45 protein-coding genes, 1 tRNA gene, 1 pseudogene and 1 riboswitch (2 of these 48 cut by a window edge) are annotated in these 57,671 nt (G+C 65.6%); of the genes and pseudogenes, 25 read left to right on the forward strand and 22 right to left on the reverse strand.

The window, feature by feature from the left end; genetic code table 11:
* Together AC1AYR_RS00190 and dapF are read right to left on the reverse strand one after the other, a co-directional pair.
* Positions 1–117, reverse strand: the start of a protein-coding gene (locus tag AC1AYR_RS00190) for a vitamin K epoxide reductase family protein (protein WP_476511147.1). It extends 744 nt beyond the left edge of the window; the window shows 117 of its 861 coding nt (coding positions 1–117); it begins with the start codon at positions 115–117; its stop codon lies off the left edge, out of view.
* A 169-nt stretch (positions 118–286) separates the two neighbouring features.
* The gene (gene dapF, locus AC1AYR_RS00195; protein WP_476511146.1) at positions 287–1,183 is read right to left on the reverse strand and encodes a diaminopimelate epimerase; all 897 of its coding nucleotides are present in this window, start codon (positions 1,181–1,183) and stop codon (positions 287–289) included.
* A gap of 166 nt (positions 1,184–1,349) precedes the next feature.
* Here dapF and murI point away from each other — a divergent pair, with 166 nt between their 5' ends.
* Positions 1,350–2,144, forward strand: coding sequence for a glutamate racemase (murI, locus tag AC1AYR_RS00200; RefSeq protein ID WP_476511145.1), 795 nt, complete (start codon positions 1,350–1,352; stop codon positions 2,142–2,144).
* 254 nt (positions 2,145–2,398) lie between these two features.
* Positions 2,399–3,250: a patatin-like phospholipase family protein gene (locus AC1AYR_RS00205; protein WP_476511144.1), complete on the forward strand. Its 852-nt coding sequence runs from the start codon at positions 2,399–2,401 to the stop codon at positions 3,248–3,250.
* Between the two features lie 167 nt (positions 3,251–3,417).
* Here AC1AYR_RS00205 and AC1AYR_RS00210 read toward each other — a convergent pair whose 3' ends face one another.
* Positions 3,418–4,395, reverse strand: coding sequence for a D-2-hydroxyacid dehydrogenase (locus tag AC1AYR_RS00210; protein ID WP_476511143.1), 978 nt, complete (start codon positions 4,393–4,395; stop codon positions 3,418–3,420).
* A 59-nt stretch (positions 4,396–4,454) separates the two neighbouring features.
* Positions 4,455–5,372, reverse strand: a complete 918-nt coding sequence (locus AC1AYR_RS00215; protein WP_476511142.1) for an SPFH domain-containing protein — start codon at positions 5,370–5,372, stop codon at positions 4,455–4,457.
* Positions 5,373–5,506: 134 nt separating this feature from the next.
* Between AC1AYR_RS00215 and AC1AYR_RS00220 the strand changes: the two genes are divergently transcribed.
* Positions 5,507–6,391, forward strand: coding sequence for a PHP domain-containing protein (locus AC1AYR_RS00220; protein WP_476511141.1), 885 nt, complete (start codon positions 5,507–5,509; stop codon positions 6,389–6,391).
* An 18-nt stretch (positions 6,392–6,409) separates the two neighbouring features.
* Here the strand turns inward: AC1AYR_RS00220 and AC1AYR_RS00225 are convergent, their stop codons facing one another.
* Positions 6,410–6,634, reverse strand: a complete 225-nt coding sequence (locus AC1AYR_RS00225; RefSeq protein ID WP_476511140.1) for a DUF3107 domain-containing protein — start codon at positions 6,632–6,634, stop codon at positions 6,410–6,412.
* A gap of 772 nt (positions 6,635–7,406) precedes the next feature.
* A pseudogene (locus tag AC1AYR_RS00230) lies at positions 7,407–8,798 on the reverse strand (phosphotransferase); the annotation flags it as partial.
* A gap of 143 nt (positions 8,799–8,941) precedes the next feature.
* On the opposite strand from AC1AYR_RS00230, the gene AC1AYR_RS00235 reads away from it, so the two are divergent.
* On the forward strand, positions 8,942–10,495 hold the full coding sequence (locus AC1AYR_RS00235; protein WP_476511139.1) for an ATP-dependent helicase: 1,554 nt from the start codon (positions 8,942–8,944) through the stop codon (positions 10,493–10,495).
* Here AC1AYR_RS00235 and AC1AYR_RS00240 read toward each other — a convergent pair.
* Complete coding sequence (locus AC1AYR_RS00240) at positions 10,488–12,140, reverse strand: zinc-dependent metalloprotease (RefSeq protein WP_476511138.1); 1,653 nt, start codon at positions 12,138–12,140, stop codon at positions 10,488–10,490. The two genes, AC1AYR_RS00235 and AC1AYR_RS00240, sit on opposite strands and share 8 nt — an antisense overlap.
* Positions 12,141–12,246: 106 nt before the next feature.
* Between AC1AYR_RS00240 and AC1AYR_RS00245 the strand changes: the two genes are divergently transcribed.
* Positions 12,247–13,122, forward strand: coding sequence for a YlbL family protein (locus AC1AYR_RS00245; RefSeq protein ID WP_476511137.1), 876 nt, complete (start codon positions 12,247–12,249; stop codon positions 13,120–13,122).
* A gap of 132 nt (positions 13,123–13,254) precedes the next feature.
* The gene (locus tag AC1AYR_RS00250) at positions 13,255–13,671 is read left to right on the forward strand and encodes a DUF3052 domain-containing protein (RefSeq protein WP_476511136.1); all 417 of its coding nucleotides are present in this window, start codon (positions 13,255–13,257) and stop codon (positions 13,669–13,671) included.
* 63 nt (positions 13,672–13,734) lie between these two features.
* Here AC1AYR_RS00250 and AC1AYR_RS00255 read toward each other — a convergent pair.
* Positions 13,735–13,808, reverse strand: a tRNA-Val gene (locus tag AC1AYR_RS00255).
* Positions 13,809–14,038: 230 nt separating this feature from the next.
* On the opposite strand from AC1AYR_RS00255, the gene AC1AYR_RS00260 reads away from it, so the two are divergent.
* The 6 genes from AC1AYR_RS00260 to AC1AYR_RS00285 are packed head-to-tail and all read left to right on the forward strand — an operon-like array spanning position 14,039 to position 21,503.
* On the forward strand, positions 14,039–15,619 hold the full coding sequence (locus tag AC1AYR_RS00260) for a DivIVA domain-containing protein (protein WP_476511135.1): 1,581 nt from the start codon (positions 14,039–14,041) through the stop codon (positions 15,617–15,619).
* Complete coding sequence (gene dxr / locus AC1AYR_RS00265; RefSeq protein WP_476511197.1) at positions 15,619–16,800, forward strand: 1-deoxy-D-xylulose-5-phosphate reductoisomerase; 1,182 nt, start codon at positions 15,619–15,621, stop codon at positions 16,798–16,800. The genes AC1AYR_RS00260 and dxr overlap by 1 nt, the downstream gene beginning before the upstream one ends.
* A complete protein-coding gene (gene ispG, locus AC1AYR_RS00270; RefSeq protein WP_476511134.1) occupies positions 16,797–18,020 on the forward strand; it encodes a flavodoxin-dependent (E)-4-hydroxy-3-methylbut-2-enyl-diphosphate synthase in 1,224 nt (407 codons plus the stop codon). The genes dxr and ispG overlap by 4 nt, the downstream gene beginning before the upstream one ends.
* A 5-nt stretch (positions 18,021–18,025) precedes the next feature.
* Positions 18,026–19,858, forward strand: coding sequence for an alpha/beta hydrolase family protein (locus tag AC1AYR_RS00275; RefSeq protein ID WP_476511133.1), 1,833 nt, complete (start codon positions 18,026–18,028; stop codon positions 19,856–19,858).
* A gap of 20 nt (positions 19,859–19,878) precedes the next feature.
* The gene (recO, locus tag AC1AYR_RS00280) at positions 19,879–20,706 is read left to right on the forward strand and encodes a DNA repair protein RecO (RefSeq protein ID WP_476511132.1); all 828 of its coding nucleotides are present in this window, start codon (positions 19,879–19,881) and stop codon (positions 20,704–20,706) included.
* A gap of 5 nt (positions 20,707–20,711) precedes the next feature.
* A complete protein-coding gene (locus tag AC1AYR_RS00285; protein ID WP_476502596.1) occupies positions 20,712–21,503 on the forward strand; it encodes an isoprenyl transferase in 792 nt (263 codons plus the stop codon).
* A 122-nt stretch (positions 21,504–21,625) separates the two neighbouring features.
* Here the strand turns inward: AC1AYR_RS00285 and AC1AYR_RS00290 are convergent, their stop codons facing one another.
* Entirely contained in the window at positions 21,626–22,909 is a 1,284-nt protein-coding gene (locus AC1AYR_RS00290) for a nucleoside hydrolase (RefSeq protein WP_476511131.1), read from the reverse strand.
* 86 nt (positions 22,910–22,995) lie between these two features.
* Entirely contained in the window at positions 22,996–24,054 is a 1,059-nt protein-coding gene (locus AC1AYR_RS00295) for an ABC transporter substrate-binding protein (protein ID WP_476511130.1), read from the reverse strand.
* Positions 24,055–24,304: 250 nt separating this feature from the next.
* On the opposite strand from AC1AYR_RS00295, the gene AC1AYR_RS00300 reads away from it, so the two are divergent.
* Both AC1AYR_RS00300 and AC1AYR_RS00305 read left to right on the forward strand, forming a co-directional pair.
* Positions 24,305–25,708 carry an Eco57I restriction-modification methylase domain-containing protein gene (locus tag AC1AYR_RS00300; protein WP_476511129.1) on the forward strand — a complete coding sequence of 468 codons (1,404 nt, stop codon included), beginning with the start codon at positions 24,305–24,307 and terminating at the stop codon, positions 25,706–25,708.
* On the forward strand, positions 25,690–26,637 hold the full coding sequence (locus AC1AYR_RS00305; protein ID WP_476511128.1) for a BsuBI/PstI family type II restriction endonuclease: 948 nt from the start codon (positions 25,690–25,692) through the stop codon (positions 26,635–26,637). The genes AC1AYR_RS00300 and AC1AYR_RS00305 overlap by 19 nt, the downstream gene beginning before the upstream one ends.
* Before the next feature lie 15 nt (positions 26,638–26,652).
* On the opposite strand, the gene AC1AYR_RS00310 is transcribed toward AC1AYR_RS00305, so the two are convergent.
* The gene (locus AC1AYR_RS00310) at positions 26,653–27,537 is read right to left on the reverse strand and encodes an ABC transporter permease (protein WP_476511127.1); all 885 of its coding nucleotides are present in this window, start codon (positions 27,535–27,537) and stop codon (positions 26,653–26,655) included.
* Positions 27,538–27,868: 331 nt separating this feature from the next.
* On the opposite strand from AC1AYR_RS00310, the gene AC1AYR_RS00315 reads away from it, so the two are divergent.
* Both AC1AYR_RS00315 and AC1AYR_RS00320 read left to right on the forward strand, forming a co-directional pair.
* Positions 27,869–31,957, forward strand: coding sequence for a bacterial Ig-like domain-containing protein (locus AC1AYR_RS00315; protein ID WP_476511126.1), 4,089 nt, complete (start codon positions 27,869–27,871; stop codon positions 31,955–31,957).
* 118 nt (positions 31,958–32,075) lie between these two features.
* The gene (locus AC1AYR_RS00320) at positions 32,076–36,191 is read left to right on the forward strand and encodes an immunoglobulin-like domain-containing protein (protein ID WP_476511125.1); all 4,116 of its coding nucleotides are present in this window, start codon (positions 32,076–32,078) and stop codon (positions 36,189–36,191) included.
* 125 nt (positions 36,192–36,316) lie between these two features.
* Here AC1AYR_RS00320 and AC1AYR_RS00325 read toward each other — a convergent pair whose 3' ends face one another.
* From AC1AYR_RS00325 to AC1AYR_RS00345, 5 genes are all read right to left on the reverse strand, one after another.
* A complete protein-coding gene (locus AC1AYR_RS00325; RefSeq protein ID WP_476511124.1) occupies positions 36,317–37,876 on the reverse strand; it encodes a glycoside hydrolase family 32 protein in 1,560 nt (519 codons plus the stop codon).
* 172 nt (positions 37,877–38,048) lie between these two features.
* Positions 38,049–39,368: an oligosaccharide MFS transporter gene (locus tag AC1AYR_RS00330; protein WP_476511123.1), complete on the reverse strand. Its 1,320-nt coding sequence runs from the start codon at positions 39,366–39,368 to the stop codon at positions 38,049–38,051.
* Between the two features lie 215 nt (positions 39,369–39,583).
* Complete coding sequence (locus AC1AYR_RS00335; protein WP_476511122.1) at positions 39,584–39,871, reverse strand: hypothetical protein; 288 nt, start codon at positions 39,869–39,871, stop codon at positions 39,584–39,586.
* Positions 39,872–39,936: 65 nt separating this feature from the next.
* Positions 39,937–40,980 (reverse strand): LacI family DNA-binding transcriptional regulator, encoded by a 1,044-nt coding sequence (locus AC1AYR_RS00340; RefSeq protein WP_476511121.1) that lies wholly within the window; start codon positions 40,978–40,980, stop codon positions 39,937–39,939.
* Between the two features lie 418 nt (positions 40,981–41,398).
* Positions 41,399–41,551 carry a hypothetical protein gene (locus tag AC1AYR_RS00345; protein WP_476511120.1) on the reverse strand — a complete coding sequence of 51 codons (153 nt, stop codon included), beginning with the start codon at positions 41,549–41,551 and terminating at the stop codon, positions 41,399–41,401.
* Between the two features lie 21 nt (positions 41,552–41,572).
* Between AC1AYR_RS00345 and AC1AYR_RS00350 the strand changes: the two genes are divergently transcribed.
* Positions 41,573–41,938 (forward strand): phage holin family protein, encoded by a 366-nt coding sequence (locus AC1AYR_RS00350; RefSeq protein WP_476511119.1) that lies wholly within the window; start codon positions 41,573–41,575, stop codon positions 41,936–41,938.
* Positions 41,939–42,167: 229 nt separating this feature from the next.
* Here the strand turns inward: AC1AYR_RS00350 and ilvD are convergent, their stop codons facing one another.
* From ilvD to AC1AYR_RS00370, 4 genes are all read right to left on the reverse strand, one after another.
* Positions 42,168–44,033, reverse strand: a complete 1,866-nt coding sequence (gene ilvD / locus AC1AYR_RS00355; RefSeq protein WP_476511118.1) for a dihydroxy-acid dehydratase — start codon at positions 44,031–44,033, stop codon at positions 42,168–42,170.
* A gap of 142 nt (positions 44,034–44,175) precedes the next feature.
* On the reverse strand, positions 44,176–45,255 hold the full coding sequence (locus tag AC1AYR_RS00360) for a Fic family protein (protein WP_476511196.1): 1,080 nt from the start codon (positions 45,253–45,255) through the stop codon (positions 44,176–44,178).
* A gap of 232 nt (positions 45,256–45,487) precedes the next feature.
* The gene (locus tag AC1AYR_RS00365; RefSeq protein WP_274518547.1) at positions 45,488–45,616 is read right to left on the reverse strand and encodes a hypothetical protein; all 129 of its coding nucleotides are present in this window, start codon (positions 45,614–45,616) and stop codon (positions 45,488–45,490) included.
* Between the two features lie 140 nt (positions 45,617–45,756).
* Complete coding sequence (locus tag AC1AYR_RS00370) at positions 45,757–45,882, reverse strand: hypothetical protein (RefSeq protein ID WP_476511117.1); 126 nt, start codon at positions 45,880–45,882, stop codon at positions 45,757–45,759.
* A gap of 550 nt (positions 45,883–46,432) precedes the next feature.
* On the opposite strand from AC1AYR_RS00370, the gene rpoZ reads away from it, so the two are divergent.
* From rpoZ to fmt, 5 genes are all read left to right on the forward strand, one after another.
* Positions 46,433–46,768 carry a DNA-directed RNA polymerase subunit omega gene (gene rpoZ / locus AC1AYR_RS00375; RefSeq protein ID WP_476511116.1) on the forward strand — a complete coding sequence of 112 codons (336 nt, stop codon included), beginning with the start codon at positions 46,433–46,435 and terminating at the stop codon, positions 46,766–46,768.
* Between the two features lie 244 nt (positions 46,769–47,012).
* Positions 47,013–47,097: riboswitch (SAM riboswitch) on the forward strand.
* Positions 47,093–48,319 carry a methionine adenosyltransferase gene (gene metK, locus AC1AYR_RS00380; protein WP_476511115.1) on the forward strand — a complete coding sequence of 409 codons (1,227 nt, stop codon included), beginning with the start codon at positions 47,093–47,095 and terminating at the stop codon, positions 48,317–48,319. It overlaps the preceding riboswitch by 5 nt.
* 79 nt (positions 48,320–48,398) lie before the next feature.
* Positions 48,399–50,870, forward strand: a complete 2,472-nt coding sequence (locus AC1AYR_RS00385) for a primosomal protein N' family DNA-binding protein (protein ID WP_476511114.1) — start codon at positions 48,399–48,401, stop codon at positions 50,868–50,870.
* Between the two features lie 96 nt (positions 50,871–50,966).
* Positions 50,967–51,671 (forward strand): HAD family hydrolase, encoded by a 705-nt coding sequence (locus tag AC1AYR_RS00390; RefSeq protein WP_476511113.1) that lies wholly within the window; start codon positions 50,967–50,969, stop codon positions 51,669–51,671.
* A gap of 127 nt (positions 51,672–51,798) precedes the next feature.
* Entirely contained in the window at positions 51,799–52,770 is a 972-nt protein-coding gene (fmt, locus tag AC1AYR_RS00395) for a methionyl-tRNA formyltransferase (RefSeq protein ID WP_476511112.1), read from the forward strand.
* A 61-nt stretch (positions 52,771–52,831) separates the two neighbouring features.
* Here the strand turns inward: fmt and serB are convergent, their stop codons facing one another.
* The gene (serB, locus tag AC1AYR_RS00400; protein WP_476511195.1) at positions 52,832–53,443 is read right to left on the reverse strand and encodes a phosphoserine phosphatase SerB; all 612 of its coding nucleotides are present in this window, start codon (positions 53,441–53,443) and stop codon (positions 52,832–52,834) included.
* 203 nt (positions 53,444–53,646) lie between these two features.
* Between serB and AC1AYR_RS00405 the strand changes: the two genes are divergently transcribed.
* Positions 53,647–54,423 (forward strand): DedA family protein, encoded by a 777-nt coding sequence (locus tag AC1AYR_RS00405; RefSeq protein WP_476511111.1) that lies wholly within the window; start codon positions 53,647–53,649, stop codon positions 54,421–54,423.
* Between the two features lie 2 nt (positions 54,424–54,425).
* Entirely contained in the window at positions 54,426–55,988 is a 1,563-nt protein-coding gene (gene arc, locus AC1AYR_RS00410) for a proteasome ATPase (RefSeq protein WP_476511110.1), read from the forward strand.
* Between the two features lie 196 nt (positions 55,989–56,184).
* Here the strand turns inward: arc and AC1AYR_RS00415 are convergent, their stop codons facing one another.
* Complete coding sequence (locus AC1AYR_RS00415) at positions 56,185–57,393, reverse strand: AbiH family protein (protein WP_476511109.1); 1,209 nt, start codon at positions 57,391–57,393, stop codon at positions 56,185–56,187.
* A 138-nt stretch (positions 57,394–57,531) separates the two neighbouring features.
* On the opposite strand from AC1AYR_RS00415, the gene dop reads away from it, so the two are divergent.
* Positions 57,532–57,671: the start of a depupylase/deamidase Dop gene (dop, locus tag AC1AYR_RS00420; protein ID WP_476511108.1), read on the forward strand. The gene runs 1,579 nt beyond the window's last position; only the first 140 of its 1,719 coding nucleotides appear in the window; the start codon lies at positions 57,532–57,534; its stop codon lies off the right edge, out of view.

Here is a 57,671-nt window from a genome sequence, read left to right on the forward strand (position 1 = left end):
CCAGGTCGCTCCGTGCCGCCATCCGTGCGGCTTGAGGTCGCGGATGCCGAGCGCACGCACCTCGTCCGTCGTCATGTCGTCCGCCGTGCCTTCTCCCGCCGTCGTATCATCGCTCATCTGTCATCGTCCCCTTCCGCCGATGCCGTATCGGCTATATCGGTCATATCAACAATCAAACGTAGGTCGTACCGGACGCATCGTATCGCATGCGTCGCGCCATACCGTACCGTCGGCGTCGTGACGCGCGCATCGTGCGCGACGTCACGACGCACGCGGAATCACCGTGTCACCGTGTCAGCGTGACGTCGCCGACGATCGTCGCGTCGCCGGTGAGCGTCACATCCGTGTCGCTCACGTCGACGCGCAACGTGCCGCCGCGCACGGTGATGAGCCAATGGTCGACGCCGGTCTTGGCGCGCAGTGTGACCGCCGTCGCGCACAGTCCGGTGCCGCACGACAGCGTCTCGCCGCAGCCGCGCTCGTTGACGCGCATCGTCGCCTCGCCGAGGTCGTCCGCGTCGTCGTTGATGTCGTCGATGCGCACGAATTCGACGTTCTGGTCGGATTCGATCACGGGCGCGACGAGCGGCTTCGTGACGAGGTCGAGCGCCTCGACGGTGGGCAGCGTGGAGAACGCGTCCTCGATGACGGCGACGACGTGCGGATTGCCCATGTCGACGAACGTGCCGCGTGCCGCGCCTGGCGTGCCGGGGATCGTGACCTCGTACGCGTCGGTGTCGCCGCGCTTCCATGCGCCCATGTCGACGCGGAACACGTGGTCGCCGAGACCGTCGACGGACCCGAGCGAGGTGAGGGTCTTGACGCCGGCACGCGTGCCGAGACGGAACGTGTCGCCGTCGAGCAGTCCCTCGCGCTGGGCGAACAGGGTGATGGCGCGCGTGCCGTTGCCGCACATCTCGGCGAGGGACCCGTCGGCGTTACGGTAGTCCATGAACCATTCGGCGCCGTTCCGCTCGCAGTCGGCGACCTGCTCCTCGCTCAGATCGGACACGTCGCGCGGGCGGGCGAGACGGATGAGACCGTCGCCGCCGATGCCGAAATGACGGTCCGTGAGGAAGCGCACCTCCTCCTCGGTGGGCTCGAACCGTCCCTCACGGTCGAGATAGACGACGAAATCGTTGCCGGTGGCGTGCGCCTTGGTGACATGCTGCGGAATGCTCATGCACGCCAGCATACCCGCCGCGCGCGTCCCGCACCCCGCGCTGTTCGCCATGCGCGAGTACGCTGGGGCGGCAGGACATCCGCGTTCGCCGACGGCATGCCGGTGCGGCGGCGGAGTATCTGCATGGCGGTGGGACAGCCGCTCGATGACGGCAAGGAGGATGGCGATGAGTTCAACGGCGCCGATCGGCGTGTTCGATTCCGGATTGGGCGGCATCTCGGTGGCGCGTCAGCTCGCGCACGACATGCCGCACGAACGCGTCCTGTACTTCGGTGATTCCGCGAACGCGCCATACGGTGTGAAGACGCCGGAGCAGGTGCGGGAGTTGAGCTTCGCGATTGTAGAACGTTTCGTGCGGCAGGGCGTCAAGGCGGTGGTCATCGCATGCAACACGGCGACCTCGGCCGCGGTGAACGACCTGCGTGAGGCGTACGACATTCCGATCATCGGCATGGAGCCGGCGTTGAAGATCGCCTGCGACCGCGGCGACGTGCCTTCGGACCCGCATCACATCCCGCAGCGCGTGATCGTGGCGGCCACGCCGCTCACGCTGCGCGAGCGCAAGTTCGCGAAGCTGATGGAACGCTTCGATTCGGACAACGAGATCGTTAAGGAGCCGTGCCCCGATCTGGTGGAGATCGTCGAGTCGGGGCGCCTGACCGACCATGATCTGGTGATGCGCACGCTGCACGGCTACTTCGACCAGTACGACCTCGACCGCATCGACTCGGTGGTGCTCGGCTGCACGCATTTCGTGTTCTACCGCGACTATTTCCGCGAGCTGCTGCCCGAACGTGCGGCCGTCATCGACGGCAACGAGGGTACGGTGCGGCATCTGGGCGTCGTACTCGAATCACTCGGCCATCTCGCGCCGGAGTCGGCCGACGGCGGCGTGGAGCTTGCGAACTCCGACCCGTCGGAGCGCATCGCCGCGTTGTCGCGCGAGCTGCTCGCCGCGTAAGACGTCGCGTCACGTAGGACGTCGCATCGCGTAGGACGTCGCATCGCGTAGGACGTCGCATCGCGTAGGACGTCGTGTCACGTAAGACATCGTGTCGCGCCGTATTCTCCTCCGTTTTCCGACGGTCATACCGTCATTGTCCAATAACGTTGCCGTTGTCCCGACTGTCGGCGTAGTGTCGGCGTGACGGAAAGCGAATCGCGCCGCCGCGGGCCCGTATGGCCGCTGCGACGCATGGCGTGCAGGGGGATGATATGGCGAACAGGACGGCGATGATCGATGTGGGCGGAGGCTTCCGCGCGATCTTCGGATGCGGCGTGATGGACTACATGCTCGAGGAGGGCATCGACGTGGACATGTGCTATGGCGTCTCCGCGGGCGCCGCGAACATGACTTCGTTCATCGCGCGCCAGCACGGGCGCAACCACACGTTCTACACGAAGTTCGCGTTCCGCAAGGAGTACGCGAGCGCGGAAAGCTTCTTCAAGAATCACAATTTCGCGAACCTCGATTACATCTACGGCACGCTGAGCAACCATGACGGCGAATACCCGGTGGACTTCGATGCGTTCGAGGCGAATCCGACCGGTTTCACCGTGGTCGCCTGCAACGCCGAGGACGGTTCGACCAAGTACTTCGACAAGTCGCGCATCCGCTTCGACGACTTCGACGCGGTGAAGGCGTCGAGCGCGGTGCCGGTGGCGTGCGAGCCGTATGTGGTGGACGGCGTGCCGTATTTCGACGGCGGCATCGCCGATCCGGTTCCGGTGCAGAAGGCGTTGGACGACGGCTACGACAAGGTGGTCCTCGTCCTGTCGCGTCTGCGCGACGAGGTGCGCCAGCAGCGCAAGGACCTCGCGCCGGCGAGGATTCTGGAGCGCACGTATCCGGCGGCCGCGGAGCGCCTGCGCATGCGCTACAAGACGTACAACGACGAGATCGAGCTGGCGAAGCGCTATGAGGCGGAGGGTCGCGTGCTCATCCTCGCGCCGGAGGACCTGTACGGCCTCAACACGCTGAAGAAGAGCTTCGAAGGCTTGGAGATGATGTACCGCAAGGGGTACGCGGCGGCCGAGGCATCGGTGGGGGACTTCCTCGCAAGCTGAACGGGTCGAGGTCGCGGTGCGGCAACGGCGCGATGACACTGCGGTGCTGCGGGGCGGCGACGCGGGACGAGGTGCTGCGTCACCGTCTCCGGCCTGCCGCCGCAGCCCCATCGCCGCGCCGCACTACCGCCGCACTACCGCCGCACTACCGCCGCACTACCGCCGCACTACCGCCGCACGTTGGCGAGCGCCTCACCGGCCGCGTAGCGTCGCACGTTCTCCAAGGCGATGGCGATGATGCGCTTCTCGGTGACTTCGAGATGGTTGCCGCCGGCCACGTGCGGGGTGATGAGACAGTGCGGCTCGTCCCACAGCGGGCTGTCGGCGGGCAGCGGCTCGGGTTCGGTCACGTCGAGTCCCGCGCCGTGCAGCTGGTCTTCGGCGAGCGCCGCGGCCAGCGCGAGCGGGTCGATGGCGTTGCCGCGTCCCGCGTTGAGCAGCACGCATGTGGATTTGAGCAGGTGGAGGCGGCGCGCGTCGATGAGATGGTTCGTGTCGGGTGAGGCGGGCACGGCGAGCGCGACCACGTCCGCGTCCGGCAGCAGTGTGTCGAGCTCGTCGAAGCCGTGCATCTCGTCGATGCCGTCGGCGGGTTTCGCGGGATCGCGGCGCACGCCGACCGTATGTGCGCCGACGGCCTTGGCGAGTCGCGCGAAGTGCGAGCCGATGTCGCCGGTGCCGACGACGAGCACGGTCGCGCCCTGCGGGGTGAGCGCTCGGCCGAGGTCGTGCCAGCGGCGCTCGTCCTGCTGGCGTGCGTAGGCGGGGATGTTGCGCATGAGCGCCCACATCATCGCGAAGAGATGTTCGCCGACGGTCTGCCCGTAGGCGCCGGTCGCGTTGGTCACGGTGACGGAATCGGCGAGGACGCCGGGCGCGACGTACTTGTCGACGCCGGCACTCCACGTCTGAAGCCAGTCGAGTCGCGGATAATCGCGGCATTCGGTGGGAGGGATGTTGCCGATGACGGCGGTGGCCTGCGCCTTGAGACCGGTGGGGACATGCGCCTTCCATGTCATCGTGCCGCGTTCGATCGGGTTGCCGACGAACTCCTGGCGGACATCGGGCGCGGCGGATACGAAGGCCTGCCGCTCGGCGTCGCTGAGCGGCAGGCAGTTGACGATGATCTTCTCGTTGTCGGTCATGGTGCCATTGTAGGACCGCGCCTCGGTGTCGGGCACCTCGACCCGATGGGGGAGGGCTGCTACTTGCCTTGGGTCTCCGAGGCGGTGAGCATGGCCTTGGTGACCTGCTCGTAGAGGTCCTGATAGCCGCCGGGCGTGGAGGCGGGCAGCACCACGGTCTTCGCGTTGCTGGATTCGGACAGCGAGCGCATCACGTCGAGATACTGGTTGAACAGCACCACGTTGTTCACGTCGTTGATGTTCATGCCCACGGCCTGCAGGCTCTTGATCTGGTCGACGATGCCGTTGGCGATCTCACGGCGGTAGTTCGCCTGGCCCTCGCCCTGCAGTCGGGTCTTCTCGGCCTCGGCGGCCGCCTGCGTCTCGATCTGGATGCGCTGCGCCTCGGCGCGCTGGCGTGTCGCCTCCTTCTCGCGCTGGGCGGCGTTGATCGAGTCCATCGCGTTCTTCACCTGCGGCGACGGGTCGATGGCGGTGATGAGCGTCTTGACGACGGTGAAGCCGAAGCGGCTCATCTCGTTGCCGACGGTCTTCTGCACGTCGAACGCGACGTCGTCCTTGCGGGCGAACGCGTCGTCGAGCGTGAGCGCCGGGATTGCGCTTCGCAGCGCGTCCTCCATGTAGGAGCGCAGCTGGCCGGCCGGGTCGCGCAGTTCGTAGTAGGCGGTGGCCACGTTCTGCGCGTTGACGCGGAACTGCGTGGAGGCGACGACGGTGACGAACACGTTGTCGAGGGTCTTGGTCTCCAGCTGCACGTTGAGCTGGTTGACGCGCATGTTCGTCTTCATCGCGATACGGTCGACGAACGGGATGCGGATGTGGATGCCGGCGAACTGCACCGACTGGAACTTGCCGAAGCGCTCGATGATGTACGCCTGCTGCTGCGGGACGATGAAGATGGACGAGAACACGAGGACGAGGACGATCACCACGATGGGGACGATCACGCCCCCCAATATCGCGCCTATGCCTATCATTTTCTGTTTTCCCTTCTGTTGTGCCGTGACCTTCCTTAGTCACATGGCCCAATACCGCCAATTCTACCAGCGTGCGACGCAGACGCCTCGATCGATGTGCGGGGTGCCGTCGCTCCCGGGTTACGATAGGACGTATGACTGGATACGTTGCGCCCACCGAACCACCGCAGCGGGGATGGGATCTTCACTGCCACACCGTGTTCTCCGACGGCACGCGCACGCCTGCCGAGATGCTCGTCGAAGCGAAGGAGCGCGGCCTTGTCGGCGTGGCCGTCACCGACCATGACACGACGGCAGGATGGGAGAGCACCCAGCATGCCGCCACGGCGCAGGGGCTGCCGTTGCTGCGCGGCAGCGAGATCACGACGTGCGATGAAGGCGTGTCGGTGCACATGCTCGCCTACCAGTATGATCCGCGCAATCTGCATATCACGCGCCTGTTCGCGGCGACGCGTGAGGCGCGCCTCAAGCGCACGGAACGCATGGTGGCGCGTCTCGCCGAGGATTATCCGATCAGTTGGGAGTCGGTGATGGCGCAAGTGAAGGAGGGCGGCAGGACCACGGTGGGCCGTCCGCATATCGCCGACGCGCTGGTGGCGGCCGGCGTATACCGGAACCGTTCGGAGGCGTTCGCCGACGCGGTGAGCGCCGATTCGAAGTACTACATCCCCACGCCCTCGCCGACCACGCACGAGGTGGTGCGTGCGGTGAACGAGGCGGGCGGCGTGGTCGTCATCGCGCATGCGGGCGATCTGAGCCGCAACCGCAGACTCCTGTCCGACAAGCAGATCGAGCGCCTCATCGATGAGGGACTCGACGGACTCGAGGTGTGGCATCGCGGCAACCCGCCTGAACAGCGGGAGCGCCTGCTCGCCATCGCGAACGCGCACGGGTTGCTCGTGACGGGTGGTTCGGACTGGCACGGTGCCGGCAAGCCGAACACCTTGGGGGAGAACCTCACCGACGAGGGGACGGTGCGCCGCATCGTCGAACGCGGCGCGATCCCCCTGTGGCGTTAGATTCCCACGTCGTTTCGGTCACAGCGCGCCGAAACCGACGGCGTGCTTGGTCTCCGAACCGACGATCGCGTAGCCGAGCGCGTCGGCCGGCACGATGATGCGGCGGCCCTTGTCGTCGGTGAGGACGACCGGCTGATGCGCGTCCAGCGCCTTGGCGATGGCCTCGTTCACCTGGTCGGCGGAATCCTCGGTGCTGAAGGTGACGGTGCGCGCCACATTGCGGATACCCAGTTCGATGTCCATGTTGCTCCTTGTCCTGTTGATGGTGTTCGGTTCGATTGGCGTTCCCCATTGTGCCCGCCCGTGAGGGTTCTCGCGGGCGGGTTGTCCGAGATTACGCCGTCGGCGTGGCGTCCGGATTCACGTCGCTCACCTCGGCGGGGATGGTGTGCGCCTCGCCGGTGTCGTCGGAATCCGTGTCGTCGGGGTCTGCGTTCCCGTCCGTCGGTTCGGCGGCCACCGGTTCGTCGGGGGATTCCGGTGCGGCGGCTTCGAAATCCCCGTCATGCTCCGGTTCGTCGGCGGTCACCGTGCCGGTCGACGCGATCACCGCGACCTGCGGCGCGGCGACGACGATCGGAGTGACCGACGGCGTGTCGTCGGGATCGGTGATCTCCGACGCCACGACCGGAACGTCCGCGTCACCCGGTGCATCCGCGTCGGCGGCATCCACGGCATCTTCGGCATCCACGGCGTCGATCTTCGGCGTCTCGTCGGCTTCGGACGGCGAATACTCGCCGTCCGCCTGCGGTTCGTCGTCGAAGGTCTCATCATCGAAATCAAGTCCGGCCCGCGCGTCGCGCAACGCACGCTCCTCACGTTCGAGCAGCGGAATCACCACCGTCGCCGAAGTGTCCGTCGGCGGTTCATGCACCCCTGGCGCAGGCGGCGCGTCGAACGTGCCCGACGTCACCACGCGCGACAGCGGGCGGATCGGCGCGATCGTGGGCGGCATCGGCATGCCGTTCACGGTGCGGCGGCCATCGATGTGCACGTCGGCCGCGTCGTCGTCCTCCGTGGTGCCGTCACGGCCGGTGAGCTTGCTCAACGAGATCGTGACCGACGAATCGGGAGCGGGCATGTCCGGGTACGGGTAGGCGGGGCGCTGCGGCTTCGTCGAACCGGAGGCCGTCGGAGCGCCGTGCCCGGCTTCCCCGGGCGCGTACGTTCCGTCCGCCTTGATCGGCGTGCGCGACGTGTCGTCCGTGCCGTCCGGTGCGTAGTCGCCCGCGGCGACGATATCGGCCGATCCGGTGCTGTCGGGATCGGCGGGTGAGGCGCCCCGTGCGCGCGCGGCCGCGGTCTCGGCGGCGGCGCGGCGGCGCTCGCCGGCTTCGAGCAACGTGCCCACGGTGATCGTCGACGGCGGTTTCTCCTGTCCGCCGTTCGCACTTGCACCTGCCGCGCCCGCGCCCGCACCCGGGCCCGCGGCTCCGGCCGCGCCGGCGCGGCGCGCTCCCGGCCGGTATGATGCCGGCGCGGGTTCGGCGGCGCGCGCCGCGAGCGCCAGCTGGTGCGCGAGACGATCCACCTGCGCCTTGAACCGGATGATCTGCTGCGAGTCGGCACGTTTGACCGCCTGGATGAAGTCGCCGACCTGTTCCATCTGCACCCACAGGTTCGCGCGCAGCATGATGAGCCCGTCGAGCCGGTTGCCCATCATGCGCCCGTACGCGGTGAGCACCGCGTTGCGGTGGGCTTCGTCGAGTCTGGAGAAGATCCATGCGAGATCGCGTGCCGGATCGTTCACCTGCATGTTCTGCCAGTTGTTGATCGCGGTGATCGTCGACCCGCTGAAGCGCACGTCGCCGTCCTCGAATCCGCCGTGGACCATGCACGTGTTGAACGCCCATAGTCCTTCGGTCTCCATGATCTTCGACCAGCTGGAGGTGATCTCGGGCGGCACGTGCCCCGCGTTCTTCAGCCGTGCGATCCACGCGGTCAGCTGCGCGCGGATCTGTCCGGTGACGTACATCGGGTATCCGGCCGGGCCGAGGAACGAGGGGTTGAGCCGGTGGATCGCGCCGATTGCCGTGCCCATCGCGGCGCAGTCATCCAACGTAAGGAAGTTCAGGTCGCGTTCGACGCCGTCCTGATGCATCGCCACCATGACGGCGGTGTCGCCCGTGGGGCTTTTCGGGTCCGTGCCGGGCGCGAAGCCGAGCACGCGGTCGAGCGCGAATCCGAGGCCGCCAGGTTCGCGGGCCTCGGCCAGCGCCTTCGCCGCCTTGACCCTTGCCGCGAGCTTCCTGCGGCCCGCCTCGGTGTTGGAGGCGTAGACGTCGTACGTTTTGCCGGTCACGTCGCGCACCTGCGCCTGGTCGATGCCGTCCGCGTGCGTCATCCCCGGAAACACGCCGGCCACGACGACGGACGGCAGGGCGGCGGAGGTGAGTGCCGCCAGCATCAGTTCATTACGTTCTGTCACACTCCCACATTAATACACGCCGCGCATGTGCGGCGCCCGCGACGCCACGGTTTTCGGGCGTCGCCGCGCGGCCGCCTTCCCTCCGTCGCCCCACGCCCGCGCGGGTGTGCCACAATGAGGTCATGGACAAGCTGCTGGACGGGTTGGATGAGGCGCAGATGGCGGCGGCGACCGCGCTCGACGGTCCGGTGCGGATCGTCGCGGGCGCCGGCGCGGGCAAGACGCGCACGGTGACGCGTCGCATCGCACATGCGTGCGCGAGCGGCGCGTGGGACCCGTCGCGCACGCTCGCCGTCACGTTCTCCGTCAAGGCCGCCGCGGAGATGCGCGTGCGTCTCGCGTCGCTCGGCGTGGGGGACAAGGTCACGGCGTCCACGTTCCACTCCGCGGCGCTGCACCAGCTGCGCCGCGTGTGGACCGACGTGTGCGACGCGCCGTTCCCGCGTCTGATCGAGGACGCCCGCGACGTCGCCGCGCGTGCGCTGCGCCGCGTCGACACGGGCGTGGACGAGGACGACGCGACGGTGCGTGCGGTGCGCGATGAGATCAACTGGGCGAAGATCTCGCTCGTGGCGCCCGACCAGGTGGCGCGCGTGGCCGCCGTGACCGGACGATGCCGTCCCGCGGGACTCGAACCGGACCGGTTCGCCGACGTGTACGACGCGTACGAACGTGAGAAGACGTCGCGCGGGGAAATGGATTTCGACGACATCCTGCTCATGGCGTGCCACGTGATCGAGGATTTCGACGAGGCCGCCGCGGCGATCCGACGGTCGGTGGGCTGGCTCACCGTCGACGAGTATCAGGACGTTTCGCCGTTGCAGCATCGGCTGATGCGGTTGTGGCTGGGCGACAACCGCAACGTGTGCGTGGTGGGGGACCCGGCGCAGACGATCTACTCGTTCGCCGGTGCGTCCAGTTATGATCTGCTCGCCTTCGCCGACGAGTTCACACCGCTTTCGGCCGACATCTCGCTGAACACGGATTACCGTTCCACGCCGCAGATCGTCTCCTATGCGAACCGCGTGCTCGCCGCCTCGCCGGTGAGGCACGAGTATCTGAAGCTCACGTCGGCGCGTGAGGGAGGCCGGCGCATCGAACGCACCGTGTATGAGACGGATGAGGAGGAGGCGCGCGGCGTGGCCATGCGCATCCGCCGACTCGTCGATCAGGGAGCCGATCCGGCGGATTGCGCGATCCTCACGCGCATCAACGCGCAGCAGGCCGTATGCTGCACGGCGCTGCGCCACGCGGGCATCGGATACCGGGTGAAGCGGGACAATGGTTGGGCGTCGGCTTCGCCGGTGGCGGACATGGACATGGCCGCGCGTCTGGCGATGGTGGAGGCGTTGCGTGAACGCGACGAATCACGAGGGGACGGCGGCGAGACGGACGGGGACAGGCAGGCGCGTCGGCTCGCGGCGAAGCTGGGGCGTGTGACCGTGTCCACCGTGCACGCCTCGAAGGGCCTTGAATTCAAGCACGTGTTCGTAATCGGCTGTTCGGAGGGCCTCATGCCCTACGGTTCGCCCCAGCCGGGGGACGGGCTGGAGGAGGAGCGTCGCCTCATGTACGTGGCGATCACGCGCGCCGAGGACACGCTCCACGTCTCCTATGCCCGTTCCAAGGACGGTGTCGGCTCCCAGTACCGTCGTCTCAGCCGTTTCCTCAGCTGACGTCGCCGTCCTCGCCGAGCAGCTTCGAGAGTTCGGCGTCCCAGTCGGTGCCGGTGGAACCGGTGCCGTTCGCGCCGTCCGCTCCCGTGCCGCTTCCATCGCCCTTGCCGTCGCCGTCCGTCGCCGTCCCGGCTCCGGGCTGCGCGGCCATGCCGTTCTCGCCCGCGAGCACGGGCAGCAGATCCGGATGCGACCATCTCGCGTCTCGCGCGTCCACGCCTTCCGCGGAAGTGGTCATCTCCCACATGCCGGCCGCCTCGCGCATGCGCTTCGGACGCAGCTCAAGGCCCAGCAGGCTTTCGAACGTGCGCTCGGCCGGGCCTCCGGTGGCGCGTTCGCGGCGCATCATCTCGCGCAGTTGCTCGATGTGCGGGATGTGCGCCATGCCGGCGCGCCACACCACGCAGTCCACCCAGCCTTCGACCAGTGCGAGCAGCGATTCGAGCGCGGCCAGCGCCTCCTTCTGCTCCGGCGTGTCCGGGATGCCGACCTTGGTGAGGTTCACGGCGCTTGAGATGGAATCCGGATCGAGCGCGCCCGCGTCGCGCAGCTGCTCCTCCATCGCGTCCAGGTCGATGGAGATGCCGCGCGCGTACTTGCCGATCAGCGCCTCGAAGCGCGGCATCAGCCACGGCACCGCCGAGTAGAGGCGGGCGTGTGCCACCTCACGCAGGGCGAGGAACGCCATGACCTCGTCGGCGGGGATAGGGTCGGGGCGCACGATCTCGTCGAACAGGGCCTCGGTCGCGGGGTCGGATGCCGGATGCGACGCGCCGTCGTCCGACGCGGGACGGTCGCTCGCCGCCGACGTGAAGCCGATGGGATTGGCCGGACCGCCGTCGCCGCCCGCATTCCCGGAGTCGGCGACGCCTTCGCCGTTGAGCTGCTTCGTGTACTCCTCGACGTTCTGCGCGACCAGCGCGCCCGCCGGATTCGACAGCAGCGCGATACCCTGGTCGAAGCCGCCGTGCACCTCGCGGCTGAGCGAACCGGCCGCATGACCCAGCTGCATCGCGAACGACGTGTTGCCGAGCAGCTTGACCAGCTGCTTCGGATCCTTCATGCCGTCCGGGATCGGAATCGGCACCGGACCGGCGAACATGCCGGCGATCTCGCCGTCGAAAGAGCCGCCGAGACGTTCGGAGATCACCGAGGCGAGCGCCTCGCCCATCGAGGAGGCGACCGGCGCGGCGAACTTCGCCCACGCGTCGAGCGTGTCCTCCACCCAGCCGGCGCGCGTCAGCGCCTGCGGCTCGCCGGGCGCCGGATCGAACGCGCACGCCGTGTCCAGCCACAGGTTCGCCTCGCTCATCGCACGCCGCACCGCCGCTCCCTCGGCTGCGGTGACGCTCGTGCGCGAGCCGTCCGCGTTCGCCTGCTGCAACGCCAGCGAACGGGCGAGCTTCACGTTGATCGGACCGTCCTCGACGACCTGGCTCATGTCGCCCATCGTGTTGAGGCCACCGGCGGTGAACGCGGCCATCATCTGCTGCACCTCCGCCGGGTTCGGCAGGGTGCTCGGATCCTGGCTCATCAGCTGCTCGCGGATCGAATCGGGCAACTGGGAGATCTGCTGCCACGCCATCTCGCCCTGCACCGGGCCGAAGCATTTGATCAGCCACTCGTGGATTGCGTTCTCGTCCATATCGGATCCTCTTGTCTGGTTGCTGTCTGTCGATCTGGTCTTGCCGTCCATCTTAGGGTGTCCCGCGCATGTTTCGCGCAAAGCGTGCGCTGGTATGATGCGCCGTATGTCCTTCTCCCTCCATGATTCCCTGGATTCCCTGCGCGCGGTGCCATCGCGCCTCGGACGGTACGTCCGATCCCGTTCTCCCCGCTGGTTCGCCGGCACGGCCGCCGTGGCGCTATGCGTGGTGACGTTGTGCCTGCCGAGCGCGTATTCGACCGAATGGCCCGGGCCCACGCGCGACGTGCTCGGCACGGTCGAGGCAGGTGGAAACGACGGGAAGTCGCAGGTGATCGGTGTGACCGGCGTCGCCACGCACCGGGATTCCGGCAGACTGCTGCTCGTCACGGTCTCCGCGAACGGCGTGCCCGGCTACCCGTTGACCAATGCGGAGGTGCTCTGGTCGTGGATCGACCCGCAGCGCGTCGTCATGCCGCGCGAGGCGGTCGTGCCGGCCGGGCAGACCACCAGCGAGTACCGCAAGGAGTCGTCCAAGGAGATGACGTCCTCGCAGGACAACGCCGTGAAGGCGGCGAAACGCTTCCTCAAGACGAAAGGCGTCGACGTGTCCGGCATGAAGGTCGCCATGCACGTCGACGACATCGGAGGCCCGTCCGCCGGCATGATGTACGCGCTCGGACTCATCGACAAGGTCACTGCGGAGGACGAGACCGGTGGCAGGACGATCGCGGGCACCGGCACCATCGACGCGAAAGGGAAGGTGGGAAGCATCGGCGGCATCCGGTTGAAGATGATCGGGGCGAAACGCGACGGTGCCACATGGTTCCTCGCGCCGAAGGCCAACTGCGGCGAGGTCGTGGGGCATGTGCCCGACGGTCTGCGCGACGTGAGCGTGTCCACGCTCGACGAGGCGTATGAGGCGCTCGTCGCCATAGGCGAAGGCAAGGGGGAGTCCCTGCCGCACTGCGCGGTGCAGTGAGCGCGTGCGTGGCGGGTCGGCGCGTGCCGCGTCTGCGGTCCGTGCGCCGTCGGACGCGCGCGACGCACGCCCGTCTCATTTTTGCCCGTTTGTTAACGCCGCTGTTCGGCAAGTGTTGGTATGGTGGTCATCGTGAATCAAACCGCATCACAGAACGCTGAGGAATTTGGGTTTAAACCCGGCGACATCGTGCAGGAATGGCTGTGGGATGACGACGTGGACGATTCGATCCGTGAGAAGATCGAGAATCTGACGGGTCAGGATCTCGTCGACGAAGACTACGACTCCGCCGTGGACGGCGTGATTCTGTGGTGGCGGGACGGCGACGACGAGGACGAGCTGTCCGACACGATCGTCGACGCGTACGCCGTGGTCGGCGAGGACGGCCCGCTGTGGGTGCTCACCCCGAAGCCGGGACGCGACGGCGCCGCCAGCTCCAGCACCGTGCAGTCCGCCGCGAAGACCGCAGGCATGAACGCCGCCACGCCGATCACCGTGAGCCCTGACTGGAACGGCATCCACCTGCGCGCCTACGGCAAGGGCCGCTGACGGGCGAATACGACGAAGAGGCTTGGAACCGCAAGGATTCCAAGCCTCTTATGGTAGTGATCGTGGGCGATGAGGGGCTCGAACCCCCGACATCCACCGTGTAAAGGTGGCGCTCTAGCCGACTGAGCTAATCGCCCGCACGGCAACACCATAGCGTAACCCCCGACGAAACACGCGAAGCAGCCGAGGGAACGCCCGGTGGGGAACACGTGCCCGCAGACGGTCGGAAACCGCCGCGAAACGCGCCTCGGGTGGTGAACATGGCGTGACGGTTCCCCATGATTCGCGCGATCGGACCCGATTGCGTCTCAACGCTCACGTAATGTGGCAGACAGTATCGTTCGTTCCTCTAGGAGGTTGATAGCCCATGGCGCAGCAATCCGAAGCCGGAATCCCCAGGGCAGGCAAGCGCAAGTGGGGCTACGACCCCGCCCAGGTGGACGCGTTTCTGGAGCGCGCGCACGCGCTGTACGACAGTGACGGCGCGAAGCTGACGCAGCGAGACATCCAGAACGTCTCCTTCGATCTGACCCGCGGCGGCTACGAGATCGCACAGGTCGACGCCGCCCTCGCCCGTCTTGAGCGCGCGGTGGTCGACAAGCAGACCACGTGGGAGATCACCCAGCATGGGCGTGTCGCCTGGAAGGCCCAGACCGAGGAGCTGTACCGCGAGGTGGCCAAGCACCTTGACCGCGCCGAGCGTGAGCGTTTCGGCTCCGGCAAGCCGCGCACCCCCTCCTACGACCGCAAGCAGGTGGATCGCTTGTCCGACCAGATCGCGGACAAGGCCGCCGCCGAGCTTGGACTGGACGGCGTGTCCCGCAAGGATGTGCGCGATCTCGACAAGATCACCGCCGATTACGTGTCCAACGCCGTGTTCACGCAGCGCAAGGGCAAGAAGGGCTATGACGAGCGCCAGGTCGACTACTTCCTCAACACGTGCGTGCAGCTGCTGAGCCGCATTGAATCGTTCGACCGCGTCGCCGACTATGTCACGTCCGACGGTGCCGGCGAGCAGGACGCGCAGTCTGCGCTGGCTCCGTCTCCCGCGGCGTCCGACGCGTCCGCATCGGCCGACGGCGTCGCCCCGCTGTTCTCCCCGGATGCCCAGTACCAGCGTCCCTCTGTCCCGCAGACCGATGGCGCCGACGCCCCGCAAAGCTATGCGCCGGTCGCCTCCGCCACCCCCGCCGCCCCGCTCGCCACGGCCCGCACGGAAAGCTTCGATGCGTTGAGCCAGGCCGAGCAGAGCCTGTTCACGCCGGCCGCCGAGGCGCCGATCGCCTCGCCGTCCGTGGTCGTCGCCGGGAACGCCGCCGCGGCGTCCCAGCCGGCCGCAGCCGCGGCTCCCAGCCCGGTGGTGGCTCCCGCCGTCACGCCGATCGTCACGCCCACGCCGTCCGTCAGCCCGGCCGAACCGGCTCCCACGGCCGCGTTCTCCGCCTCGCCGTCCGCCGTCGCGTATACGCCCACCCCGTCGTACGAACCTGTCACGACGCCGGTCTCCACGACGTCGGCCACTCCGACCCAGTCCTATGCGCCGGTCGCGCCGGTCGCGCCAGTCGCCCCGCATACGGATGCCGCGTCGTCCGCGTCCTCCACGCCGGCCACCGGCTCGCTGGCCGCACTGGCCCATATGGCCGAGGTCTCGCAGGAGCTGCCCGCCATCGACGTGCCGTCGTTCACGCCGAAGCTGCCGAGCCTCGACATCCCGTCCGTGACGACCACGTCCGATGCGCTGCCGTCATTCACGTCGACTCCGACAGCCGCCGCCACGACGTCGACTCCGACAGCGTCGACAACGCCGACGACCTCGACGTCTGCGACCACCAACCCGTTCTCGCTGCTGTCCTCCGACAACAACGATCTGGAAATCCCCGACCTGTCGTTCCCGACCATCGGTTCCTTCGGCACCATCGGCGGCGACGAAAAGAAGCAGCAGCAGTGATTCACAGCAGCACAGTCGTCATTCTCGGCTCCACCGGTTCCATAGGCACCCAGGGGCTGGACGTCATCTCCCGTCACCCCGAACGGTTCACCGTCGTCGGCCTCGCCGCCGGCGGCGCGCACGTCGACCTGCTCGCGCGTCAGGCCGCCGAATTCCACGTGCCGCAGGTCGCGGTCTTCGACAAGTCGAAGGCGGCGGCGCTGCGCGAGGCGCTCGAGCAGGCCGGCGCGAAGCACACGCAGGTGCAGGCCGGACCGGAGGCGGTCATCGCGATGGCCGCCTCCGGCGCGAACGTCGTGCTCAACGGCATCACCGGCTCGATCGGCCTCGAACCGTCGATCGCCGCCCTGAAGGCCGGTTCGCAGCTCGCCCTCGCCAACAAGGAGTCCGTCGTCGCCGGCGGCCATCTGCTGTTCGGCGCGCAGACGCGTGAGGACCAGATCAATCCGGTCGACTCCGAGCATTCCGCGATCTGGCAGTCGCTGCGCTCCGGCACGCACGCCGAGGTCGCGCGTCTCGTCGTCACCGCGTCCGGTGGCCCGTTCCGCGGCATGAAACGCGACCAGATGACCGCGATCACGCCCGAACAGGCGTTGAACCATCCGACGTGGAACATGGGGCCGGTCGTCACCATCAACTCGTCCACCCTGATGAACAAGGGACTCGAGGTCATCGAGGCGTCCCGCCTGTTCGACATCCCGCCCGAGCGCATCGCCGTGACCGTCCACCCGCAGTCCATCGTCCATTCGATGGTCGAATTCGTCGACGGTGCCACCATCGCGCAGGCGTCCCCGCCGGACATGCGCCTGCCGATCGCGCTCGGCCTGTCCGCGCCGGCGCGCATGCCGAACGTGGCCGCCGCCTGCGACTGGACGAAGGCCGCGGAATGGACGTTCGAGCCGCTCGACGACGAGGCGTTCCCCGCCGTCTCGCTCGCACGCCACTGCCTCGCCGCCTCCGAGAAGCACACGGCGGTGCTCAACGCCGCCAACGAGCAGGCCGTGCATGCATTCCTCGACCATCGTCTGCCGTATCTCGGCATCGTCGACACGGTCAAGGCCGTACTCGACTCGATGGACGCCGAGCTGCGCGGCGCGCCGATGTTCCGGGACGTGGAGGAAATGGAACAGCTCGAACACGAGGCCCGCGCCAAGGCCGACGAGCTGATAGACAAGCAATGATGAATACGTTGAACACCGTCAATCCCGTCAACAAGCCGTTCCGCAAGACCGGCGACCCGATCGAGCTGACCAGCGAGTCGCCGCTCCACCCGCGCAGGAAGTCCCGCCGCATCATGGTCGGGCCGGTGCCGGTCGGCGGCGGCGCGCCCATCTCCGTGCAGTCGATGACCAACACGCTCACCGCGGACGTGCCCGCCACGCTCCAGCAGATCGCCGAGCTCACCGCCGCCGGCTGCGACATCGTGCGCGTCGCCGTCCCCAGCCAGGATGACGCGGACGCGCTGCCCGAGATCTGCCGCAAGTCGCCGATCCCGGTCATCGCCGACATCCACTTCCAGTCGAAATACGTGTTCCAGGCGATCGACGCCGGCTGCGCGGCCGTGCGCGTCAACCCGGGCAACATCCGCAAGTTCGACCAGGTCGGCCCCGACATCTGCAAGGCCGCGACCGACGCGGGCATCTCCCTGCGCATCGGCGTGAACGCCGGTTCGCTCGACAAGGAGCTGTACGCCAAGTACGGTGGCCCCACGCCCGAGGCGCTCGTCGCCTCCGCGCTCAAGGAGGCCCACATGTTCGAGGACGTCGGCTTCCACGACTTCAAGATCTCCGTCAAGCACCACGACGTGATCACCATGGTCCAGACCTACCGTCTGCTCGCCTCCAAGGGTGACTGGCCGCTGCACCTCGGCGTCACCGAGGCCGGTCCGCAGTGGCAGGGCACCATCAAGTCGTGTCTCGCGTTCGGCGCGCTGCTCGCCGAGGGCATCGGCGACACGATCCGCGTGTCCCTCTCCGCCCCGCCCGTCGAGGAGGTGAAGGTCGGCTGCAAGCTGCTCGAATACATGGGGTTGCGTCCGCGCAAGTTCGACATCATCTCCTGCCCGAGCTGCGGCCGTGCGCAGGTGGACGTCATCCAGCTCGCCTCCGCCGTGACCGAAGGGCTCAAGGACATCACCGCGCCGATTCGCGTGGCCGTCATGGGCTGCATCGTCAACGGGCCGGGCGAGGCGCGCGAAGCCGATCTCGGCGTCGCCTCCGGCAACGGCAAGGGCCAGATCTTCATCAAGGGCAAGGTCATCAAGACCGTGCCCGAGGATCAGATCGTCGACACGCTGCTCGAGATCGCCAACGACATCGCCGCCCAGATGGAGGCCGACGGCCAGGTGCCGGACGGCTCCACCGGGCCTGTCGTCGTGCCCATCCAGCATCCCGGCCACTGAGCCGGATGCGAGGGAGCGCCGTGGCACAGGGCGAGCGGGCATCGGCTGGGACGGACGCGACACGGGACACGCCGTGGTCGCATTGGCGCAGGCTGTCCGTCAGCCTGCCGATCTTCATCATCCTGATCGGTCTGCTCGTCTCCGTGTCGAACCTCACCACCGTGCCGTGGGACAACGAGCCGACCGGACGCACCATCGCGACACTCACCGACGACACCGCCGTCACGTTCGACACGATGTCGGGCGCGTCGCGCGCCGCCGCGGCGGACGGCGCGACGCCTGACAGCGAAGGCACATACAAGGTGAAGGAGTCCGCGGTCTCCATCACCGTGCGCCGCGACGGCACGCAGGTCGGCGGCGCACGCGAGGAGAAGGTCGACGCCGCCGCCGACTCGACGTGGCGCGTGCACGGCGAAGGCGCCGATGAGACGCAGGACATCACCGTGCTCATCCGCGAGCCGGTCGGCGCGACAGGACGCCGTCCTGGCATCGTGTTCATGCACGGCGCCGGCTTCGGCACCGCGTACAACTCGTTCGGCGACATGGCCACGTCGCTCGCCTCGGCCGGTTTCGTCACCGCCGTCATCGACAAACCCGTCTGGTCCACGTCCGATGTGACGCGCGACTATCCGGCCTCCGCGCGCGTCTACGACGCCGCGATCAGTCTGCTGCGCGCGCGCAGTGACGTGGACGCGGCGAAGGTGGGCATCTACGCGACCAGCGAGTCTACGTGGATCTCGCAGTACCTGCTCGCCGACGATCCGGACGTCGCGTTCCAGATACTCCTCTCGCCGATGGTGTTCACACCGCGCCGCTCGCTCGGCTTCTTCGTCTCCCAGGATTTCGCGCTCGTCGGTGCGAACGACGGCTACCAGTCGATCGTGCGCCGCGTGTTCAACGCGGACACGGCGCTGTTCGGATTGGACAACTTCGATCTCGACCTGCCCGAATCGTCCGCCTACGCGATTCCCACGCTCATCGCCTATGGGTCGAAGGACGTGATGACCGCGCAGGTCGACGGCGTCACGCATATGCTCGCCCTCGCGCACAAGGCCGGCAACAAGGACGTGACGGTACGCAGCTATCCGGTCGCCAACCATGTGCTGCGGCTCGGTGACGAGGCCCAGACCGGCACGAAATTCGCCGACGCCTACGTCGACGACGTGATCGCCTGGGCGTCCGGTACGGCGGCCGGGCTCACACAGACCTCGGAGCGCGTCGCCGGCGACACGATCTACCAGTCGATCGCCGTGCCCGACGATCTCGCGCCGCGACGCTCGCTCACCGTCTACGGGGTGGTGCTGCACGCGGGCATGGTGTTGCTTCTCGCCGCGACGCTCGTGGCGTGGCTCGTCGCTTTGGGACGGAGCATCGCGTTCCGCCTGCGGCGACGCAACCGGGGCGTGCGCTATCCGGGGCTCGGATTCCGGCACGGCTTCGGCAACGCGCTCATCACGCTGACCATCACCACGATGGCGACGCTCCTGCTGTTCGCCGCAGGACTCGGCCAGGTGGTCATGGCCGTGGTGAAACTCGCTTGGGGTGCCGCGCCCGACGAGGAGCCGGGCATGATCTGGTGGAGCTGGCCGGTCATCGAAATCGTGTGCACGCTCGTCGTATGGGCGTGGTCGCGTGTGTTCGCCCGGCTCATCGAAGTCGCCTCCCGGCGCGGCGTGCTGCGCTGGCCTCCCCGGCGCGACGCCATCCACGGCATCGTGACCGGACGCGAACCGGTGCTCGCCGACACGCGGTTCGGACGCGTCCTGTTCTGGCTCACCGCCACCGCCATGCTCCACGTGCTGTTCTTCTTCGCCTTCTGGGGCCTGTTCGTCTACTGACGTCGAAGGGACTGGAAACCATGCCGCTCTACCGTGACGAAGGCGTGGTGCTGCGCACCGCGAAACTCGGCGAGGCCGACCGCATCATCACCCTGCTCACCCGCGGGCACGGCAAGATACGCGCCGTCGCCAAAGGAGTACGCCGTACCAAATCGCGCTTCGGCGCGCGACTCGAACCGTTCATGCGCGCCGATCTGCTCATCGCGCAGGGGCGCTCGCTTGACGTCGTCTCCCAAGCCGAATCCGTCGCCGCCTACGCCGAACCGATCTGCGCCGACTACGATGCGTACGCGGCAGCCAACGTGATCGTCGAAACCGCCGATAAGATCGTCGGCGCGGAGGAGGAGCGCGTGGCCGGGCAGTACCGGTTGCTCATCGGCGCGTTGAACGCGCTCGCCAAGCATGCGCACGCCTCCGACCACATTGCCGCCTCCTATGTGCTGCGCGCGCTTTCGCTCGCCGGATGGTCGCCGCGTCTGCACGCGTGCGTCGTGTGCGGACAGCGACGTTTCACGGATGGTTTCACGGGTGGTTTTGAGGCGGGAGTCCAAGCGCCGCAACGTTTCACGGATGGTTTCACGGAAGGCGCCGTGGGCGGTTCCATAGGCGGTGCCATGGAAGGCGCGTACCTGTCCGTCCCGGCCGGCGGCCTCATGTGCGCGAAGGACCACACGCCCGAGGCGAGGCGCGTCACGCCGCTCGCGCTCGCCCAGCTCGAGGCGCTGGTCGACGGCGACTGGACGGAGCTCGACGGTCGTGAGCTCCTGCCCGAGACGACGCGTCTCGTGGAGGATTGGGCCGAGTACTATCTCGAACGCCCGCTACGTTCCATGCGACTGCTAGATTGACAGACATGGCTTTCGAAAACGTGGACTACACGTCGCTGAACATCCCGGCGGCCCCCTTCTCCGATCCCTCGCGCATCCCCGACTTCCCCAAGGGCAAGGTGCCCCGCCACGTGGGCGTCATCATGGACGGCAACGGGCGGTGGGCCAAGGAGCGCGGCATGATTCGCACCAACGGCCACCAGGCCGCCGAGCCGGTCGTGTTCGACACCATCGCCGGCGCCATCGAGGCGGGCGTGCGTTATCTGTCGCTGTACACGTTCTCTACCGAGAACTGGAAGCGCAGCCCGCAGGAGGTGCGCTTCCTCATGGGCTTCTCGCGTGAGATCATCCACCGCCGCGTCGCGCAGATGGACGAGTGGGGCGTGCGCGTGCGCTGGTCCGGCCGCCGCCCGAAGCTGTGGAAGTCCGTCATCGACGAGCTTGAGGTCGCGCAGGAGCGCACGAAGCACAACAAGGTCATCGACGTGGTGTTCTGCATCAACTACGGCGGCCGCGCCGAGATCGCCGACGCCTGCGCCGCCATCGCGAAGGACGTGCGCGACGGGAAGATCAGCGGCGACCGCGTCACCGAGAAGATGATCGCCGACCACCTGTACCTGCCCGACGTGCCCGACTGCGATCTGGTGATCCGCACGTCCGGCGAGCAGCGCACCTCGAACTTCCTGCCCTGGCAGGCCGCCTACGCGGAGCTCGACTTCGTGCCCGAACTGTTCCCCGACTGCGGCCGCGAGGTCCTGTGGCGCTCCATCGACCACTACATCCACCGCGACCGCCGATTCGGAGGCGTGAAGAAGTGACCGGACACGTCCTCTAGGCGCATCGCTCGCGTTCTGGGTGAGTATCCATGGAAACGGGGGACGGAATCCTGCGATTCCGCCCCCCGTTCTTCGTTCTGTCGTGTCTGGTGAAGGCGTCGAATCTATCGAGGGGACGGCTGCACTGCGCACAGCATGGCGAGCCGGTCGGTGAACCTGTTGACGAACCGGGCCGCATCCACATCGAGGGCGACGTGGACGCGCGGGGCGCCGGGATTCACGAGACCGGCCGGATCTCCGGTGGTGCGGCCGCGCACGCCGGTGGCATCGCCGGTCGCGGTCTCGGCGCGCAGAGCGACGCCGAATGTGGAGACCAGCGTCGGGTCGAGGGCGACCGCCGCCGCCAGCGGGTCATGCAGCGGCATGCCGCCGGCGAAAATCGTCGGATCGGCGGCGAGATTCGCCGCGATGGAGAAATCCGCGAGATCCGCGAAGAACCGGCCGCGCTTGGTGTCGGTCGCACGCCAGATGTCGGCGGCCGATTGCGGCAGCAGGCACCGGTGGGTCACGTCGAGGCCGATCATCGTCACGTCCGCGCCCGAGTGGAACACGCGGTCCGCGGCCTCCGGATCCTGGATGACGTTCGTCTCGGCGACCGCATCCCAGCAGTTGCCCGGCTGGGTGAGCGAGCCGCCCATCATCACGAGACGGAGCATGCGTGCGATGTCCGGAGCGCGTGTGATCGCCGCATCCACGTCCGTGAGCGGACCGGTGGCGAGCACCGTCACATCGCGCCCGTACGCGCGCACCTCGTCGATCAGGAACCCGACCCCGTCCCGCTCCTCGTATGCGTTCCCGCTCCCGCTGGCGGTGTTCCTGCAGGTCGTCCCGTAGCGGTGTTCGTCGTGCGTGTCGTGCGGGGGAGTGCGGGTCCCAGACTTCCCGCCCCCGCTGGCGGGGGCTGTCGGCACCGCCGACTGGGGGTGGTCTCGGCCGGCACTCCAACCGCCTGCGGGATTCGCATGAGGATCATCCGCGCGATACCCGCCGACGGACACGACGACGCCACCCGGCACGGGCGTCACACGGGAGGCGCCATCCGATTCCGCACTGCCGACCATCCCGCCGACCGTTCCGCCCAATCCGTCCGGCCCGTGGAATTGCGCGCAACCCGCGTCGGGGATGAACGCGTCGGCCCACGAGGGGTGCGTGGACGCGCGGAACACGGGGATGTCCGGTCGTCCGAACAGGTCAAGCACGATGCGCGTGTTGCGTTCGGCAGTCGCCGCGTCCACGTTCCCGTAGCCGGCGAGCACGCCGACGAGCTCGCATTCGTCAGGCGAGGCGAGCAGGTACGCGAGCGCCATCGCATCGTCGACGCCGGTGTCCACGCAGGCGACGATGCGGGTGCGCGCGTGGATGGGCAGTGGCATGGACGTCGTGATCATATCGGTCTCCTATAACGAAAAACCGGCATGGAACGATTCCATGCCGGCGGCTTGCGGACCCGGCCCCCGGAGGGGCCGGCGGGGTGTCACTTGCCGAGGAATTCGTTGGTGGCGAAGTCCTTCGTGTTCGGTGCCTCGTGGATCACCTTGTCGTGGGAATCCGTGTAGGCGTCCTCCTGGGCGAGGAAGTCGAAGTACTTCTGCGGCTCGACGAAGTCGTTGGTGCCGAGCACGAACGAGCCGTCCTTGATCTTGGCCGGGTCGCCCCAGTACTGGCCGTCGACGATGGTCTGCATGCTCTTGCGCACGAACTTCTTTTCGAGGTTCGCGTCCGGAGCCTCCTTGACGAGGATGTCCGCCGCGTCGTCCGGATGCGAGTACGCGTACTCGTAGCCCTGCTGCGTGGCCTGCGTGAACTTCTTGACGAGGTCCGGGTTCTCCTTGATGGTCTTGTCGCTGGTGATCACGCCGATCGCGTCCGCGTTGCCGGGCACGCCGTAGTCGGGCTCGGTGAAGCAGTTGAGCTTCGGGCCGTACATGTCGGCCTGCACGCCCTCCCAGGTGGCGTAGAAGCCGCCGAAGTCGGCCTTGCCGGATTCGAGCGTCTTGAACGTGGAGGTGCCGACGGTGACCTTGTCGAATTCGCCCTTGCCGCCGTCGGTCTGGATCATGCGGCGCACCACGGCGTCGGACTCGTTGGAGCCGAACGTGGCGAACGTCTTGCCGTCCAGGTCCTTCGGGGACTTGATGGCGGTGTTCGAGGCGAGCGCGCACCAGATGGCGCTCGGCTTCTGCTGGACCTGCAGCACCTGCTTGAGGTGCGCGCCCTTGAGGTTGTACATGCCCACGTTGGTGAGGTTGGACAGCGCGAAGTCGGCGTTGCCGTTGTTCACGGCCTGTTCGGCGCCGGCCTGCGCGACGGCCACGATGTCCACGTCGAGGCCCTTGTCCTTGAACCAACCCTTGTTCTTGGCCACATAGACGCCGATGTGGTTCGTGTCCGGCGCCCAGGACAGCATGAACGTGACCTTCTTGAGGCCGTCCGTGGAGGAGGAGTCGTTGCTCTGGCCGCACGCGGCGACGCCGATCGTCATGGCGATCGCGCCCACGAGGGCGATGGCCTTGGCTGCAAGGCTATGCTTCATGATGAATCCCTAGTTCGTTGTCTCTCAACCGTTCTCTGGGTGTCGCTCCGGGCGGACGATCGGCAGAGAACGGCGTGGAGGGCCTGACAGTCCGCCCGACCGGCGCCCCGGCAGTCCCTCCCATATGAAGCGAAAGGGGAGAGGGACGCCGTTTGCCACACGCCGGACAAGCGCCTGCCATTATAAGGCCAAGGGGCTACCGGCGTCGGGAGGAACGACCCCTTCGCGACTGCCGGCTATTCTGTTGAGTATGACCGAGACCATCGCGCAGATTCGCAATACTGCTGCGGCGTCGCTTTCGCCGGCGCAGCAACAGCAATGGGAGCAGTTTCTGACGCCCATGCCCGTTGCGGAGCAGGCGGTAAGTCTATTCACGTCGACCAGTCAACCGGTGCGGATTCTCGATCTGGGTTCCGGCTCGGGCATTCTGAGTGCGGTGACGGCCCGGCAGGCGGCGCGTGGCAGCAGCGTCGTCGCCATCGAACAGGATGCCGATCTCGCGCGGGCTTCCGAGATTTCGCTGCGCCAGGTATGTGATGACGTCGAGGTGCTTAACGAGTCGGTGTTCGATGTGTTGCTTGATGCACGATTCGACCGGGTGATTCTGAATCCGCCGTACAAGAAGATCAGCCCGACCGTGATCGCCACGAGCAGCGGTGGCGTGAAGGTCACGAACCTCTACACGGCGTTTCTGGTGACTGCGATTCAGGCTTTGGCCGAGGGAGGCGAATGCGTGGCCATCATCCCGCGTTCATGGATGAATGGCGATTACTTCAAGGATTTTCGCAAATGGATGTTGAACGAGTGCAGTCTTGACACGATGGCCGTCTATGGGTCCCGTCAGGAGCATTTCAGGGATATGAACATCCTGCAGGAGATCATGCTGGTGAAGGTGTCCAGGCGTTCTCAGGCCAAGAAGGTCGCGGTGTACGCCGATGCCGAACCGGCTGAGCCGTTGGAGCGTCAGCGGCATGAGTCGGTGGCGTTCAAGGCGTTACTGATGGGGCGTGACCGCATTGTGCGTATCCGGCAGCAGGATCCGCGTTTGTCCGGGTTCAGGACGATGGCCGACCAAGGACTGTGGGTGTCCACCGGAAAGCTGGTATGGTTCCGTAACCGCGATGTGCTGTCGGAAGTCGAGGTGCCGGGCGGACATCCGCTGTACTGGTCGGACAATCAACGCGGCATGATGACGGTGCACCCGGTCGAATGTGACCGGGAGCAGTGGGTGATTGGCGAAGCCGATGCTCGTAATGTCGTACTTCCGGCTGGTAGCTATTGTCTGGTGAACCGTTTTTCCGCCAAGGAACAGCGTCGCCGTATTGCCGCATCGTATCTATGCAGTGATGTCGGATTTGTGGCCGACAACAAGCTGAACTATGTGCATCAGGGAACGTCACGCCGGACCGTGCCGTTGGATGACCGGGTCGCACGCGGTCTGACATTGTGGCTGTCGTCGTCGATCGTCGATGAATGGTATCGGCAGGTGTCCGGCAGCACGCAGGTCAATGCGACGGATTTGCGTCAGATGCCGTGCCCGTCAAAGGAACAACTGGCCGCGTTGGCTGATGATCTGCCTCTTGACGATGGCGTGAGCCAGGAACGCATTGACGGGGCGATTGGAAGGTTGTTTTCATGGGTGCAGGCGAGCTGATTCACGAAGCGCTTGAAGTGCTGCGCGATTTCGAGGTCGGCAAAGACCAGCTGAACGAGCGTAGCGCGATGACCCTGCTGTCCTTATTGCAGCTCAAAGACGGGGATTCGTGGGAGCAGGCCACGAATCCGATGCTCGGTACCCGGGCGATCATGGACTGGATTCGCGACCATTTCGGAGTGGAATACAAGCCCAATACGCGGGAGACGATTCGACGGTTCACGCTGCACCAGTTCGTCATGGCTGGAATCGTCGAAGAGAACGCCGACCGGCCTGATCGTCCGATCAACTCGCCGAAATGGAACTACCGTGTGACCGATACCGCGCTTGAGGTGTTCCGCACGTATGGGGCGAAGCATTTCGACTCGGAGCTGGAACGGTTTCTGCTTGAGCATGTCTCATACGCCTCGTTGAGTGAGGAACGACGCAATATGCCGAAGACCCCGGTGACGTTGCCATCCGGTATGTCTCTTGAGCTGTCTCCCGGCGGTCAGTCGGTGTTGATCAAAGCGATGGTCGAGGAAATGCTGCCGCGATTCGCACCCGGCTGTCGAATCATCTATATCGATGACACCGACCATAAGCATGGCGTCATCGATGCCGGCCTCATGGACGAGCTCGGTATCGGCCTGAAGGCCCGCGAGAAAGCTCCCGACGTGATTGCGTGGGATGCGGAGCGTGGTTGGCTGTTCCTCATGGAAGCCGCCAGCACGCATGGGCCGGTCGATGTGACCCGTAAGGCCGAGCTGCATGACCTGTTCGCCGATCAGTGGGATAAGGTCGTGCTTGTGTCCTGTTTCCCCGACCGTAGGACGATGCAGAAGTACCTTGCGCTACTTGCATGGGAGACGGAGGCGTGGTGCGCGGATACGCCGGACCATATGATGCACTTCAACGGTTCGCGCTTCATGGGACCCTACGGCGACTAAGCAGCCGTCCCCCTCTCACTGGTCGGCGTCCGGGTCGGCGTCGTCACCGACGGGGCCGAGCAGCAGGCGCTCGCTGATGTTCACGGCGATGAGCAGCAGGCATGTCATCGCGATGATGGTGAACGTGGCGGAGAAGATGAGCGGCGTGCGGAACGAGTTGTACGCGGCCTGCAGCCAGATGCCGAGGCCTTTGCGCGCGCCTAGGTATTCGGCGGTGGAGGCGGTGGCGAAGATGTACGCGCCGGTCACGCGCACGCCGCCGTAGATCTGACGGGCCGCGACCCGGAGCTTGACATGCCACAGCGTCCACCAACGGGTCGCTCCGCAGGTCAAGGCCACGTCCGAATAGAACTCGGGCACCGCTTCGAGTCCGCGCACGGTCTGTACGGCCACCGGGAACAGGCCGAACACGGCGGTGATGACGATCTTGCCGGAGGTCTCGAAGCCGAACCAGATGAGGAACAGCGGGGCGATGGAGATGAGCGGCATGGTCTGCGCGGCGGCGAGCAGCGGATAGAACGCCGCGTTGAACACGCGCGAGCAGTATAGTCCGATGCCGACGAGCACGCCCAGCAGCACGGCGAACAGGAATCCGACGACGCCTTCGTAGGTGGTCACGGCGGCCGCCGGCCCGAGCGTCGGCCACACCTCGATCGTCGCCTGGAGGATCTCGCTTGGCGCGGGGATCATCGTGGAGGGCACATGGCCGATGCGCACCCAGGCCTCCCAGATGCCGAACAGCGCGACCACGGCGACGATCGTGGGGATGCGGCGGGCGACGTGTGCGATGACGCGTGACCATGCCGTCGGTTCGTTCGGTTCGTTCGGCGTGATCGACATGCTCGCCGTGGTGGTGGTCGCGGATGATGCGGTCGCGGATGTGCGCGTCGTTTCGGACATGTTGGTCACCTTGTTTCCCTTTCGCGGCCGGGGCGTTGCGCGGTAAGGTGAGGAGCCCGCGCGCCGGACGGCCGTAACGTTGCGTGCGCGTGCCGCGGTGGCACGCCGCATCACAGTATAGGACGCATGGGGGCCGCGTGCGCGCTGCTCCGAGGATGGCGGCAATGGCGCGGATATGCTAGAATTCTGCTACGTAGGAATGTTTGCGTAAACATTTCTACTGACGCCGGGTGAAGGAGCCGACGTCGACGCCGTGGATGGCGAGTGGACAACGTGCGACGAAGCGATGTCATAGTCAAGGAAACGGCGGAATCCCACAGTAAGGAGCACTATGAAGGTACTGGGAAGGTCGCTTGCCGCATTGGTCGCGGCGGCGACGCTCACGACGGGAGGCGCGTTCGCGACCGCCGGCACGGCGATTGCCGCCGATGGCAACGCCAACACCGTCACCGTCACCCCGAACCCGTGGTATGCCAACGAGTTCGACGGGTGGGGCACCTCGCTCGCCTGGTTCGCGAACGCGACCGGCAACCTCGGCGAGGAATCGTCCATCACCACCAACCTCGGCGACGAGGCGTCCAAGCAGAAGGCCGTCGCATACGGCAAGCAGCTGCGCGAGCAGTTCTACCAGTCCATCTTCGGCTCGGACGGCCTCGACCTCAACATGGCCCGCTACAACGTGGGCGGCGGCAACGCCTCCGACGTGGCGTACGGCTACCCGTTCATGCGCCAGGGCGCCGCCGTGCCCGGCACGTGGAAGGACGACGCCGACGGCTCCAAGAACGTCTACGGCGGCGTCACCACCAAGCAGGCCGACAAGGACAAGCTCGCCGCCGCGTTCGACCCGACCGACGACAGCCAGTACGATTTCAGCAAGTCCGCGGCCCAGGACTGGTGGATCAAGCGCGGCGCCGAAGGCACGAACGGCAAGGCCGACATCACCGACATCGAGGCGTTCGCCAACTCCGCCCCGTGGTTCCTCACCAACAGCGGCTACGCGACCGGCGGATACAACTCCGGCTCGAACAACCTCAAGGACCCGGAGAAGTTCGCCCAGTACATGGCCAAGAACGTCGAGCATCTGGAAAGCCTCGGCGCGAACGTGAACGTCGACACCGTCGAGCCGTTCAACGAGTCCGAGACCAGCTACTGGGGCACCCCGTCCCAGAAGGCCTCCGACTACGACGGCAAGGGCGACTCCAACGAGAACCTCATCAACAACTACTGGAGCAAGTACTACTCCGACAAGGACAAGACCGTCACGCCGTACTCCAACGCGCTGAAGAAGCCGCAGGAGGGCATGCACGTCAACAACGCCGAGCAGCAGGCCACCATCAAGGCCCTGTCCAAGGCGCTCAAGGGCAACGCGGACACGATCATCTCCGCCACCGACGCCACCAACTCCGCCGACTTCGTCAAGTCCTACAACGACTACCCGCAGGAGGTCAAGGACCTCGTCGGCCAGTACAACGTGCACGCCTACTCCACCGGCAGCCAGATGCTCGCCCGCGACATCGCGCAGGCCGACGGCAAGAAGCTCTCGATGAGCGAGGTGGACGGCTCCTGGCAGTCCGGCTCGTACAACCCGTACGGCTTCGACAACGCGCTCGGCATGATGAGCTACATCAGCTCCAACGTGCCCCGCCTGCAGTCCAAGGACTTCACGTTCTGGCAGGTCGTCGAGGACCTCTACAACATGCAGATGGGTTCGAACGTCAACCCGGCCGGCGAGAACACCAACTGGGGCACCGTGCTCATCGACTTCGACTGCACCGTGGCCGGCAAGGACGGCAAGCTGTACTCGGAGCGCCGCGTCAACAACAACGGCGGCACGACCGACGGCCTCGCCCCGTGCACCGTCATCGCGAACGCGAAGTACAACGGCGTCAAGGCCATCACCCGCTTCATCCACGCCGGCGACAAGGTCATCGCCAACAACGACACCGACAACACGATGACCGCCACCTCCGCCGACGGCGCGACCCAGACGATCGTGCACCGCAACTCCGGCACCAACGCCCAGACGTTCGTCATCGACCTGTCCAAGTACGGCCAGATCGCCGACGACGCGTCCGGCGACCTCTACCTGACGACCGAGACCGCCCAGTCCGACAAGGACAAGGGCGTCGACTCCGCCACCCCCGAGGTGTTCGCCAAGACCAGCAACGTCAAGCAGGCCGCGGGCTCCGTCGTGATCGACAAGGCCGCGAAGACCGCCACCGTGACGGTCCCCGCCCGCTCGATCGCCTCCATCCAGTTGAAGGGCGTCACCGGCCACTCCGACTCTGCCGTCGCCGCCGCGACCGGCCGCACGTACCAGCTCGTCGGCAAGCAGTCCGGCAAGGCCGTCGCCGAGGTCGCCAAGGACGACTCCGCGCTCTCCCTCGCCGACGTGGCCTCCACCGCCGCCGACGCGAAGAAGCAGACCTGGACGTTCACCCAGATCGACCAGTCCGGCACCGAGCGCCCCGACCTCAAGGCGTACGTGATCACCGACGCCGACGGCAAGGTGCTCGTCTCCAAGGACGGCACCAACGCCCTGTCCGATGAATCCGTCGAACAGGCGAAGTCCGATCCGGCCGCCAAGTGGATCCTCAACACCGGTGACGGCTCCGGCTACCAGCTGCTCAACGCCGCCGCCAAGCAGAACCTCGACGTGAACGGCTCGGGCACCGCCGCCGGCACGAAGGTCGGCCTGTGGACCTCCTCCACCGCGAACACGCCCGCGAACAACCAGACGTGGACGCTGCGCGACGTCACTCCGACCGGCGCCAAGGCCGTGAACGTGCAGACCGCCGTGAACGCGGCCGCCGCGCTGCCGAAGACCGTCACCCTCTACTACACGTGGGGCGAGGGCAAGGCCGACGTCACCGCCGCCGGCTGGGACGTCTCCAAGGTGGACGTCGCCAAGGAAGGCACCTATGAGGCGACCGCCGTCGCCAAGGACGTCTACGGCAACGAGTTCCCGGTCACCGCGACCGTGACCGTCGGCGCGTTCACCGCGACCGACCCGGCGTCCGTCACCGTCGCCGCCGGCTCCACCGCCGACGACGTCAAGGCCGCCGCCCCCGCCACCGTCGACGCGCATGTGCGCGCCTCCGGGGCGTTCGCGCGCGACGTGACGTGGGATTGGTCCGCTCTTTCCGATGACAAGCTCGCCTCGACCGGCACCGTGACTGTCAAGGGCACGGTCGACGACGGCAGCGGCACCGGCGCGACCATCCCCGCCACGCTCACCGTGTACGTGACCAAGGGCGAGACCGTCAACGGCGAGAACCTCGCCAAGACGTTCTGCGCCAACGCGCAGGCCTCCTATACGGAAGGCTCGAACGTCATCGGCAACACCTGCGACGGCGCGACCGACGGCAAGGCGTGGTCCGACTGGAAGAGCGGCGGCGCCGGCGTGGACCCGTGGGTGAGCTACACGTTCGACAAGGCGCGCACGCTCCACTCGCTCGACTTCGTCTCGTTCGGCGAAGCCACCCCGAAGTCGTTCGCCGTGCAGGTCCTCGACGCGGACGGCACGACCTGGAAGGATTCCGGCGTCACCGCCGAAACCGGCCCGCGCATCAACCAGGGCGACGTGACCACCGTCTCGCTCGACAAGCTGCCCGCCACCAGGGGCGTGCGCCTGAAGCTCACCTACGCGGACAACGCGAACTACTACGCGAAGATCTCCGAGGTGCGCATCTACGAGGCGAAGCAGGTCGCGGCCCCCGCCGCCGACGCGACGCTCGGCGACCTGCGTCTCGACGGCGCGACCGTCAGCGGCTTCGACCCGGCCACGACCGACTACACGGTCGCGCTGCCGATCGACGCCGAAGCGAACCCGGTCCTGCAGGCCTACGCCAAGGACAACGCGGCCACCGTCAAGGTGACCGGCGACGCGGTCAAGACCGGCGCGCTCGGCGGCAAGGCCGAGATCGCCGTGACCTCCGCCGACGGCTCGAAGACGACCACCTACACGGTCACGTTCGACGCGGCCACGCTCGCCTCGCTCGACGTGACCGCCCCGACGAAGACCGAGTACACGGTCGGCGACAAGCTCGACCTCGCCGGACTCAAGGTCGCCGCCGTCTACCAGCGCGACGGCAAGACGGAACGCAAGGCGCTCGCCGACGGCGAGTACACCGTCTCCGGCTTCGATTCCGCCACCGCCGGCGAGAAGACCGTCACCGTCTCCTACCGCGGCGTGTCCGCCACGTTCACGGTGACCGTGAAGGCCGCGTCCGTCACGCCCGGTCCGGAGCAGCAGCCCGCGCCGGGCAACGGCGCGGCCGGCGGCAACGGCCAGACGACGGCCAAGCCGAACAAGGGACTGTCCGCGACCGGCTCCTCGGTGGCCGGCGTGGTCGGCGTCGTCGCGCTGCTCGTCGCGGCGGCCGGCGTGCTGGTCATCACGCGCAGGCGCCGGCAGTAGCCGGTAGCCCGGCCGCCGGTCCGCCGGCGGCATGATGATCGAGGCCGCCGCTCCGATTGCGTTCGGGGCGGCGGCCTTCACCAAAGAAGGAAACAGAAGGAAATTCAAGGAGGAATACATGCAACGAGGAACACGGTTCATCGGTGCGATAGCGGCGGCGACGCTGCTGTGCACGTCGATGACGATTCCCGCCAACGCCGAGGAGGGCACGGACGCATCCACGCCGTCCACCGGCGACCTGTCCAGCCTGATCGGCGGCGACGCGGCGAAGTCCGCGCAATCCACGACGGACGCCGACGGCGCGCAGGACGGCACGCAACAGGCGAAGAAGGCGCTCGACGCGTCGGCCGACATCGCCGACAAACTGGCGACGGACGGAATCGCCAAGAGCGACGCGACCGACGCGACGGACGGCGGCGACGCGGCCGCGCCCACGGCGCAGGCCGACGCGCCGACGACGGACAAGACCACGCTGAAGACGTTGCTCGGCAAGACCACCGAAAAGGATCTGAAGCCGCTCGCCTCCGGCTACCGTTCGGACGACTCCGGAACCGCCCCCTACGACACGTGGAAGGCGAACCCGGACGACCTCAAGGCGCTGAACGAGGCGCGCGACGCCGCGCAGAATGTCGTCGACGACGCGAACGCCACCGCCGACGACGTGACCAAGGCCGCCGACACGTTGCAGACGGCGTTCAAGGCCGTCCGCTTCATCTACCACTACACGGGCATCACCGGCACCAACGGCGCCCGCATGTTCGACGATAAGGGCGACCTGATCCAGGCGCACGGCGCCGGCATCGTCAAGGCGAAGACCTCGACGCTCGCCAAGGAGGACCAGAAGCTCGACGCCAACGGCGACGGCTACGTGTACATCTGGTGCGGCGAGGACAAGACCGACCGTCTCGTCGCCCACGGCGTGCGCATCTACTACTCCGACGACCTGCTCAACTGGACGGACAAGGGGCTCGGCTTCCAGACCTACCTCGGCGACGCCGACCTCAAGAACAAGCTCGCCGGCGGCGACGAGGTGTACCAGAAGTACTACAACGTCGAGAACATCGCCAAGGACCCCGACTACACGAACATCTACGGCAAGGACTTCAGTACCTTCGCGAACGACGCCTCCAACTACAACATCTCCAGCCCGCAGGAGGCCCTCGACAAGCTGCTGTGGGACCTGAAGGCGCTCTACGGCGACGGTTCCAACCCGACGAAGACCAGCTGCGTGTTCGAGCGTCCGAAGATGGCGTACAACGCCTCCACCAAGCGTTGGGTGATCTGGTTCCACGCCGACGGACCCAAGTACGGCAACGAGGACACCGCCACCTACTCGAAGGCCAAGGCGGGCGTGGCCGTGAGCACCACGGACGACCCGGCCGGACCGTACAAGTACCTCGGCTCGTTCCGCATGAGCCCCGGCTCCAACACGTCGAACCCGGGCATGGCCCGCGACATGAACCTGTACATCGACGAAGGCAAGGACGAGAACGGCGACGGCGTCGACGACGCGTACCTGATCTACGCGAGCAACGAGAACCGCGACCTGACCATCTCCCTGCTCGACTCGACGTACACCAAGCTCGCCAAGCCCGTGTCCGAACAGAAGAAGGGCACCTCCGTCAAGGACGGCGACACGTATAACATCATCGCCACCAACTCGAAGGAGTCGCCCGCCCCCGTGAAGTGGAAGGGCCACTACTACTTCATCTACTCGCACACCACCGGCTGGGCGCCGAACGAGAACGAGTACACGAAGAGCGAGGGCGACAACATCATGGGCCCCTACCATGAGATCGGCACCCCGTTCGTGGACGGCGACGGCTACGAGCAGAGCCACACCAACTCGTTCTACACGCAGTCCAGCTCCATCATCCCCGTGGACGCCGCCAAGGGCCTGTTCATCTACTGGGGCGACCGCTGGTACAACCCGGACACGGGCAACGACATCAGCCAGTCGCGCTACGTGATGACGCCGATGCAGATGGTCAACGGCACGATGCGCGTGCTGCCCGCCGCCGACTGGACGCTCGACGAGCTGAACAAGTACGAGGCCGTCGACGTGGTCACCAAGCTGCCGGCCACCGCCACCTCGGTCAGCGGTCTGCTCAAGGCGCTGCCGGACAAGCTGGAGATCCGGCGCGGCGGCGAGACCGGCACAGTCACCACGCCCGTCACATGGGACACGTACTTCGGCGAGGACCAGCCCGCCGGCGAGGTCACCATCACCGGCAAGCTGCCCGAGCTCAACGACATCGAGGTGTCCGTCACCGCGACCATCTACCCGAAGAACACGTACCTGTACATCGACGCCGGTTCGGACCCGGACAACGAGTCCGACTACTTCACGGCGCTGAAGTCCGCGTCCGAGGGCATCGCCTCCCGTCAGAAGCATAGCGACCAGGCCTATGACGCCGCCTCCGGCTGGGGACGTGTGAGCACGCTCGGCGCCGACGGCGACGCGCAGGTCTACGGCACCGACAGCAACGACCCGTACGAGACCGGCCTCTACGCCAACAAGGGCAAGTCCATCGTCTACCAGGCCGACCTCGAGCCCGGCGTGTACACCGTGCAGGCCGGCATGAAGGACTGGTGGGCGCAGTGGAACGACCGCACCGTCAAGTTCTCCGTCACCGACGGCGACACCGAGCTCGGCTCCGCGTCGGTGAACCTCAAGGACGGCCAGAAGGCCACGTCCGCGATCACGTTCACCCTCGACAAGGCCGCGTCGATCCGCTTCACCGCCTCCAACGCCGGCACCGCCCTCGACCCGATGCTCAGCTGGATCAGCGTGTCCAAGGCCGACGCCGACGACGTCCAATCCGTCAAGACGGTCGACGGCACCGTCGCCTTCCTCGACGGCACGACGCCGCAGCTGCCCAAGCAGGTGACGGTCGTCACCGTGGGCGGCAAGGAGGAGCAACGTGACGTCACGTGGCAGACCTCCGGTACCGCCACCAAGGCGAAGTACTACGCGCCGACCACGGTGCGCGGCGTCGTCGACGGCACGACGCTGCCCGCCACCGCCACCGTGCAGCGCGTCGAGAAGAACCTCGAGTACTTCGTCGACGTGAACGGCGGCGACTCCTCCGCCACCTACGAGTCGGCGAAGAAGCTCACCGAGGGCGGTCTGACCAACGCGAAGGCCGACCAAGCGTTCGACGAGACCACGGGCTGGGGCAACGCATCCGCCAACTACGGTGCGCAGAACACCGGCGACGCGAACCCATACGTCTCCGGCATCTACGCGGGCGCCGACAACAAGGCCGGTACGTTGAGCTACAAGCTCACGCTCGCGCCCGGCACGCACACCGTCTCCTTCGGCATGCACGACTGGTGGAACCAGACGCGACCGACCTCCGTCACCACCAGCTATGACGGCGTCGTCGCGCAGGAGCTCGCCTACGCGTCCGTGAACAGCGGGAACGTCATCGCCTCCGGCGACGTGACGATTCCGGAAGGCGGCTCCAAGGTCGTCACGTTCACGCTCACGTCCGCGACCGGCACCGGTCCGGTGCTGAGCTGGGTCTCCGCGACCAAGGCCGATGCGACGCCCGAGCCGACGCCCGTCGCCCCCGTCTCCGCCGAAGCCGTGAAGGCGACGGCGAAGGCCGGCGAGACGCCGTCCCTGCCTCAGAGCGTGAAGGTCACGTACTCCGACAAGACCGTCAAGGACGTCAAGGTGACGTGGGATTCCCACGACTGGGCCGGCGAGACCAAGGTCGGCACCGTGACGCTCGGCGGCGACCTCGAAGGCATCGAGCCCACCGTGCTGCGAGCCACCGCCACGGTCACGCTCACCGCCCCGGACGTGCCGCCGACCCCGCTCAACGAGGTCCCGGTCATCTCCGGCGCGACCGACGTGAACCTCACGTACGGATCCCCGTTCGACAAGATGACCGGCGTCACCGCCTCCGACAAGGAGGACGGCGACCTGACCGCGTCGATCGTGGTCGAAGGCGACGTCGACACGACGAAGGCGGGCACGTATACGCTCACCTACTCGGTGTCCGACTCCGCCGGGGCCAAGGCCACGGTGGTGCGCACCGTGACCGTCGCGCCGAAGAAGGCCTCCGATGCCGGCAAGCCGGACACGTCGAAGCCCGTCGCCTCCGACAAGTCGAACGGTGGCCTGACCGCCACCGGCTCCTCGGTGGCCGTCGTGGCCGGCGTCGTGGCGCTGCTCGTCGCCGCGGCCGGCGCGCTGTTCATCACGCGCAGGCGCCGCGCATGAGTCATCGGTCATGACCGATCGCTGACTCGACACGACGAAGGCCGCCGCTCCCGGGAAATCGGGAACGGCGGCCTTCGTCGTGTGGCCCCTGGCGTTCAGCGAAGCCGACTAGGGGAGGAGTGGGCTCACTCCAGTCCGATGGACTTCAGGTGGTGGACCTTCAGGGAGGTGACCTTGAGGGAGCCGGATTCGGCGGCGAGACGGATCGCGCGCGGCCCCTCGGAGGCGTAGGAGTAGGAGCTCAGCACCTGATGGCCGCCGTTGACGTACACCTCGACGGAGCCGCGGTCGACGAACACGCGCAGATCGAGCGTGCCGGCGGCGAGCTCGGCGTCGGTGAGCGGCGCGGCGCGGTAGCCGCGGTCGCCGTTCCTCATGGCCTGACGGTCCACGACCACGCGGCCGATCTGATCGTCGTACGCGACGTACGTGTAGGCGCCGTCCTCGGTGGCGTGGACCTTGAGGCCCGCGCGCTCGGCGGTGGAGTGCGCCAGATCGATCGTCATCTCGATCTCGACGGCTTCGGCGTCGTCGCAGATCGTCTTCTCGCCGTCGATGTCGAGCGTGATCTCGCCGTGGTCGAAGGTGTCCTCGCGCAGACCCTCCATCTCCTTGACCGGTGCGGTGACGACGTCGCCGTCATCGCCCAGCGTGATCTCGCGCGGCAGGGTGAGGTGGCCGCACCAGCCGTCCTCCTGCATCGGGATCGGCTCGACGAACGGGCTCAGCCAGCCGTAGACGATCTGACGGCCGTCCGTGTTGAACGACTGCGGCGCGTAGTAGTTGTGGCCGCAATCCCACAGACGGAACTCGGTCTCCGGCTTGAACTCGCCGCCCGGCTCCCAGGTGCCGATCATGTAGCCGGCGTTGTTGACGTTGCGGTTCATGAAGCCCTTCGGCTTCGAGCCCATGGCGGAGAAGCCGATGCCCCACTTCTCGTTGCCGTCCTTGTCCTTGATGGGGAAGAAGTCGGGGCATTCGAGCATGAACACATCCGGGTCCGGGTGCTGGAAGAGCACGCGCTCGTAGGTCCAGCGCACCATGTCGTCGGAGGAGAACAGCCACATCTGGCCGCGGCGTTCCTTGGAGGAGACGCCGAAGGTCATGTACCACTTGTCGCCGGTCTTCCACACCTTCGGATCGCGGTAGTGGTGGTCGACCTCGTCGGTCGGGCAGTCGATGATCATGCCCTGCTTGGTGGCGGAGGTGAGCTCGTCGTTGTCCGGGGTTGCGAGCATCTGGACCTGCCAGTCGCCGCCCGTGTTGTCGTGGCCGTTGGCCCAGCGGTGGCCGGTGTAGTAGAAGCGCAGCGCGCCGTCGTCGCCGATGACGGCCGAGCCGGAGAACACGCCGTCCTTCTCCTGCTCGAGCGAGGGGGCGAACATGATCGGCTCGCGCTTCCAGTTGAGCATGTCGGTGGAGGAGACGTGGCCCCAGTGCATCGGGCCCCACTGGGTGCCGTACGGGTGCAGCTGGTAGAAGACGTGCCAGCGGCCCTTGTAGTAGCACAGGCCGTTCGGGTCGTTGATCCAGCCGCCGTTCGAGGCGATGTGGAACTTCGGGTACCAGCGGTCGTTGCGCTTCGCGGCCTGGGCGGCGACGCCGGCCTCGGCCTTGGCGAGTTCCTCGGCGTGGTCGTGGATGGGGGTGAGGACCGGGTTGGCGGGGGTGAAATCAGTGGTCATGGCACTTCCTTGTGTGATGGTTGATGGGTTGTTTGTGAGGTCTTGGTCTTGCGAGGTTGTGTGCGAGGCGGGCCGGTGATGTGGGTGCGGCGGTCGCAACGGGGAAAAAGGGGAAAGCCGTTGCGACCGCCACAGGTGTTGGTTGGTCGGGGGGAGAGAGGATCAGGCCTTATCAGGCCTTGGCCGCTTCCATCTGGCGCAGCTGCTTGTCCGTGTAGAACGGGTCGCCGCCGACGTCCTGATCGTCTTTCTTGATGATGAAGATGCCGTAGATCAGGGCCGCGAGCACGATCGCCGAGATGGTGAAGAAGGTCGGACGGTCGCCCATGGCGTCATGCAGGGCGCCGAGCGGGGTGGAGAAGATGACCTGGCCGACCTGCGAGGCGATCTGGAAGCCGACCATGTACAGCGTGGCGGACAGCTTCGTGTCGAAGTGCAGGGTGAAGTAGCGGAACGCCGGCAGGCAGAACAGCGGCACCTCGATGGAGTGGAACAGCTTGACGATGGAGACGGAGATCGGGTCGTGGAACACGCCGCACAGACCGATGCGCAGGAACATGACGGTGGCGCCGAGCAGCAGGGCGTTGCGCACGCCGATCTTCTTCATGATGATCGGGACGACGCCCATCATCGCGGACTCGAGGAAGACCTGGAAGCTGTTGAGGATGCCGTAGGTGGAGTTGCCCATCTCGGTGGTCGGGAACAGGGAGGCGTAGTAGTTCGGGAACATCTGCTGGTCGAACACGGTGTAGAAGGTGTTGGTGAGCAGCATGAAGACGATGAGCACCCACAGGGTCGGCATCTTGAGGACGGCGACCATCTCCTTGAAGGAGGGGTTGGTCGGGGCGGCGTTCGGATCGGCTTCCTTCTTGAGCTCTTCCTTCTGCTCGGCCGGGACCCAGAAGGCGTAGACGAGGAGCATGCCGAGGCCGCAGGCGGAGCCGATCCAGAAGTTGATCAGCGGGTTGATGTTGAAGCAGAAGCCGGCGCACAGGGCGACGACCGCGTAGCCGAAGGAGCCCCAGGCGCGGGACTGGCCGTACTCGAAGCCGAAGTGGCGGGAGTAGCGTTCGGTGACGGCCTCGAACAGGGAGCAGCCGGCCATGAAGCCCGCGGACAGGACGACGGAGCCGATCAGGACGCCCGCGTAGCGGGTGGCGCCGCCGGCGTTGAGCATCGGCATGTAGATGAACTGGACGAACGGTCCGACGCAGGCCGCGACCGCGGAGATGAAGATGACGAGCTTGCGCTTGATGCCGAGCTGATCCTGGATGAGGCCATAGGCGAACATGATGACCAGCGTGGCCAGGGAGTTGATCGAGTAGATGGATCCCTGCTCGGCGGCGGACATGCCCAGACCGTGCACGTCATCGGTGAGGAACCTGGAGAAGAAGGACCACCAGATGCCCCAGGAGCAGAAGAACATGAAGATGCCGAACGAGCTCTGCAGATAGGAGGGGTTCCTCCACGGAGACTTCGATGCGCTTGCCATTTGTTGTATTCCCTTGTCTCTCGCGCCCGCTGCGACGCGGACGCCCATTGTGTATGGCTTTGTTGCCGGGGCCGGACCTCGTGGTCCGGCGGGGTTCCCCCCGCGGCTGCCGCGCCGTGGTGGGGAATCGTGTTGACGGTTATCAGTGTAACCTGTCAAACGATTTACGTCAAACGTTGCGCGTAAAACGTTTGAATGTCAGTGATTTCAGTGTGTCAAACGATTGATATAACGCCGTTTTGGGCGAACCGGTTCGACATGGGGTCGGCGTGTCGCGGAGGTTTCGGCGGTGTCGCGGTGTCGTTGCCGTGTCGGTACTCGGTGTAGCGGCGCTGGCGCTGACGCTGCGATGGTGCTGGCGATGCGATGGCTGTTGTGACGACGCACGGCGCGAGATCCTCCTCGTGGACGTACCTTCGTTCCAGCCGGAAGGCCGGGGCTTGTGGCCTCGTGAATCCGGCTCGGCGCATCCGTTCGGCATTGACGCGGATGCCGCCGACCATCTCAGGATAATATGTCGGCGACGCGGAGACACGCCTGGTGAACGTTCACAGGCATGACGGCGTCGTCAGGCCTTCACCGATTCCTTCTCGATGAGCGTGCAGTGGACCTTCGCGGGGATGTCCGCGTCGAGCGGCGGCATCGGTGCCGTCGTCTCCGGCCACGTCAAATCGTCGAGTCCGCGCTTCTCAATCATCGAGATGACCTTCGCGGCCGCCCAGTATCCCATCTCGAAATGTGGTAGCGCCACCGTCGTCAGCTGAGGGGAGAACGTCTCCGCGAACACGCGATGGTTGTCGACACCTACGACCGACACGTCGCGTCCGATCGTGAGGCCACGCCGTGCAGCGCATTCGTACACGTACCATGCACGCGCGTCGTTGAAGCAGAAGAAGCCGTCCGGACGCTCCCAGTCGAACAGGTCGGAGACCGTCTCCAGCGCCGGCCCGTTATTGAGCACGTCGATGACAAGACGGTCGTCGAGCTTGCGCCCCGACTCCTCGATCGCCGCACGATAGCCGGCGAGGCGCCCCGCCTGTGCGATCATCGGCTCCGAACAGCCGATGTAGGCGATGCGCGTGCACCCCGCATCGATGAGACGTTTGGTCGCGTCGTATCCGATCCGATACTCGTCCGGTTCGATGCTGGGGATCACCCCGGCGGCGTCGGTCGCGTCGACGAGCACGACGGGCTCGTCCTTGAGCCGGTCCGGCAGGGCGGTCACCCGGTTCGACATCTTCGCGTAGAGGAACGCGTCCGCGCCGTAGCGTTTGAGCGCGTCGATCTCGTCGCCCTCGTCCATGCCGCCGTCCGTGCTCACGGTGATGAGCAGGTATCCGAGCTGGCTGGCCGCCGACTGTGCGCCGAGGATCATGCCGCCGGCGTACGGGGTGGTCGCCACTTCCTCGCTGATGAAGCCGATCGTGCGCGTGCGGTTCGTGCGCAGGGAGCTGGCCATCGGATTAACCTGATAGCCGAGTTGTTCGGCGATTTCGCGCACATGCGCCGCGATCGCCGGCTTGACGCGACCGGCGTCGCGGTGGTTCATCACCAACGACACCGTCGAAATCGACACCCCCGCACGCTTCGCGATCTCCTTCATCGTCACCATAACGTAAAACGATACACCCTATCGCTTGGAACAGCGGTTATGTGGGTGAAGATGCCGTCGATGTGCCGGCGCCACTATTGCTGTAGCCGTCGCTCTTCTTCATTGCCGCCATTGCCGCCGTCCATGCCGCCGCTCTCCTCCTTGTCAATCCACCATGCCCTCAGGTCTGGCGTTCCGGCGGAGCTTGGGATGTGTATGGTCACAGAGCGGATGTGTATGGTTGCGGGGCGGATGTGCATGATTGTGAGGGGGACGTGCAGTCGTCGTTGGCTGATGTGTGGAGTGGGTGTCTGAAAACCGGACGGATTCTGTTATCCGCCAATCTGAACTTCGTTGGAATTCCGGGCTTTTCGGCATTCGTTCTTTCTGTTCTGAGTCCTGTCTTCGGCATCCCGCATTGCAGGTTCGCGTCGAAATCCTACACATCCGTCTCCAGATCATACACATCCGCATCCAGACCATACACATCCGGACCTCCACTCCACAGGTTCGCCGTCGAACCATACAGGTTCAATGCGCCGTGGGTGAAGATGCCGTCGATGTGCCGGTGCCTGCGCACCGTGGCCGGCATGCGCGTCATTACGATGGCGCTATGAGAAGCTTTCTGATGGAATGGCTGGTGCTGACGGTCGCGGCGGCGGTGATGGTGGTGCTGTTGCCTGGCATGACGACGGTGGGGGAGCCGCCGATTCTCGGCATCGCCGCGTTCTCCCTGTTCCTGGCGCTCATCAACGCGTCCATCAAGCCGGTGGTGCATATGATCGCCTTGCCGTTCACGATTCTCACGTTCGGCGTGCTGTACCTGGTCATCAACTGGCTGTTCATGCGGCTCGCCTCATGGCTTGCCCTGAGCCTGTTCGGCGTGGGCGTCTATGTGCACGGCTTCTGGTGGGCGACGATCGGCTCGCTCATCATGGCCGTCGTCTCCGGAATCGTCGGCACCGTCATCGGCGACTGACGGCAATAAGCGCGCAGCACGCTGGCGCGCGATGCCACTGGTATGCGCGAGACGCCCTGGATAGCAAATGTCCGTTTCGTTTCACCAGTGCACTGCCTGGCGAAACGAAACGGACATTAAGATGCCCAACTGATTCGTTGGTGGGCCCCCTGGTTCCCGCTGAGGGCTGACCTTGCGAGAATGTCGCGCGGTGAACACCTCGGCGGAAACCGTATATCGGGATGGTCGATCAGGCGAGGCCGGAGAGCCTGTCGATGAGCTCCGGGTCGCGGGTCGCGCCCTTGTCGGCGGAGCGGGCGAACGCGGCGTAGGCCTTGAGGGCCTGCGAGACCTTGCGGTCGCGGTGCGCCACGTAGCCGTCACCGGCCTCGAGCTCGCGGCGGCGTTCCGCCAGCTGCTCGTCGGTCAGTTCGACGTTCACGGAACGGGCCTCGATGTCGATGTTGATGATGTCGCCGTTCTTGATGAGCGCCACCGGGCCCTTGTTCGCGGCCTCCGGGGCCATGTGGCCGATGGCCAGGCCCGAGGAGCCGCCGGAGTAGCGGCCGTCGGTGAGCATGGCGACCTGCTTGCCGATGCCCTTGCCCTTGACGAAGGAGGTCGGGTACAGCATCTCCTGCATGCCCGGACCGCCCTTCGGGCCCTCGTAGCGGATGACCAGTGCCATGCCGGGCTTCAAGGTGTCGTCGAGGATGACCTTGATGGCCTCCTCCTGGGATTCGACGACGAGCGCCGGTCCACGGAACTTCCAGATCTCCTGCGGCACGCCGGCGGTCTTCACTACGCAGCCGTCGGGGGCGAGGTTGCCGCGCAGCACGGCCAGACCGCCCTCGTGGATCTCCGGGTGGTCGATGTCGTGGATGGCACCGTGTTCGCGGTCGGTGTCGAGCGAGTCAAACAGGGTCTCGTGCGTCCACGGTTCGGGGGAGATGATGTGGCCGGGGGCCGCATGGTACATCTGCTTGGCCTCCTCGGTGCAGGTGGGGCGCATGATGTCCCACGCGTCGAGCTTGGCCTCGAGCGACGGGTAGTCGATGGAGTGCACGTCCTGATGCAGCTTGCCGGCGCGGTCGAGCTCGCCGAGGATGCCGGTGATGCCGCCGGCGCGGTGCACGTCGGAGATCTCCCACTTGCCGGAGGGGCTGGCCTTGCAGATGCACGGCACGGTGTGCGAGATGCGCTCGATGTCGTCGAGCGTGAAGTCCACGTCGGCGGACTGGGCCATGGCGAGGATGTGCAGCACGGTGTTGGTGGAGCCGCCCATGGCGACGTCCATCGTCATCGCGTTCTCGAACGCGTGCTTCGTGGCGATGGAGCGCGGCAGCACGGAATCGTCGTCGTCGCGGTAGTACTGGTTCGCGATCTTGACGACTTGCTGCGCGGCGCGCTTGAACAGGTCCTTGCGGTACTTGTGCGAGGCGAGGATCGTGCCGTTGCCGGGCAGCGCGAGGCCGATGGCCTCGGTCAGGCAGTTCATCGAGTTGGCGGTGAACATGCCGGCGCAGGAGCCGCAGGTCGGGCAGACGGTCTTCTCGTAGTTGAGCAGGTCCTCCTCGGAGACGTTGTCGTCGGCGGAGGCGTACATCACGGAGATGAGGTCGGTGTTCTTCTTCACGGTGCCGTCGGCGAGGACGGTGGTGCCGGCCTCCATCGGGCCGCCGGAGACGAACACGGTCGGGATGTTGAGGCGCAGGGCCGCCATGAGCATGCCGGGAACGACCTTGTCGCAGTTCGGAATGCAGATCAGGGCGTCGGCGCAGTGCGCGTTGCACTGGTATTCGACGGTGTCGGCGATGATGTCGCGGGAGGGCAGGGAGTACAGCATGCCGGTGTGGCCCATGGCGATGCCGTCGTCGACGGCCATGGTGTTGAACTCGCGCGGGATGCCGCCGGCCTCCTTGATGGCCTCGGAGACGATGCGGCCGACCTTGTTGAGGTGGACGTGGCCGGGGAGGAATTCGTCGAAGGAGTTGGCGATGGCGATGATGGGCTTCTTGCCCATGTCGTCGCCGTTGACGCCGGCGGCACGGTAGAGGGCTCGCGCGCCTGCGAAGACGCGGCCGGACATGAGTTTTGCGGATCGCATTTCAGTCATGCTTCCATTCAAGTCCTTAATCGGGACACGCGTTTTGTCAAGAGTCAATATGTGGAATTCACGAGGATGTTACGTGGCGTACGTCACGTGTTGCGCTCGTCCGCACCGCGCACGGAGGCGTGCGGCACTGTGTCTCCGGCTCTCAGCGTCGCTTTACGTAACGGGTGGCGCGTCCGGCCCCGATCCTGGCGATGGTGCCGTCGTCCTGCAGGGCCTTCAGCGTGCGTTCGACCGTCGTGGCGCTGATGTCGGGAAGTTCGGCGAGGATGTCGGCCTTGGAGAGCGGTGAGAGCGTCTCGTCGAACAGGATGGCGATGCGTTGTGCTTTGGTCGTCCGCCCGGTGCTTGTGTCATGGACGGTCTGATCGTTTCCGGCGATGGCCGAGATGCGTGCGTCGAATTCCCTGTAGGCGGCGAGAATCACGCCGAACAGGTAGTTCGTGAACGGGGCGTAGTCGTTCGTGCTGTCATCCCATCCGACGGTGCTGGCCGCCAATGCCTCGTAATAAGTGTCCTTTCCCTTCTCGATGAGATGCTCCAGGCTGATGTATTTGCCGACTTCGTAGCCATTACGGTAGAGCAGCAGCAGTGTCAGCAGACGGCTCATGCGACCGTTGCCGTCGTTGAAGGGGTGGATACAGGTGAAGTCGAGGATGAACATGGCGATGGCGAGCAGCGGGTCGGTGTGCCCGTCCCGGATGGCCTCCGCGTAGGCGTCGCAGATGCGTGCGACGAGTCCCGGCGTCGCCATCGCCGACGGCGGCGCGAATAGGACACGACTTTCTCCGGCGGCGTCGCGTTCGATGATGACGTTATCGGTGTCTTTGAAACGGCCTCCGAAGGACAGTGGGGTGTGGCGGAACAGGTCGCGGTGCAGTTGGAGGATGACGTTCGGCGTGGGTGGGATGTAGTCGTGGCTTTCGTGGATGACCGCGAGCACGTCGCGGTATCCGGCGATCTCCTCTTCGGCGCGGTTGCGTGGGGCGACCTTCTCCGCGACGAGCGCGCCGAGCCGCTTGTCGCTGGTCGAAATGCCTTCGATGCGGTTGGAGGTGTCGATGCTCTGGACGCGTGCGACCGCGGTCAGCGTCGTCAGGATGTCCGGACGTATCGATGTCCGTGCGCTTTGGCGGCCCCTCTCCTCATGGATCGCGGTGAGCAGGCTCGTCGTGCGCGGGGTGAGCAGGGCGGCGGCTGATGCGATGTAGTCGAATTCCCTCACTGTGCGCCTCGCTTTCTGCATCATCGTCATGTTTTCTGCATCATATAATACCGAAATGATGCAGAAAACATGACGATGATGCAGATGGAGACGTAGACCGATCAGCGGCCGGATGCCGCTTCATGCGCGTTCCGAATATGCGAAAACGGGGTTCCGGATGATTCCGGAACCCCGTTTTCTCTTCTCTCTCACACAGTTTCCTGCCCAAAGAAGGCAGGGCAAGTCAGATCATTCAGCGGGCGATCTTCTGCGCGTCGTTGACGATGTCGGAGAGGACCTTGGTGTTGCCCATGGTGTGCTGGGCCATCGTGCTGGCACCGTACATGGCGAGACCGCGAATCATGGAATCCTTGAACGACATAATTGTTTCCTTTCAGGTTCGGTCATGGCATTCAGCCGATGACCACGTTTGCATGTTGTGGTGTGCGACGCCCGGCATGTTTTCCGTATCGCCGGTAGGCATCGCGAAGTCTTTAATTGTCAGCGCTATGGGCGCTGTGTTCAGCGAGCGAGCTTGTTGGACTCGACGAGGTCGGAGAGGACCTTGGTGTTGCCCATGGAGTGCTGGGCCATCGCGTTGGCACCGTACATGGCGAGACCGCGAATCATGGAATCCTTGAACGACATGATAATTCCTTTCGTTGGTCAAAGCCCCTTGGTGGCTTTGCTTGTTTTCTCGGCTTCGTTTGAAACCGGTTTCAGAATAGCGCGCCATCGTGACCTGCGCAAGGGCGGATCGAATTCTCCGGCGTGTCGGAGCAGGGAGTGAAAACCGTTGTGGCGTCTATATCGAACCGGTTTGATGCAAACGTTGTCAATGACAAGGCTTCCAAATCCGTTGCAATCATTGGGATTTGACGAAACGTCGATTCCAGGCCATCGTCGGTGCCGTGACGTCGCCAACGGCCGATGCGGGGTTTCGGAAATATCCGTGTCCATCGGCGTGTCGTGGGACTGATTCGATGCTGATTGACGTCGATTTCAGTCGTGACGGCCTTGACTGCGTGTGCGAAGGTCGTCCACGTGCCCCGTAACCACGGCGGTCGTGCACGGTGATCATGGCGATTGCAGTGCGGCGAAACGGGCCTCTATACCGTGGGGCGGTAGGGGAGTCCCCGCACTCGGCTATACTCATTGCGGTTGAGATAGATTTTCCAACGGTTTGGAGCATAAGAACATGGCAGAAGAAACCGAGACCGCGACCGAGACCACCGAGGTCAAGGGCAACGAGGAGTTCGGCACCAGCCCCACCCCCGACGGTCTGGCCAGCCCGACGATCGACGATCTCATGGAGCACGCGGACTCCAAGTACGCGCTGGCGATCTTCGCCGCCAAGCGCGCCCGTCAGATCAACTCCTACTTCACCCAGCTCAACGAGGGTCTGCTGCAGAACGTCGGCCCGCTCGTCGAGTACCAGAACAACGAGAAGCCGCTGTCCATCGCCTTCCGCGAGATCGACGAGGGGCTGCTCGAGGAGACCCTCGGCGAGGACGATCTGACCGAAGGCAACTGATCGCCGATTCCTGCTCGTCCACGGGAGACGCGGATACCTGCGGAAACCATCCGACACACGCTTGCCGCACGGCGGCGTGTCGTGTAGAAATGGACGGCAGGAGCGAACGACCTGAGGCTCGCGCCGGCTGCGATGCATGCGAACGGCATGCGTCGGCCAGGCACGGGCCTTTTTCGTAGCTGTGAAGCTGCGTCATGGCGCGTCATGCGCCGATCCGTGCGGTCCATAAGAAAAGAACGACAACCGTATCATTGTGCTTCGCCGTCGGCCGGACGGAAATCCACCGGAAGACGAGCGGGGCGATAAGTCCGAAAGAGGGATGATATGACCAACCCAGAGCGCAAGCTCATCTCCGCCGAATCCGTCACCGAAGGCCACCCGGACAAGGTGTGCGACCAGATCTCCGACGAGATTCTCGACGAACTGCTCCGTCAGGACCCGCAATCGCACGTCGCCGTCGAAACCTCCGCCGCCACCGGCGTGTTCCTCGTGTTCGGCGAGGTGACGTCCGAAGGCTACGTGGACGTCCAGTCCAAGGTGCGCGAGACGCTGCGCCGCATCGGCTACACGTCCTCCGAGGTCGGCCTCGACGCCGACTCGTGCGGCGTGATCGTCGCCATCGCCGAGCAGAGCGCTGAAATCAACCAGGGCGTCGCCCGTCTGACCGGCGAGAAGGAGTCCGCCGCCAGCCGTGAGGAACGCTATGAGGCCCAGGGCGCCGGCGACCAGGGTGTGATGTTCGGCTACGCCACCGACGAGACCGATGTGCTCATGCCGCTGCCCATCCACCTGGCGCATCGTCTCTCCTACCGTCTGGCCGAAGTGCGCAAGAGCGGCGAAGTGCCGCATCTGCGCCCGGACGGCAAGACGCAGGTCACCATCGAATACGACGAGGATGACCGTCCGCTGCGCGTCGACACCGTGCTCATCTCCACCCAGCACGATCCCGAGGCCACGCAGGAATGGCTGCGTGGCCAGCTCAAGGAGCACATCATCGACCCGATTCTCGACGAGGTGCTCGGCTCCGACGTGAAGCACGACGACTACCGCGAACTCGTCAACCCGACCGGCTCGTTCGTGCTCGGCGGCCCCGCCGCGGACGCCGGACTGACCGGACGCAAGATCATCGTCGACACGTACGGCGGCGCCGCCCACCACGGTGGCGGCGCGTTCAGCGGCAAGGACCCGTCCAAGGTGGACCGTTCCGCGGCCTATGCGACCCGCTGGGTGGCGAAGAACATCGTCGCCGCCGGCTTCGCGCACCGCGTCGAGGTCCAGGTCGCCTACGCGATCGGCGTGGCCGACCCGGTCTCCGTGAACGTCGAGACCTACGGCACCGAGGAAGGCGTGACGCGCGCCCAGATCGCCGCCGCCGTGCGCAAGGTGTTCGACCTGCGTCCCGCCGCGATCATCGACGAGCTCGACCTCAAGCGCCCGATCTATGCGAAGACCGCCGCCTACGGCCACTTCGGCCGCGTCGACGTCGAATTCCCGTGGGAGCGCACCGACAAGGTCGACGAGCTCAAGGCCGCGATCGCCGAACTCGCCTGACACGTGTTACGACACGCCTGAATGATAAAGGACCGGTACATATCTACCGGTCCTTTATCGTGCCGCTACCATGGTGGCCATGACTGGAATGGAAGCGGAACAGCTGGCGCTCGACGGGCTCGCCCCCCGCAAGCGGCGCCGTCGTGCGCCCGCGGCCCGCACGCCTGCCGCGCACGACCCCATCGCGCGCGTCGTGCTCGACATCCAGGCCACCCATCTGGGCCGCTCCTTCGACTATCTCATCGACGAGAAAGACTCCGAAAACGCCCGTCCCGGCGCGCTCGTGCGCGTCCGGTTCGGCGGCCGCCGCGTCAACGGCGTCATCTGGGAGCGTGTCGCGGTCTCGGATACGCCGCGTTCCGCACTGCGCTACCTCGAGCGCGTGCTCGGCGGCGACATCCTCGTCCCGGCCTCGATGCGCCGCGACATCACGCTCATCGCCGACACATACGGCGGTACGCGCGCCAACATCCTGCGTCTCGCCGTTCCTCCCCGCGTCGCCAAAGTCGAACAGGAACAGCGTCTCGTCGCCGGGTTCGCGCGTGGCGGGGAACCGACGGACGACGCATCACCGGCGGCTGGGGGATTCGTCGGAGGATTTGCAGGACGTATCGCCGCGGCGGGCGGTGGTACGCATGTATCCGACTCGGTCTCCACGCGCGTCGACGCTTGTTACGACCGTCTCGCCGCACAATACGATGCCGGTGTGCGCGATCTGCGTGACGCGCTGCACGCGCGCGCCTTTCGCTCGTTCGTCGTCGACCCGCTGCCCGGCATCGGTGCCGCCGCACGCGCCCTTGCGTGGATGGCGGCCGAATCGTTGATCGCCGGGCATGCGGCCGTCGTCGTCCTGCCCGGCATGAAGGAGACGCGCGACGTGCTCGACGCGCTGCGTGATCTCGGATTCGCGTCGTTCGGCCCCGGACGTTCCGGAACCGGCGGCTGGACCGGCGACGTCGCCGTCCTCAGCGCCGACATGCCGCCCGTCGACCGCTACCGCGCCTACCTCGCCGTCGCCACTGGGCAGGTCCGATGCGTGGTCGGCCCGCGCGCCGCCATGTACGCGCCCGTCGACGGGCCGGGATTGTTCGCGATCATGGATGACGCGGCCTACCAGCAGGCCGACGGCATGATGCCGTATGCGCACGCGCGCGGCGTGCTGCGGCTGCGCGCGCAGGCGCATGGCGGCGTGTTCGTCGCGCTCGCCAACGCGCGCAGCCCGTTGAGCCAGATGGAGACCGTGGGATTGCCCGGTGTGCCGCGGCGTGCCGTCACGACCGCGGTGAGTGGGCCGGCCACGGCAGTCCGTCCGCTGCCCAGCGTGCTTAAGGACGCCATGCCGTGGGTGCGCTGGCTCAACCGGGAGGAGCTCGCGCGTCTTGCTGATCCGTCCATCGGCGCGCGCGTGCCGCATGTCGCTGTCGGCAACATTCGCGAGGCGCTGCGCTCCGGCCCCGTCCTGTTCTCTATTCCCTCGGACGGCGTTTCGGAGACGTTGAGTTGCGCGAATCCGAAATGCCTGCGGCAGGCGCGGTGCCGTCGCTGCACCGGGCCGTTGCAGCGCGTCAACGGGAATCCGGTGCCGCGCTGCCGCTGGTGCGGGGCGGCCGCCTCGAACTGGACGTGCCCGCATTGCCACGGCGACCGGCTGCGCGTCGTGCGCGTCGGTGCGGCCGGCACTGCCGACGAACTACGCGGCCTGTTCCGGAACGTGCCCATCCTGCTGTCGTCTCCCAGCCAGCCGCGCGGCGTCATCGGCGAGATCGACTACGCTCCGATGATCGTCATCGCGACTCCCGGCGCTGAGCCGCGCGTGCGCGCACCATGGAACGGTACGGCACGGGACGGCGTGACGGATAATGCGGGAAACGATACGGGCGAACGGGGGCGGGGGAGCGTCGGACCACGCTACGCCCCGTATGCCGCCGTCGCGATTCTCGACGCGTGGACCAGCCTGTATTCGCCGGGGCTGGACGCGCGCGTGGACACGCTCGCCACGTGGATGCGCGCCGTCTCCCTATGCGCCCCACGCGAACAGGGCGGTCAGGCGCTGCTGCTGGGGGAGACCGATCCGGCCATCGCGCAATCGCTGATGCTATGGGATTCCCCGCTGCTCGCCGCACGCGAACTTGCGGAACGCTACGAGACCGGCATGCCGCCGGTCGTCTCCGTCGCCTGCGTGTGGGGGCGACGTGACGCCGTCGACTACGCGCTGCGGGCCGTCGGCGCTGCGTTCGGCGGTGATATGGCCGTCTGTCCGTTGCCGCATGACGCGGGCATCGCGCAGGGAGGGCCTGAGACGGTGGATGGCGCGCCGTTGTCGCCACCGGAGCTGCCCGGCGTACTCGGGCCGGTGCCGATTCCGCAACCACGCACCGTGGATGCGCGCGAACTCGAGGTGACCGCCGACCGCGTGCGCGCCGTCATCCGCGTGCCGCATGCGCGACGCGAGGAGCTCGCCACGCGCCTGCGCGCCGCAGTCGCCCGCCACGTGGCCGCTCGCGAGCCCGGCGAGCTGCGCTTCCAACTCGACAGAAAGGACCTGATATAGCGTGCGGCCCACCGTCCCGCACGCATGGGAACATGATGACGACGACGGGCGCATCCCGCCGGCGGAGACATACGGACACGAACGTAAGGAGACGCGATGAAGGGTTGGCCGGGAGAACCGGAAATGAACTACGACGTGCTGGTGGCCGACGGCGAGGCCGCGGCGAACGCGGGCAAGCCGATCACCGACGTCATCTTCGACTTCGGCAACGTGCTCATCTACTGGGATCCGGCGGCCGTGCTCATCCCGCGCTACAGCGCCGAGACCATCGAGCGGTTCCTCGACAACGACGTGTCCGGCTTCTACGACGCCAACGACCGCATGGACGGCGGCGCCACCCCCGAGGAGGGCGTCGCGTGGATGCGCGAGACCCACGGCGACAAGTGGGCCGACATCCTGCGCTACTATCTCGACAACTTCGAGGATTCACTCACCGGCGTCGTACCCGGCGCACGCGTGCTCATCAACGACCTCAAAGCCGCCGGCATCGGCGTGTGGGGCCTGTCCAACTGGGAGAAGGAACTGTTCCCGATCGCCGAGAAGGCCACGCCGATCCTGCAACGGCTCGACGGCAAGATCGTCTCCGGCTACGTGAAACTGCGCAAGCCGCACAAGGAGATCTACGACCGTGCGCTCGCCGAGTTCGGCATCACCGCCGACGGCGCCGTGTTCGTCGACGACAAGGCGATGAACATCGTCGGCGCGAACGCGGCCGGCATCCGCGGCGTGCGCTTCAGGGACCCGGTCAAGCTGCGCGAGCTCCTCATCGCCAACGGCGTGAACATCCCCGGCCTTCGGTAGTGTGTCCCCGCTCCGCGATGATATTTCCCGGCTCTCCCGTAAGAGGGAGCTGTCGGCGTAGCCGACTGAGAGGGGATGGCCCTCACGCGTTCCATATCCAACCCATCGAAAGGAATTCCACCACTCCATGCTCAAGCTTCTGTTCGCCGGCACGCCCGACGTGGCCGTGCCGTCCCTCAAGGCGTTCGCCGCCGATCCGCGTTTCGAGGTCGCGGCCGTGCTCACCCGCCCCGACGCGCCCACCGGCCGCGGCCGCAAGCTCAAGCCCAGCCCGGTCAAGGCGGCCGCGCTTGAACTCGGCATTCCCGTCATCGACGCGAAGCCGCGTGACCCCGGCTTTCTCGACACGCTGAAGTCCCTCGACGTGGACATCGCCGCCGTCATCGCCTACGGCAACATCCTGCCCGCCGACGTGCTGGCCGCCGTGCCGCTCGGCTGGTACAACCTGCACTTCTCCAACCTGCCCGCATGGCGCGGCGCGGCCCCCGTGCAACGCGCCATCTGGGCCGGCGATGCGATCACCGGCGCCGACGTGTTCAAGGTGGGCGAGGGCCTTGACGACGGTCCCATCATCGCGACGATGAGCGTGGAGCTCACCGGGCGTGAGACCTCCGGTGAACTGCTTGACCGACTCGCCGTCGAAGGTGCGCCCATGTACGTGGACGCGTTGGCTCGTGTGGGGGAGGACACCGCCGTGTTCACCCCGCAGCCGGCGGACGGTTTCACGTATGCGCACAAGATCACCGTCGAGGACGCGCGCATCGACTTCACGAAGCCGCTTGAGGAGATCGATCGCCAGATCCGCGCCTGCACGCCGCATCCCGGCGCATGGTGCGAGCTGCATGCGGGCGGCGGCGCGGATGATGGGCAGCCAATCACGCTGCACGTTCTGCGCGCCCAGCCTGCCGATGTCACGAACCCGAACACGCCGTCCTCGCTGGAACCGGGTGAACTCAGGGCAGGCAAGCGGAACGTGTGGGTCGGCACCGGCACCACGCCGCTCGAACTCGTCGAAGTCAAGGCGCAGGGCAAGAAAGCCATGCGTGCCGCCGACTGGGCGCGCGGCGCTCGTCTTGCCGATGGCGCCCACTGCGCGTGAGCTCGGGGAGAGCCGCATGCCAACGGCTCTCCCCATCCCCAGAGGGAGGTAAGAGGGCGGGCTAACGGCGTAGGAAGTCGAGGACTCGGGTCAGGTCGCGTTCGTTGATGGACTCGGGTGCGGCGAGCTGGGTCTTCGGCTTCGCGCAGAACGCGATGCCGAGACCGGCGGCCTGGATCATCGGAATATCGTTCGCGCCGTCGCCCACGGCCACGGTTTGCCTCATGGGAATGCCGTCGCGTTTCGCCCACTCGCGCAACGCGTGCAGCTTCACCGTCTTGCACACGATGTCGCCCACCACCTTGCCGGTGAGACGCCCGTCCTCCACGTCGAGACGGTTCGCCAGCCAATGGTCGATGCCCGCCTCCTCGGCAAGACGGTCCACCACCTCGTGGAACCCGCCGGAGACGACGCCCACCTTCCAGCCGTGCTCGTGCAGCGTGTCGATGAGCTCCAGTGCGCCGCGGGTGAAATGCAGCCTGTCGTGCACCGTGTCGAACACGGAGACCGGCAGCCCCTCCAACAGGGCCACGCGGGCGCGCAACGCGTCGCAGAACTCCAGTTCGCCGCGCATCGCCCGCTCGGTCACTTCGGCGATGCGCTCGCCGCAGCCGGCCGCCACGCCCAACTCGTCGATGACCTCCTCGTCGATGAGCGTCGAATCGACGTCCATGACCAGCAATCCCGGTTCGGCGAGCGTCGGCGGCTCCGGGAAGCCGGATCCTTCGCCGACGGGCGGGACGCCGTCACGGCTTGTCTCACTGCCGTGTTCGTGGTCGGACCCGTGACCATGTTCGGGGGCGTGCTCGTCAAGGAATTGCGTGGTTTCAAGCGTCATGCCTCCGATTGTCGAAAAACCTTGGGACAATCCCTCGTATGATTTTCGACGCCATTCATGACGCCACGAACACCGCCGCGGTCATTCACGCCACCCACGCATCCGCCGCATCCGCCGCGGCATACGCATCCGCCGCGGCCCCAATCACCGCCCCCGTCTGCCCGACCGGCGACGGCGGCCTCATCCAGATCATCACCGACTGGCTCGTCTCCCTCATGGAGACGGTCGGCGGACTTGGCGTGGCTCTCGCCATCGCCCTCGAATCGATCTTCCCGCCGATCCCCTCCGAAGTGATCCTGCCGCTCGCGGGCTTCACCGCCTCACGCGGCACCCTGAACCTCATCGAGGCGATTATCTGGGCGACCGTCGGTTCTCTCATCGGCGCATGGGCGCTCTACGGCATCTCCCGATGGGTGGGACTCAACCGCATCCATAAGGCCGCCGACGCGATTCCCGGCGTGAGCCGCAGGGACGTGAACAAGGCGAACGACTGGTTCACCCGCTACGGCACCTGGTCGGTGCTCATCGGCCGCGTCATCCCCGTCGTGCGTTCGCTCATTTCCATTCCCGCCGGATTCAACCGCATGAACTTCCTCCAGTTCACCGGATGGACGCTGCTCGGTTCCGCGGTGTGGAACACGGTGCTCGTCTCCGCAGGCTACTTCCTCGGCGCCGGATGGTGCTCGATTCTCGGAGTCCTCAACGTGTTCGAGGACGTGGTCATCGTCGCCTTCATCGTGGTCATCGCGGTGTGGGCCGTGCGGAAAATCTGTACAGTGAGGGGAAACAGGAACGGACGGCCGGACGAAAGGTGATCATGGGCGAGGAGAGCATGCGCGAACTGGCGGCGGAGAACGACCGGCTCATGGCGAGGAACCATGCGCTCGCCGAAGCGCTGAACCGCGCCGGCAAGGAACTCACCAAGGCGCGCTCGCAATTGGCGCAGCTCGCCCAGCCGCCGCTCACCTTCGCCACGATGGTGAAGGTCGACTCCTCGCGCATCGACGACATGGGCGTGCAGCACGCATCCGCCGAAATCATCGTCGGCACGCGGCGCATGGTCGTGCCCGTCGCCGCGAACCTCAACGCGTCCCGCCTCGCCTCGGGCGCCACCGTCGTCCTCAACGAGAAGATGGTGCTCGTCGAACAGCGCGATCACGACACGCTCGGGCAGATCCGCACCATCGCCGAATCCCTTGACGACGGCCGTCTCGTCGTCGCCGACGCCGGCGGCAATCCCACCGTCGTCCGCCGCGCCAGTGCGCTCGCCTCCACCACGCTCGACAAGGGCGACCGCGTCGTCGTCGAGGCGTCCGGCCGCATCGCCGTCGCCGCGCTGCCGCGCAAGGACGACGCCGATCTCGTGCTCGAGGAGGCGCCCGACGTCACCTTCGACGACATCGGCGGCCTCGACCGTCAGATCGAACGCATCCGCGACGCCGTCCAACTGCCGTTCCAACATCGCGACCTGTACGCCCGCTACGATCTCGCCGCGCCCAAGGGCGTGCTCCTGTACGGTCCTCCCGGCAACGGCAAGACGCTCATCGCCAAGGCCGTCGCCCACGCGCTCGCCGACAGCGTGGACGGTACGGACGGTGCGGGCGCGGGCGCGTCGGGCGTGTTCCTCTCCGTCAAAGGCCCGGAACTGCTCAACAAGTTCGTCGGTGAATCCGAACGCCTCGTCCGTCTCATCTTCCAGCGCGCCCGCGAACGCGCCGCCGACGGCCGGCCGGTCATCGTGTTCATCGACGAGATGGACTCGCTGCTGCGCACGCGCGGATCCGGCGTCTCCTCCGACGTGGAGACCACGATCGTGCCGCAGTTCCTCGCCGAACTCGACGGCGTCGAATCGCTCGGCAACGTGATGGTGATCGGCGCCTCCAACCGCGTCGACATGATCGACCCGGCCGTGCTGCGCCCGGGCCGTCTCGACGTGAAGATCCGCATCGACCGGCCGGACGGCGAGGCCGCCGTCGCCATCGTGCGCCACTATCTGACCGACGACCTGCCGATCGAGCACGGCCTCGACGCTGACGCGCTCGCCCGCGTGCTCGTGCGCGACATCTACACGCGTTCCGCCCGCCGACACCTCGCCGACGTGCGTGACGAGCACGGCACGTGGAACGCGCTGTTCCTCGCCGACGTGACGAGCGGCGCGAGCCTCAAGAACATCGTCGACCGGGCGAAGACGCTCGCCGTGAAAGCGTCGATCGAACGCGGCGGCGACGTGGCGATCGGCGTCGACCTGCTCGCGCGCGCCGTCGAGGATGAGTTCGTGCAGACCCGCGACACGCTGCTCGACTCCGACCCCGTGCAGTGGAGCCGCGTCAACGGCTTCGACGCCGGAACCGTCACCGCCATCCGCGGTGTCGCGCACTGAACCAAGTTTTTCGGTTACAGAGTGATTCGGTGTGGTGGTCGTGATTGATTGTTTTCACCCATTCCCATGAGCGATTGTTTCCCCAGCCGGTTCCATCCGTCGAGTCCGACGGGTTGTACCTCAGGCGCCAGACGACGGAATCGGCAGGAGACATCGAAATCGTACGGGAGTTAAAACACATATTCATGTGAAGAGATTATTTGGGCAGCTTGTAAACTCCTACTTTGCCTTGAGATTGCAGCGTCTGGAATAGTGTTCCTTTTTTGTCTCCAAAGTGTTCTACGGAATAACGATTTATTATATCTCTAGAATTTTTAACCAAATTTCGGTGTATCCCTTTCGTTCCCATTTCACTTTCTTGGAAGTAGAAACCAATGAATGTATTGCAATTTTCGATGTGGGATTTAGAAAAAATGTTGTCGAAATAAGGATAATCGGAAGTTCCAAATGAGGAACCGAATATTTTGATTGCGTCAAAAGGTTTCGAATTGATATTTTCAAAAAACCTATATCTACTAATGTCTGGAGCTGTATTTTGTGTTATATATCGTACAGACTTGAGGAATAGGTATGAGCTCTTTTCTTGAATGTTATCAGATTCGGATATACCGAAAAATCCATTTCCTTCTTTGAGGGTACCATGGATATTGCAATATTTGATGCCCTCTTTGCTAAGAGGTTCCGTGTAGTTGAACGACAGTATCATATCTTCATCTGTTCCGTTTTGACTTATGTTCAGGGGGTCTGTCTTTCGTATTAGTGTATATAGGCGCTCGGCTCTTTCGTTATATGTCTCGTCGTTTGATGTTAATTCTTCTAGATATTCTCTGAAGTTTTTTTCCTGCTTCTTAAGCTCATCGAGAAAGATTTGGTGTAGATCGCTGTCTAGGGGATAATTGACAGTGAAAGGGTCGACTTCAGTGTAGTAATCTCCTGTTTCATAGGAATATCCTCTGCTGAATCCCGGTAAGATATTTGAAAAATATTCATCTAATATTGAATATAATTTCGAAATCGATTCAATAATCTCTTCATCCATTTCAGAGTTGGAATATGCTCCCGCTCCGTAATGCTCTAAGTCTTCATCGGAAGAATAATAGGCATTAATTGATGGCTTGCGGATGCCGTATCGACTCCTATTTGATAAAAAATCATCGTATGTAAGAAAATCTGCAATTAATGATTCCACATCTTTCCAGCTGCCGGGTTTGCCATATCTATCATCATATTGCGCATACCATGCGAAAATATATGTCCATGCACTTGGAATTTTAGATTTATTCTTGACGTTGCATAGGCTTGTGAAAGGCTTTGATGTTATGCTGGCATCTGTAATAATCGTTGAGATTAGATAATCAAAATAAGAGCTATATGCGGTTGTATATTTTTTCTGTTCTTTTGTCATATGTAGATTGCATGCTAAATCGAATCCATTCCCAAGTATGATTAATTGCCGCATTGCACTCCTTAGGGATATTGATAATCCGTGGTGGGTATAACTATACTATTGCGAAAAACTTACCATCATCTAACATATTGTCTTATGAGCGTGAAACGAGTGATGGGCACGGAGACCGAATACGCAGTCTCGCAGCCGGGCGTCGCCTACTACCAGCCGGTCAAACTGAGCTTCGACGTGGTAGGCGCGGCCGCCGACGACGCCACACGGCACATCCGCTGGGA

The sequence above is a fragment of the Bifidobacterium sp. LH_417 genome (genome assembly GCF_056357035.1).

Bases quoted from the DNA above. Each gene is read 5' to 3' on its own strand.
- dapF (WP_476511146.1), bottom strand. From the start codon at position 1,183: ATGAGCATTCCGCAGCATGTCACCAAGGCGCACGCCACCGGCAACGAT.
- murI (WP_476511145.1), top strand. From the start codon at position 1,350: ATGAGTTCAACGGCGCCGATCGGCGTGTTCGATTCCGGATTGGGCGGC.
- AC1AYR_RS00205 (WP_476511144.1), top strand. From the start codon at position 2,399: ATGGCGAACAGGACGGCGATGATCGATGTGGGCGGAGGCTTCCGCGCG.
- AC1AYR_RS00210 (WP_476511143.1), bottom strand. From the start codon at position 4,395: ATGACCGACAACGAGAAGATCATCGTCAACTGCCTGCCGCTCAGCGAC.
- AC1AYR_RS00215 (WP_476511142.1), bottom strand. From the start codon at position 5,372: ATGATAGGCATAGGCGCGATATTGGGGGGCGTGATCGTCCCCATCGTG.
- AC1AYR_RS00220 (WP_476511141.1), top strand. From the start codon at position 5,507: ATGACTGGATACGTTGCGCCCACCGAACCACCGCAGCGGGGATGGGAT.
- AC1AYR_RS00225 (WP_476511140.1), bottom strand. From the start codon at position 6,634: ATGGACATCGAACTGGGTATCCGCAATGTGGCGCGCACCGTCACCTTC.
- AC1AYR_RS00235 (WP_476511139.1), top strand. From the start codon at position 8,942: ATGGACAAGCTGCTGGACGGGTTGGATGAGGCGCAGATGGCGGCGGCG.
- AC1AYR_RS00240 (WP_476511138.1), bottom strand. From the start codon at position 12,140: ATGGACGAGAACGCAATCCACGAGTGGCTGATCAAATGCTTCGGCCCG.
- AC1AYR_RS00245 (WP_476511137.1), top strand. From the start codon at position 12,247: ATGTCCTTCTCCCTCCATGATTCCCTGGATTCCCTGCGCGCGGTGCCA.
- AC1AYR_RS00260 (WP_476511135.1), top strand. From the start codon at position 14,039: ATGGCGCAGCAATCCGAAGCCGGAATCCCCAGGGCAGGCAAGCGCAAG.
- ispG (WP_476511134.1), top strand. From the start codon at position 16,797: ATGATGAATACGTTGAACACCGTCAATCCCGTCAACAAGCCGTTCCGC.
- AC1AYR_RS00275 (WP_476511133.1), top strand. From the start codon at position 18,026: ATGCGAGGGAGCGCCGTGGCACAGGGCGAGCGGGCATCGGCTGGGACG.
- recO (WP_476511132.1), top strand. From the start codon at position 19,879: ATGCCGCTCTACCGTGACGAAGGCGTGGTGCTGCGCACCGCGAAACTC.
- AC1AYR_RS00285 (WP_476502596.1), top strand. From the start codon at position 20,712: ATGGCTTTCGAAAACGTGGACTACACGTCGCTGAACATCCCGGCGGCC.
- AC1AYR_RS00290 (WP_476511131.1), bottom strand. From the start codon at position 22,909: ATGATCACGACGTCCATGCCACTGCCCATCCACGCGCGCACCCGCATC.
- AC1AYR_RS00295 (WP_476511130.1), bottom strand. From the start codon at position 24,054: ATGAAGCATAGCCTTGCAGCCAAGGCCATCGCCCTCGTGGGCGCGATC.
- AC1AYR_RS00300 (WP_476511129.1), top strand. From the start codon at position 24,305: ATGACCGAGACCATCGCGCAGATTCGCAATACTGCTGCGGCGTCGCTT.
- AC1AYR_RS00305 (WP_476511128.1), top strand. From the start codon at position 25,690: ATGGGTGCAGGCGAGCTGATTCACGAAGCGCTTGAAGTGCTGCGCGAT.
- AC1AYR_RS00310 (WP_476511127.1), bottom strand. From the start codon at position 27,537: ATGTCCGAAACGACGCGCACATCCGCGACCGCATCATCCGCGACCACC.
- AC1AYR_RS00315 (WP_476511126.1), top strand. From the start codon at position 27,869: ATGAAGGTACTGGGAAGGTCGCTTGCCGCATTGGTCGCGGCGGCGACG.
- AC1AYR_RS00320 (WP_476511125.1), top strand. From the start codon at position 32,076: ATGCAACGAGGAACACGGTTCATCGGTGCGATAGCGGCGGCGACGCTG.
- AC1AYR_RS00325 (WP_476511124.1), bottom strand. From the start codon at position 37,876: ATGACCACTGATTTCACCCCCGCCAACCCGGTCCTCACCCCCATCCAC.
- AC1AYR_RS00330 (WP_476511123.1), bottom strand. From the start codon at position 39,368: ATGGCAAGCGCATCGAAGTCTCCGTGGAGGAACCCCTCCTATCTGCAG.
- AC1AYR_RS00335 (WP_476511122.1), bottom strand. From the start codon at position 39,871: ATGGTCGGCGGCATCCGCGTCAATGCCGAACGGATGCGCCGAGCCGGA.
- AC1AYR_RS00340 (WP_476511121.1), bottom strand. From the start codon at position 40,980: ATGGTGACGATGAAGGAGATCGCGAAGCGTGCGGGGGTGTCGATTTCG.
- AC1AYR_RS00345 (WP_476511120.1), bottom strand. From the start codon at position 41,551: ATGCCGGCCACGGTGCGCAGGCACCGGCACATCGACGGCATCTTCACC.
- AC1AYR_RS00350 (WP_476511119.1), top strand. From the start codon at position 41,573: ATGAGAAGCTTTCTGATGGAATGGCTGGTGCTGACGGTCGCGGCGGCG.
- ilvD (WP_476511118.1), bottom strand. From the start codon at position 44,033: ATGACTGAAATGCGATCCGCAAAACTCATGTCCGGCCGCGTCTTCGCA.
- AC1AYR_RS00365 (WP_274518547.1), bottom strand. From the start codon at position 45,616: ATGTCGTTCAAGGATTCCATGATTCGCGGTCTCGCCATGTACGGTGCC.
- AC1AYR_RS00370 (WP_476511117.1), bottom strand. From the start codon at position 45,882: ATGTCGTTCAAGGATTCCATGATTCGCGGTCTCGCCATGTACGGTGCC.
- rpoZ (WP_476511116.1), top strand. From the start codon at position 46,433: ATGGCAGAAGAAACCGAGACCGCGACCGAGACCACCGAGGTCAAGGGC.
- metK (WP_476511115.1), top strand. From the start codon at position 47,093: ATGACCAACCCAGAGCGCAAGCTCATCTCCGCCGAATCCGTCACCGAA.
- AC1AYR_RS00385 (WP_476511114.1), top strand. From the start codon at position 48,399: ATGACTGGAATGGAAGCGGAACAGCTGGCGCTCGACGGGCTCGCCCCC.
- AC1AYR_RS00390 (WP_476511113.1), top strand. From the start codon at position 50,967: ATGAAGGGTTGGCCGGGAGAACCGGAAATGAACTACGACGTGCTGGTG.
- fmt (WP_476511112.1), top strand. From the start codon at position 51,799: ATGCTCAAGCTTCTGTTCGCCGGCACGCCCGACGTGGCCGTGCCGTCC.
- serB (WP_476511195.1), bottom strand. From the start codon at position 53,443: ATGGACGTCGATTCGACGCTCATCGACGAGGAGGTCATCGACGAGTTG.
- AC1AYR_RS00405 (WP_476511111.1), top strand. From the start codon at position 53,647: ATGATTTTCGACGCCATTCATGACGCCACGAACACCGCCGCGGTCATT.
- arc (WP_476511110.1), top strand. From the start codon at position 54,426: ATGGGCGAGGAGAGCATGCGCGAACTGGCGGCGGAGAACGACCGGCTC.
- AC1AYR_RS00415 (WP_476511109.1), bottom strand. From the start codon at position 57,393: ATGACAAAAGAACAGAAAAAATATACAACCGCATATAGCTCTTATTTT.